The following is a 49,243-nucleotide window of genomic DNA, read 5'->3' as shown; positions in this document are numbered from 1 at the left end:
CCAGCTGAGCTAAGGGCGCACGGTATCTTCAAGTGAAGAAGTTGTGAAATATATCACATTCTTGTTTCTACGAAACAAAAAAAAGGCCATAGGCCTGTAATGAATGGCGGTGAGGGAGGGATTCGAACCCTCGATGCGGCTACAAACCACATACTCCCTTAGCAGGGGAGCGCCTTCGGCCACTCGGCCACCTCACCTAATTCATTATTCTTATCCATTACTTTTTAACAAAGTAATCTAAATAGTGGTGCGCCCTGGAGGATTCGAACCTCCGACCGCCTGGTTCGTAGCCAGGTACTCTATCCAGCTGAGCTAAGGGCGCACATTGTTACTTCTGTGTTTGCTTGCAAATTCAAACGTGCAAGAAATGGCGGTGAGGGAGGGATTCGAACCCTCGATGCGGCTACAAACCACATACTCCCTTAGCAGGGGAGCGCCTTCGGCCTCTCGGCCACCTCACCGTCTTGCGGAGGCACATATTACGTTTTACCGAAAATATGTCAAACACTTTATTGAAAAAAACCGGACAAAAACATTCAACCGTTTGCAATTTAATCAAAGCGCTTGCAAATTGAACTTATAACATCCAATTAGCGCTTTTTCCCTTAAAAATTAAGGTGAAAGATTGGCAATAATTAACAGCGGAAAACAATTATCTAATTTATCTCGCAGCAAGTGTCACTGCTGTTTGCACCATACTACGGGATGCTCTATTTCGCCATAGGGAAAGTCAGTAAAACTTGAACTGCGGCAAACAAATATCATGTTGCCTCAATAAGAGTTAACTCAAGCGGTGTGGCTTTTCTATATCAAGCATTCAGCTCAGCATCTAGAACTAAGCCAGTTATTGAACTAACCAATCACTAAGTTGTGATTATGCTCCCCCAAGATCAAAAAAGGCTAGCAACAATGCTAGCCCCTCTTCTACGCAAAAGTATTAGTAGTTGCCAGATGCAACGTTACCATTACCTTTTTCAGCTTGAATGCGCATGTAGATCTCTTCACGGTGAACAGATACTTCTTTAGGTGCGTTAACACCAATACGTACTTGGTTACCTTTAACGCCTAGTACAGTAACTGTTACTTCATCACCAATCATCAGTGTTTCGCCAACACGGCGAGTCAAAATTAGCATTCTTTGCTCCTTGAGTAATCTCTAAATTTATCTAGCTACGAGAGCATTATCCAACAAAAGTTATATTTTCGTAAACTATCGATTGAGTTTATTTAACCAAAATGCACTTCTTTTTTAAGATAACCCTGTGTTTCACGCGCTACGATGTATGCATTGTGTAATATGTTAGCAGCCATATCGACTTGCGTTGGTGATATCACCAAAGTTAAAGACTGCTGCTGCAATAAGTGATGTTGTACATCAATTTCGCCTTCAGACAACAATCCATGTGAACTGACCACAATTTCTTGTGTTCGGCTTCCTACCACAGTTAACAAACTAACATATTCACTATTACGGATTTTTTCAGCAAAAACTAATTTTAATTTAGCACTTATGTCCGGTTTGATAATGAGCGCTGCCCGTTCTGTTTCCTCGATCACACTACAGACTTCGATCCCTAACAACTGGCAATGCGACATGAGAGACGGTAAATCTTGATTCAAACACTCGATGCGAACCATATCTCTTTGAATGGCTATTCCAGCAATATCATTCAAACAGTCATTACCCGCGATGAGAGTTCCCTCGCCTTCTTCAAAGCTCGAAAGCACTCTCAATGGTACATTGTGCCGCCACGCATACTGTACACATGGAAGGTGCAAAACCTTAGCGCCTCTGCGAGCCATTTCTTCCATAGAGGGGAAGTCTAAGGTATCTAATTTCTTAGATTGCTTAACCACTCTAGGGTCGCAGGAATATACGCCATCAACATCGGTATAAATCTGGCACTCTTTCGCCTGAAGCGCACCCGCCAACGCAACGGCCGTGGTGTCTGAACCACCTCGCCCTAAGGTTGTGATATCACCTTTCGCATTAACGCCTTGAAAACCTGCAACAATGACAATCTGATCATCATCTAACAGCGCTTTAATAGGAGCGGTATCAATACGCTCAATCGTCGCATTATTATGATTAGAATCGGTGTGTATCTTGGCTTGATAGCCAGTCATCGATGTCGCTTCATAACCCAACTTGTGCAACGTCATCGCTAACAAAGCCATGGAAACTTGTTCTCCAGCCGTTAACAGCACATCCAACTCTCTAGCGTTTGGTACGCTATCAACTTGTGAAGCTAAGTTAACTAACCGATTTGTTTCACCTGACATAGCAGAAACGACAACCAGGATCTGGTTCCCTTCATTTTTCGCTTCAATGATTTTTTCTGCTACATGATGGATTCGTTCTATTGAACCCACCGACGTTCCACCAAATTTCTGCACGATAAGAGGCATTTTCACCCTTCCTCACCTTCCCAAGACCAATGTCTATATATGACAAAAAAACACATACTCCGCGTCATGGCGAAGCAATAAAAAATTAACCAAGGAGTCTAACGTTACCGTTAGACTTCTTGGTTAATCTCAATCAAACCTTTTTCAGACGTTCTTCCAATAGGCAAAATAAAAGATGCCCAATCAGTTGATTGGGCATCTTTGTATCAATTACTTAAGCTTAAAGACGCTCTTCTAGCCAAATACGTACTGACTTAAGCGCTTCAGGTAGTGCTTCAACATCTGTACCACCCGCTTGAGCCATATCTGGACGACCGCCGCCTTTACCGCCAACTTGCTCAGCAACCATCTTAACGAGGTCACCAGCTTTTACTTTGCCGATAAGGTCTTTGGTTACGCCAGCAATTAAACCAACTTTACCGTCTGCTACGTTCGCAATCAGGATGATGCCGCTACCCACTTGGTTTTTAGCATTATCAACCATAGTACGTAGGTTCTTGTTGTCTGCGCCTTCAATTGCAGCAACCAGAACTTTAGTACCAGAGATGTCTTCCACTTTACCCATGATGTTTGCACCTTCAGCTGCAGCCATCTTTTCTTTAAGTAGTTGGATTTCTTTCTCTAGAGATTTCGCTTTCTTAGCCGATTCAGCCAGTTTTTCTTCGTAAGCGTTAGCTTGAGCATCAACTGCATCTAGAGCAGCTTCACCCGTTACCGCCTCAATACGACGAATACCAGCAGCGATACCACCTTCAGAAGTGATCTTGAATAGACCGATATCACCGGTGTTGCTCGCGTGGATACCACCACAAAGCTCAGTAGAGAAATCGCCCATCGACAGAACGCGAACTTCATCATCGTACTTCTCGCCAAACAGTGCCATCGCACCTTTCTCTTTCGCTGACTCGATGTCCATGATGTTGGTTTCAATCACATGGTTCTTACGAACTTGTGCGTTAACTAGACGCTCTACTTCTTTAATCTGTGCTGGTGTTACCGCTTCAAGGTTAGAGAAATCAAAACGTAGGTTGTCAGGCTTAACTAAAGAACCTTTCTGAGCAACGTGCTCACCTAGCACTTCGCGCAATGCAGAGTGAAGTAAGTGAGTTGCAGAGTGATTCAGTGAGATAGCAGCACGACGCTCAGCATCAACGCGCGCTTCTACTTTATCGCCTTGAGCAAATACACCTTCAACTAGCTCGCCGTGGTGTGCAAATGCATTACCTAGCTTCTGAGTGTCTTGTACTTTGAACAGACCCGACGCAGTGCTTAGCGTACCAGCGTCACCACATTGACCGCCTGACTCAGCGTAGAATGGTGTCTCTTCAAGGATGATGATTGCTTTATCGCCAGCCGATAGTGAAGATACTTCTTCGCCGTCAACGAATAACGCAGAAATTTCACCAGCACCTTCAGTACCTGTGTAACCACAGAACTCAGTGTTAGTGTCTACTTTGATCGTCGCGTTGTAATCAGTACCGAACTGACCCGCTTCACGTGCACGCTTACGCTGTGCTTCCATCGCCTTCTCAAAACCTTCTTCATCGATAGTAAAGTCGCGTTCGCGAGCTACATCGTTAGTAAGGTCAGCTGGGAAGCCGTATGTATCGTAAAGTTTAAAGACTGTTTCACCGTCAAGCTCTTTGCCTTCAAGTGCGTCTAATGCGTCGTTAAGGATAACCATGCCACGCTCTAGCGTGCGACCAAAGTTCTCTTCTTCGATGCGAAGTACTTTTTCAACAAGCTCTTGCTGTTTCTTAAGCTCTTCAGCCGCAGAACCCATCACTTCAGCCAGTACACCCACAAGTTTGTGGAAGAACACGCCTTGTGCGCCAATCTTGTTACCATGACGAACTGCACGACGAATAATACGACGTAGAACGTAGCCACGACCTTCGTTTGAAGGCATTACGCCATCAGCGATTAGGAATGAACAAGAACGGATGTGGTCAGCAATAACGCGCAGTGATTGGTTAGATAAGTCGTCATGACCTACCACTTCAGCTGTCGCTTTAATTAGCTTTTGGAATACATCAATTTCGTAGTTAGAGTGAACGCCCTGCATGATTGCAGAGATACGCTCAATACCCATACCAGTATCTACAGCTGGCTTAGGTAGCGGTTCCATAGTGCCGTCAGCGTGACGGTTGAACTGCATGAATACGTTGTTCCAGATCTCGATGAAACGGTCACCATCTTCTTCAGGTGTACCAGGACGGCCGCCCCAAATGTGCTCACCGTGATCGTAGAAGATTTCAGTACATGGACCACAAGGACCAGTGTCACCCATTGTCCAGAAGTTGTCAGATTCAAACTTCTTGCCGCCTTCTTTGTCGCCGATGCGAACAATCTTGTCAGCTGGGATGCCCACTTTCTTGTTCCAGATTTCGAATGCTTCGTCATCTGTCTCGTAAACCGTTACTAACAGGCGATCTTTTGGCAGACCTAGTGTTTCAGTCAGGAATTCCCAAGCAAACCCAATCGCTTCTTCTTTGAAGTAATCACCAAAGCTGAAGTTACCTAGCATTTCGAAGAATGTGTGGTGACGAGCCGTGAAACCTACGTTTTCAAGGTCATTGTGTTTACCACCCGCACGTACACAACGCTGAGCCGTAGTTGCTCGAGTGTAGGCACGTTTTTCGGCGCCTAAGAAGCAATCTTTGAATTGGTTCATACCTGCGTTAGTAAATAGCAGGGTTGGATCGTTATGTGGAACTAACGATGAACTGTCTACGATTTGGTGTTCTTTGCTCTCAAAGAACTTAAGGAACGCGTTGCGAACCTCATCAGTGCTCATGTACATGCAGCTCTTCCTGAAAATAGTCGAGTTAGAATTTTGCCGTATTGTAGATCATGGTTAAGGCTTCGACTAGTTTTCTTGTAGAAAAGACACCCTTGGGCAGGATTTTAGTTGGAATTCGATAAAATGAAGAATATTCCACTAGCTCAGGTAGAGAACACACAAAGAAAATGGATGAGACAGAGAGAGATTTGCTCTTAAAGGCTAAGGAACTCGGAAGGCTTAACGCTTGGTACAAATGTGATTGAACTCTTCACTATTGCTGGATGAATACAAGTAAAGAAAATCACCGTCCAGCTCAATGTCATATTGGATAGTGAACCCTTTATACAAAGACTGATTACGATTAATCATGTCATCTGGGTGTTTATGTCTGAAGTTCACTTCATTGAAAACCATCTCTAGGTGGTTATCATTCAGCGTGTATTTCCCTACAAATACAACTTCCGCAGTTTCAACAACGCCCTGTTGATTCATGGTTTGAATTCTATCGCTGACAAAAAAATCTTCATCCGAGCTAAATGAATACAGCATAAATTCATTTAATTCGGAGTATTGCGCATACGATGGTGTGACAAATCCCATTTGCTTGAAATTACATGCCCACTGGCTCCCTCGCAAAGCTATTGGAGGCGTGAGCAACACGATGGCGAGAATAAGCCCCCCTATCGTTGAAAGCGTAACAAAAATGGCTAACTTTACTTTTATCAAGGAAGAACACCGATATCTAATTCAACAATCCAGTTCAATAATCCAATTCACTCGTTGGACATTGTTCTACAGGCAACTGAATTATAAGCTTAGACCGAATTGAGCTTGGGTTCTTAAAAACGAAATCAACGTGTTATCGTTATCCGTAAAATCATGAAACCTTGGTGCCCAAAATTCACCAAGGTTTCAAATCATCATTAAGCCTTTAAAGCTTCAATGATAGCGCTGTAGTTTGGCTCTTCAGTTACTTCAGCAACCAGTTCACTGTGTACAACAACGTTGTTTGCATCGAGCAAGATAATTGCGCGAGCTGACAAACCAGACAAAGCATGCTCTTCGAATTGAGTACCAAATGCTTTTAGTAGCTCAGGGTTCTTGAATACTGATAGCTGCTCAACACCTGTCACTGCTTCTTTCTCTTGGAAACGAGCAAGTGCGAATGGCAGATCTGTTGAAACCGTGTAAATATCTACAGAATCTGATTTCAGTTCCGCTAACTCAGAGATAGCTTTAGTGCTGCTTGAGCATACTGGCGTATCAACACTTGGGAACAAGTAAATCAGTTTAAACTCAGCCGCTTTGTCTGAGATAGTTAGCGGAGCTAACGATACTGTTGTCATCGAAGGTGTTGTCAGTACTTCGCCCTTTTGTGGGAAATCACCCGCTAGTGCAATCTTGTCGCCTAAAAATGTCACTGTGTTCATTATTTCTTCCTTTCAATGTAATTATAATATTGCTGCTCTAGCTGACTGTGTTGCCTTTGTTTAAAGACATTCAAATCAAACATGAACATCTTTAATTTATATTTCACTTAGAAATTGAACCTCAGGAGTCAGCGTAAACATCTGACAACCTTCAAATTCAAAATCTACGTTTAGACAACCTCAATGACTTTTCTAATTGAAGTTAGGATAGGAACGGCATCATCAAAACCAACAGAAAGTGAAAAATCGATCTCTTCATCGATATATTGCTGTGCAACCTTTACTAAGGTCACCTTATCGTCTTGCTCAAGGCTTTTATCAGTGTCGGTAAAAATCTTTATTAAAGACTTAACGACATCTAATTGAAAAGACTCAACAGAGGTCACTTCTTTGTACTCTTCTAACAGGGTCTTCACTGATTCAGAGTTTTTCTGTTTAATTTCGGGCATCCTATTTACCTATAAAACAACGATTAGTAATCGAGCTATCATCAAAACTCGTGGCGGCATAACGTTAGCAACCACCTTTGGCTTTCGCTACAAACCATTGCCAAACAAAAATATAACCAGATAACTAAATGTAATTTTTATATAACCAATGACGTTTTACAGTTACAGACTGGCCTCCTATGCTTAAAGTACCGCCCGCAAAAGCCAACATGAACACTGCATACAAGCCCATGAATCACACAAGCAATATCACTGACCACATCGTTATCAACAACAAAATGAGGACGATCACACAGATTCTGTCTGATACCACGATCAGCATGCGCCCGTTGCCGTTTAAGGTTCTTGTGTATCTTTTAGAGCACCAAGGTCAGTGCATATCTCGAGATGAGTTATTTGAAGAGTGTTGGCAAGGTGTACTGGTCACTGATCAATCCCTGACCAACACCATTAGTTACATTAGAAAGGTCATCAAAAATTTAGACACTGATGAGTTAGAGCTCAAAACGATAAGTAAGAAAGGATACTCACTTTCAGTCATCCCAAATAAGCAATCTCAAGCACCAAATGCCCCTCAAACTGAAAACCGAGATGTGTCAGAAGCAATGCCTGAGGCTGGTATTTTAGGTAATGCGTTAGGAGTTGGTTTTGAAGTAGAAGTTGATAATAGAACTGATCACCCACGACAACCAATCAACAACGAACAAGCCAACCCAAGATTCCCTCATCAATTTGCGATAAGTTTATGTGCTCTATGGTTTGGCATCATTCTGATCGCCTATTACTTTATTCACTACAGCAATGAACAAGCGCCATTCCTGAATAAAGAGCGCTACCAACCCTATCAATTCGGCAGTGCGACGCTTTACCTCAGTGACGATTCACAGAAGGTATCTTCAACTGAAATGAAGATCTATATAGATGGCTTAGAACTGTCGCAATGCAATGTAAAAAGTATCTACATTCGAGTTAGCAATTCAGCATACAGAGACAACATTGTTTCGATGTATGCCTTTGTCTTTACCAACAATAGAAAAAGCCAAAACATATTTAAGCAGAAGCTAGATAACATCAATCTCTATCACTCCATCATTACACCGTTACTGAACTCTTTTTACTGTAAGGGTAAGCCTCAAAAGTGATTAGGGTTTAAGGTTTAGGGAATGAAGAAATGAAATCGCACGATACAACTCAAAACTAAATCCGCCCCAATAAAAAAGCCCCGCATAAAATATGCGAGGCTTTCTACTCTTTCAAAACGGATGTTTCTTTAAAACACCCGCTCTATAAAACGTTAGCTTATAGCTCTTCGTTTTCTTCTTCTTTCTCTGCGCCTTTCTCTTCAAGAACAGCAGGAGTCAGTAGCAATTCACGAAGCTTAGTGTCAAGTTCCAGAGCGATCTCTGGGTTTTCACGTAGGTGCTTACAAGAGTTCGATTTACCTTGGCCGATCTTGTCGCCTTTGTAGCTGTACCAAGCGCCCGCTTTCTCTACTAGCTTATTCTTAACACCTAAATCGATAAGCTCACCTTCGCGGTTGAAGCCTTTACCGTAAAGGATTTGAGTTTCAGCTTGTTTGAATGGTGCAGCAATCTTGTTCTTAACAACCTTGATACGAGTCTCGTTACCAACAACTTCATCACCATCTTTGATTGCACCAGTACGGCGGATATCAAGACGAACAGATGCGTAGAACTTAAGTGCATTACCACCTGTTGTTGTTTCTGGGTTACCGAACATTACACCAATCTTCATACGGATTTGGTTAATGAAGATAGCCATACAGTTAGACTGCTTAAGGTTACCTGTTAGCTTACGCATTGCTTGAGAAAGCATACGTGCTTGAAGACCCATGTGGCTATCGCCCATTTCGCCTTCGATCTCAGCTTTAGGTGTTAGTGCAGCAACCGAGTCAATAACAAGAACATCGATAGCACCTGAGCGAGCCAGTGCATCACAGATTTCTAGAGCTTGCTCACCAGTATCAGGTTGAGACACAAGCAAAGCGTCGATATCAACACCCAGCTTTTGAGCGTAGATAGGGTCAAGTGCGTGTTCCGCATCAACGAATGCACACGTTTTGCCCACTTTCTGCGCTGCAGCAATAAGCTCAAGCGTTAGCGTTGTTTTACCTGATGATTCTGGACCGTAAACTTCAACGATACGTCCCATCGGTAGGCCACCAGCACCTAGTGCGATATCTAGAGATAGAGAACCTGTAGAAATAGTTTCTACGTCCATTGTACGGTTATCACCAAGACGCATGATCGAACCTTTACCAAATTGCTTTTCAATCTGACCAAGGGCTGCGGCTAACGCTTTTTGTTTATTCTCGTCCATTTCTATCTCCACATAATCGGTTGTCTCAACAAGCGACTTAGAATCTATTTCTAACCCACAAAGGGGTGACTAATTGGCTTTTATTATACTGTTGATTCATACAGTGTCTATACCTGTATGAAAATAATTTGTACAAATGTTACTTGTCTTCCATTGATAGGTAATCATAAATAACTTGCAGGGCATGGTGCGTGGCTTGTTGGCGTACTTGTGATCTATCGCCTGTAAATACATGCGTTGCTACTTTGTTCCATCCATTTGCAGCCTTCCAAGCAAAACACACGGTCCCTACCGGTTTATCTTCCGTGCCACCACCAGGGCCAGCAATGCCGCTGATCGATACAGAAATAGTGCCGTTTGAATGTTGCAGCGCCCCGTGAGCCATTTCTATAACCACCGGCTCACTCACGGCACCAAACTCAACTAAGGTTTCAAGCTGAACACCAATCATCTCTTGCTTTGCTTCGTTACTGTAGGTCACAAAAGCACGGTCAAACCAAGCTGAGCTACCAGCAATATCCGTTACCGCGCTAGCAACACCACCGCCAGTGCAAGATTCAGCCGTCACCAATACATGTTTATGTTTCGCAAGTAAGTGTCCGAGTTTTTCACTAAGAGCTTGAGTCGTCTGCATCTTTGGCTTCCCTTATCTAGATGTATATCATTTGGATTTGCATCTTTTCGCATGTGTCGCTTTTCGCACGAAACGCTTTGACGTATCCTAAGCCGCAATAGAAATAAACGAAAGAAGTTAACTGTGAAAGCCGATCAAAAACATACTCCTGATGCATTAGTATGTAATTACATTAGAAACAACAACTTAAAGTAACACACACTTAAAAACCACACTTTTACCTACACTAACCAAAAAAGCTAACTCATTGATAGAAAAGAAACCTTAGTTCTCTATCTCGAATTCCAATCGGTTGCTTTTTGTCCGCACCTGCAAAGTTTCCAGTTACAAACTAAAGTATTCGGCAAACCTAAAACCGTGACATCCTATATCCTCAAAACAAAAAAAGAGGGCCTTAGCCTGCCCCTCTCAAATCTATATGCTCTGCCTTTCCGCGACTTGTGCTTTTATCCAGTTCTGAATATCACTTTCAACCCAAGCAACTGAGCGACGGCTCAAACGTACTTGCTTTGGGAACCGACATTCTCTTATGCCCCTGTAGATAGCAGAGCGACTCAAAGTCGTCATTTCAATCACAGCTTCTAATTTTATTAACTTAATTTTATTCATGTCATGCCTTACCTGAATATTGATGTTCACGGTAATGACATATATCTAAAATATTTTGGATGACGCGCCAACTCCTTGCTGCATTATCTATCGCTAAAAAAATGAAACCCTTCCAACCGATATGGCTGAAAGGGCTTTTTCATTAACTAAGAACATAACTCGCATAATAAATTGCTCATCGAAATACAAAAGAGAGCATAGGTTTTCACATCACAACGTTGGCGCTTTACTGTCCAACCACCCTTGTTCACGCAATCGATTCCAAGCAGCCAAAATATGAGCTGATTTCATATTTGCTTTTCTCGCACTCCATCCATGAACACCATTAATCACATCTTCACTCGTTAGAACTTTATCACCATATTCCTGAGTTGCTACCCAATGAACAGTTGATAGTAGCTCCATACCATTTTGAGACTCAAACCCTTCTATTAGCTTGGCAACCTTATCAAAGCGCTGTTTAGTCTCTGTATGCTGCTCAAGGTAATTAAGAGCCTCAGTTACAGCATCGCCTTTAAGCTCAATCGGAGTTTCAGGCTTATTTAGACCATCGGCATAACCTGAAATAAAATGGCCTTCCATTTTATCGAGCACGTGACGAAGTACATCAGCATAAGGACCATAGTGATGCTTTTGAAAGACAACCTTGTTTAATGGCTCACCAACCGCTGTTAGAAAGTACACGAGCTTCTGTACTTCAAGTAAAGATAAGCGATAACCAAATCCCGTTGACACATAGCGCTCTATCAAGCCAAGCACAGCCGCTCGGCCCGTTGTCATAGCCGGTCGTTTAGTTTTATTTAGCATAGCTTCTGATCTGCTCCAGTTAGACTGGACACCGCATTAAGCGACATATTGTTTTTCAAAGTTAACTGGGCTTAGATACCCAAGAGCACTGTGCCTTCTTGTTCGATTATAATCAACTTCAATGTATTCAAAAAGCGCTTGGCGCATCTCTTCTCGGGTCATTATCGGCTCGTATTGAACGGCTTCTACTTTCATTGAGTGGAAAAAGCTTTCAACACAGGCGTTATCCCAACAATTACCCTTCCTACTCATGCTTTGTTTTAGATTATGAGCTGCGATTAAATCTCGGTAGTCTTTTGAGCAATATTGGCTACCTCTATCACTATGGATGATCACGTCTTCTGGCATGCCTCTGCGGAACAATGCCATTGATAGTGCATCACAGACCAGAGTTGCGGTCATTCTGGTGCTCATTGACCAACCAACGACTTGCCGTGAGTACAGGTCGATAATAACGGCTAAATACATCCAACCTTCGCTTGTCGCTAGATAGGTAATATCTCCAGCCCATTTTTGGTTCGGTGCTGTTGCATTAAAATCTTGCTCAAGCAAGTTTGGGGCAACAGGAAGCCTATGCTTACTGTCTGTCGTACATTTGAACTTACGGGCGGCCTTTGCGACTAAGTTCTGGCGCTTCATGCTCGCGGCAATGGTTTTTACATCGTGCTTATTACCATTTGCCTCAAGTTCTTTTTTGAATGCGCCTTGCACCGTCGCGTTCCTTTTTATCATCAAAGACTTCTCGAACTTTGTTATCAAGCTGCTTGCGGTGCTCGTTGTGTTGAGTGACTTTATGGCGATTATCAATCCAATAATAAAACCCACTTCGAGAAACCCCAAACACCTTAGCCATACGGACAATCCTATATTGCATCAGGTGTTCGAGCATAAACTCATAGCAATCTATTTTAGATTTTTCGCGAAGTAGGTGGCGGCCTTTTTTAACGATATCTAGCTCTTCAGCTTGCTCTGCTAATAATCGTTTGAGCTTGGCATTTTCAGTGGCGAGTTCTCTTTCTCTATCGCTGATTTTCGCGTCTTTTTTTACGGCTTTACGCCATCCATAGATTTGAGATTCATATAACGATAGCTGCCGTGCAGCAGCAGCGACACCGACTTTCTCTGCTAACTTAAGTGCTTCGGCTTTAAATTCAGGAGCATGTTTGATTCGTGTTTTCTTAATTGTCATTGTCCACCTCGTTAGTGATTGTACTCACTTAACTCAGTGTCCAAAACTTCTGGTGCGGATCATTTCATGCTACTGGCAATTGTCTCCACATTGTGCCTGTCACCGTTATCAGCCAACTCTATCTGAATACGCCTAGCACCGTCCCTGCCTTTGCAGCTGTAGAACACCTATTTGATCTTGTCGTCTAATACCTGACGGGCTTGTTCTTGCATGCAGTCTTTATGACGATGCTTGATCCAGTAGTAAACCCCACTTCACGACATACCGAACACCTTAACCATGTGAGATACATGGAAATGAAGCAGGTGTTCAAGCATAAATTCGTAGCAAGCTACTTTAGATTCTTCGCAAAGTAGGTGGCGGCCTTTTTTTACTATTTCTAGCTCTTCTGCCTGTTCTGCCAACTGCCTTTTGAGTTTAGCCACCTCTGCCGCTAACTCTTTTTCCCGCTCAGTGATACTGGACGCCAGCCATAGATTTGAGATTCATGGAGAGATAGTTGTCTAGCGGCAGCAGCAACGCCCACTTTCTCCGTAAACTTGAGCGTTTCTGCTTTAAATTCAGAAGAATGGATAATACGTTTTTTCTTGTTTGTCATGATTCACCTCGCTAGTGATTTTACTCACTTAACTCAGTGTCCAAAACAACTGGGGCAGATCACTCGTTGAGAAACCGAAAGAAGTGTCAACATAAAATTTAACTATTCTTATAGAAACATCAAAAAATGGCGAGACACCTCGCCATTTTTTATTGGTTAAGGTTTGACCGCCAATAGCCCCATTGTTGGGTTCATAACATTCATTCCCGCTAAAGCTATCCCGCCAGAAAGTGATTTAGTTCCCCTCTTCGAAGCCGCTTTCTTCGCTTGCTTAAGAAGCATGTTTTGTGATTGATTAAAGCGCGCTTGATTATCAATATCGACAGCGGCTTGAGTAATGTCCTCTGGGCTCATATTGATAGCATCATTGACGCCAAGCGTTTCTAGGTACTTATCCATAACATTTCTATCAGGACTAGCGATACGATCATGCATCGTGGTGACTTCATCCTTCGTAGAAATATTTGTGAAGGTTGGAATACGCCAGATCTCTTCCGCTAAGACTCGGTAGTCCGCTTCAATCATGTTCAACGACGACAGGATACTTTCTTCACAACGGCACAATGCAACCTGGTTAACGTTTCTGTTGTATTTAATGCCCGTTCTGCGCTTAGTATGCTTCGAACGTAGGTGCTTAGCAAATGAATCCCACAGGAGCACTTTGAGTAACATCGGGTTAACCATAGTTCCAAATTCTACGTTGGTACCTACCCCCATCGTTGCACCTGCACCCGCTTTAAATGTGAAGTCTCCAGAACCTTTAACAATGGCTTCCAAAGCAGCGGATGCGCCCAAGCCAACTGATGCAGAACCAGTCACACTACCAGACAACATATTCATGCCGCGAGCTTTCAGGGTAAAGGTGCTTGTTCCACTAGCCTTAGCACCAACAAAGGCACTTGCACCAATTTTAGTTTTAATTACTTCATCACCGGCAAAGATATTGGCACTGTTTAGTGTGCTCGTAAATTGCACTTTAGCAGTCGCACCAACAAATAACTCACCTTCACTCTTTAGGGCCATAAAGTCGGCCACAGAAAGTTCGTGAGAGACTGTTAACTTCATACCCATTTGAGCAGCAAGTACCGCATCAATTTCTAAATCAATACCCGGTATCAGCTGCATTGCAGCAAACGATCCGTCGTCCGCTTCCTCTTTTTTATTAGTCTCCCAAGCTTTACCTGGTGACTTATCTAGAGTGAACTTCGTACTGGTCTTCTTACCGGCTTCCTCTCCAAGCTTCTTCTCTCGGAAACCAGCAGCACCACCTTGTCCAAATTTAGCATGAGCACTAAATTTGCTGCTCTCACGGGCACTAATTTCAGCGGATGCTTTGATTTGGTTTTTCATTTTTCCGAAGTCCCAAGTTTTTTCAAACTCGACTTTTGCTTCGGCAAATAGTGCTTGTGAGGCTTCAAATGTCAGTGAACTGTCTTCAAGGTTTACTTTGCCCTCAACAGAGCGGGTATTTCCTTTTTGGAACAGATCATTGATAGCAGGCCAAAGTTCAGCATTACATTTTGCATGATTAAAGTAGGCATCTCGCAAAGCATTAACTTGCGCATCAAGAATTTCCACCTTGGCTTGGCCAAGCTCACCGGATGCTAAGATACTGCTATGAGAACGCTTCAAAACTTCATGCTTGTTATGCAGCATTTGGAAGAAAGTACGGTTAATCAGTTTCGAACGGACAGATTCCGTTGGTGAACGGTGTGGTTGAATCACCTTAACGACACTACCAAATTTTTTCGTCACTCGTTCTACAAAAAACTGCCATACTGGATGCTTAGTCACTGCGCTAGCTTCGTAGGCGCTACTGCTGTTTCCCGACTGGCGATACAATTCCGCCTCAACCTCAGAATAGATAACATCTATCGCTTTTTCTAAATAAGGTAAGGCTCTGTTCGAGTGCCTTCTCCCGCATGCGAGAGACAGTTTTTTCAACCATTGCTCAATTTCTATCGCGCATCCTAAGTTAGGGATTAATTTTCCATCCGTCCCTTTGATTGATGACACATCGAAGTCAAGATTGGCCGCAGCAAGCTGTTTTTTATTCATTAGCTTTCCTTCTATCTAAATCTCAAGGCTCAGGGCTTTTCGCCACTGGATAAGCGTTGAGTTTATTGAGTAGTCATGCGCATATGACATGACCTGATCGATGACTTTAATCAGTGAAAACCAGTCGTCCCCCGTTTCGACCAGACCTTCCCCACCCTTTTGATTTGGCGAAGCAAACATAGGCGTTGCTTGCCATTCGGAGAGTGCTTCCCGAGAAGTTCCAGCCCGACAACTGGCACCGAAATCGATCAATCGAATATGTTGTAATTTAGGCACATAAAGCAGGTTAGATGGCTTGATATCGCCATGTACCCACCCCTTGCTATGACAGTGTTTGATCGCCTGAACCACACTAGGCAAAAGCGAAGCAAATAACGCTAGATCCTTAGGCTCAAACTCAATCAGCGGTATCGCACTTTGATCAAACTCCAGCGTTAGCTGCAATTTGCTCCAGTCGACATCCACTACTTTTTGTATTTGAGCACCCTGACACTCTTGCAAAGCAACCCATTCTCTTTGCAGGCTCTCTGCCGAATCAAAATGCTTAGTGTAGTGGGTCAAGTCGTTACTGATTTCGTGTGCACGGGAGTGAGTCGCCAAAACTTGGCAACGCACTCGTTCCTGCGGTTCAATCACTGCTTTCAACATCGACAACCTTAAAGCTGCTTAGGCAACGAGAATTGAACAAATAAAGATTTATCCAATGGTTGTTTGGAATCACGCAACGTGTAATCCAATACAATGTTGTTTTGGTTAATTTTGTAGTTGAGCTTACGAATCAAGCGGCTCGATGTAGCACTGCTCTTATTCGCAAAAATAGCGCGCAACAACGCCCACTGACCGGTAAATGATTGTTGTGCGACTCGATTCTGACCGCTGTAGAATTCTGCACTCAAATAGCCATCCACTCCTGCGGTTGGCCAAGTTATCTCGCGCCACACTCTTGGACCATGTTTGTAGTCGTAAATCGTTTCAGCCTCTCGTAGGCGGAATTCCGTCACGTCAGTACTCATTGAGCTCGCTTTTACTTCAAGCCTTAACCCAAGATCATCACCTGAAGAACCGAAGAAAATGCCACTCAGCTTTTGAACTAATTCAAGTTGCTTACGAGTGTTTGAGTTTATTGGTAGCGTTAGGCCGTCAACTTCGTTTAGCTTGAGCCTGCCGTTATCCCAGTAAACAAACGGCTTCAAGGTTTCTTCTATGTAGCGAGCCACACGGCCACTTGGTTTAAAGAATTGAGAAAAGTCATCTAAGCTCACTTCTCCACGGCCATGTTGATCAAATGGGAATCGCCCTTCAATGGCAGACACATAAAACTGGTAAACTTGCTCATCCCACTGTGTATTTAGATACACCACGCTGCCATTCACCACTTGTTTCCAAACTTGTTCACTGAGACTCTTCGTCCAAGACGCGACGATGTTTGGAGCCTTGCTGCCAGCTTGACGGAAGTTCACGATAGGGTCGCTACTACCTTGCGCATGAGCGATGGCATAAGCATGGAATGATTTACCTGGGTTTGAACTAGACAATGCGGCATCAAAAAACGAGTTAACTTCATCAACTTGAACGATCAACTGCTCCAGTGGTGTATCCTTGTCTTTACCATTCCCATTCACAAACCTAGAAAAAGGCAAAAATGCTTCATTTACGACAAATGAAGGTTGCAGCCTCAACAGATTATCGCCAACTGCTCGATTCACCTTGTCGGCTTTGTTCAACACCTTTTTCGCTTTCTTCAATCCTAGTTGACCAGCTACACGCTTTTGTCCTTTCGTATCTGGTTGATCTGCGACAGCTAATGTTGTGTTCACCACAACTGCATCCAATACATCAAGTAGTGAACTCGTAGCCGGAGAACGTGTATTCCTTAGTGCATAGCTGAGTCCTGAAGCATCACCAAACTGCTTGATTTGAATGTTGTTGACCAAGTCTTTCCAGTAGTAGATGTAGTCGGCAAAATACAGACGTTGAACCTGTTTGCTCAGTTCTCTAAGCTCAATGACTGATGCGCCAGACATATCACCTTGAATCGCTTTAAACTCGCTCATCAAACTTCTAAGCAGAGGTGACTTTGTCGTCAAATCAATTTGGCTATAGCCCTGCTTAGTAAAGATTTCTGGGATCAGGTAGCCATGGAAATCATTAGTAAACTCAAACAAACTATCGAACTTCTCACCGAGCTGGCTTCGGAGATCAACTTGAGTACGGTACTCTGGCATCTCTTTAATACGCGCATAAATCAGTCGCTCTGGTGACAAGCCTTCAAGGTTGTTCGTTGCAACAGCTATCAGGTCTAGGTTCGGTTGTAGCTGCTTGTCGTAATGACTTTTAAACAAGTCTTCGATTAAAAGAGAAAAAGAGTAAAGCTCGTCCGGAGAAAGCTCACCTTGGTCTTTCAAGTTATCAAGTAAGTAAGTTTGTAGTTCCGCAAAGTTCAGTTGCTCTCGGTCAAACAACATCTGGTAGTAACGCAAAATCTCAAAGATTCGGCTTGGATTACCAAGGTTCACATAAACATACAGCTCGCTGCTGATCAGCTCTTCTAGCTTTGGCAGCATTATCTGGTGCAACTGTTTTTCATAAGCAGAGTAAACACTCTCGGCCGTATCTGTTTGCTTAATACTGACTTTCTCATGCCACGGTTTAGGTTGAACGCCCTCAGCAACCACGTCGCCGAGTTCTTTTAATACCGCCACAACCTCCGACATCGAATTGTCATTGCTCAGCTTTTGAACATCGTTTTGATAAAAACGAATTTGAGACAGAGCCGTTGTGCGCCAATCTTCATCAACATTCCAGTTTTCTTGTAACTTCAGACCTGCAATAGAAATCAGCCCCACTACGGATACTAGAACAGCGGTTCGAAATACAAGATAACCCGCATGACGCCATTCATTGACACCGACGATATTCTTCTCCGGCAAGATGACCTTATTGAACAAACGTTGTGTAAAGAAACCACGACGATTTGGCTGCTGTTCAACTTGATTATTGGTGTTGAACTCAGCACGTTCTGCCACTACCTGTGTTAGTAAATCGTGCTCAATGCCTTTTTGTCCGGATGACATTAAATAAGCGCCGCGGATCCATACGGCTTCTCGGACACGGTTCTCGCGACCAATGTCGCTCAAAAACTCGTTGACGCGCTCTAGGAAAATTCTTAGCTGATAAGGCCAAGCGATAATGGAGCCCGACTTGTCACTACTGACGTTTCTCAGTAACTCAAACTGCTGTCCCGCAATGGATTGAATCAATGCGTGGCTTTCCGCCTCAAATTGCTGTTTGTCATAACGGCGTGAAACATCGCACTCAAAGGTAATACCAAAAGGATTTTCTGAGTCACATGCAGTGAAGCTCTCAAAGAAACCCGTGAAGTCTGCAATCGAGTCAGCTTTAGAGAAAGCGGCGTAAACAGGCAAGTTTAAGCTAAGCTCTGCGCCCATCGACAACACAGCCTCCTGATAGATACCTGAGAGCCTAGCGCGTTCTTTTTTGTCTCCTGTTATTAGGCGATCACACCCAATAACCGTCACAATGCCGTTCAGTCCTTGCCTCGGACGGTATTTGAGTAGTTGCTTCGCCAGTACCTGCCAAAGCGACTCGTCAATACCGTCGTTATCAAATATACGATGACCGACTTCCACAACGACTGCGTTATCGTTGCTCCAAAAGCGTAGGTACTGTTCCGTATCACTTTCATCCAAGTAGCGCTCGTTAACTGGCTCAAAACCATTCTGTAGCAATATGGCACTTTTCGCGTCTTTTTCACCACCTAGAACTAGGTACCAAGGCAGACTGTAAAGGCTTTCTAGCTTGTTACGAGCTTGTCCCTGTATCTTTTTCGTTGCGATACGAAACAGCTGCTGAATCACGCACGTGTCCTGTTTAAGCAGCACGTGTTGGTCATGCTCTTCCTTCTCTGTTTGATTAAGCTTGCGTTGTTTCCACCACCAAACACATGTAAAGAAGACAATAACGACGGTGACGGCGAGCATTCCCCACTTTATCCAGACTGGTTGCTCTTCTGATGCTGTAAGCCAAAATGCGAGCGTCCCTAAAATGGCAGTAATCACCAAGAAAATAGAAAATATCTTTTTAAACATCTTATTTCAGCGCTCTTTTAATCGTAGCGTTCAAACCAAAGCGAACATTGAGTTCATTTTTCAACTTACGAATGGTGTTTAAGTCGTCGCCTGCGTGAAGATAAAGCTCAACACCATGTTCCGTCTCACGAGTAAAAGACTCATAGCCTGCTTGTTTGAGTTCTGTCGATAAACGAAGTGCGTCGCTCGCCCGAGAAAATACCGCGAGAATGATCTCCCATTGCTGAGTGACCACTTTTCCTTGCATTCCCGTTTCTTCCTCTAGGCTTTCACTCTGTCGCCCCAAATCCGCATCGGAACTCAAGTACACTAAGTCACTGCTGTTTTTCTTCAGGTTGACGTCTGACATATCGATCGCGCTAAACTGTGCCAACAATGGCTGGACACGGCTGTTGTACCAATATTCAGTAAAGCCATACCCGGATGCCAGAACCAAACAAACCAAGCCTAACGTTTTGCCCATACTGATCATTAGCCACGGGCGTTTACCTTCGATTAGCGTTGGTGTTTGCGGTACCGGAAAAGGACTTTCACTACGATAGTGGCGAATGAGGCCGTACGCACGAGCGGTAATATCATGCAATTGGCTCTCGTCTTCATGGCGAAAGCGCCCTTTGAAATCCAAAGCCAAAAGCACGTACTGAAGCTCAATAAAATCAACAAGTTTATTCGGCTGCTGGCTGGCTTTATCTAACAACACAAAAAAGGCCTCTCCGCCATCGCGCTGTGAAAACACCTTGCTCAACAACGAATGATTTTCCCAACGGGCACGCTCTCCCCAAGCGGTGTACAGCACAGCTTCATCAAATGCCGCGCACAACACAAAGCAGCTTTTCTCAATCACACTTGGGTGGTAATCCAAGTGCAGACCACGCAAACGAAACGCATCAATGGCGTACAAAAGTTTTTGACGAAAACGGTTGATGTCTCTCGGTGCACCTTGACGCTTAATCGTCACTAAAATACCCAACAACTCCGTTGCCGCATTCATTAAAGGGCTACCATAAATGGCAAGATTCTCAATCAATCGCTCAGTACCCGAAGTATCCGCTTTGGGTGGCAACTGATGCTGCTTTTGAGGTGATTCGGTCGATGTCACTCGTCGAATTTGAACCGTCGGTTCTTCGTTAAATAATCCGCCCATCAGTTACCTACCTGATCACATGAAAATCGACGTGGATATCATCAATTCTTTCATCAATATGAAGAGCGATCGCCTCATCACGTTTGATCAACGCTTGCCACAACTCAGACTTAGTATCGATTTCGAAGTAAGCGGCGTCATTCAAAGACTTCAGCTCAGAAGGTGCATAAGGAAGATGGCGCAAAGGAACACCTGAAAGTGCATTACGCACTAAACCGGCAATATCACTGTTCCCTGCTAGCTTCGCAGCACGAGGAAACTCTTCACTAAGTCGAGTGACACCGATAGACGAGGAAACGGCCAACACAAAGCGCCCTTGATTGTATAGGCTGCGATCATCAACCAGTGTGCGTAGTAAGCGGCGGCTAACGAACAGCTGTTTGTCCCAGTTCAATGTTGATACGTTATCTATCTGAACCTCACGCAGTAACACCAATAACTCAGAAAACACGGTCGAGAAAATGCTGTATAACGCATCTTGGTTCCATGCAGGGAAAGACTTTGGCATCTTCCCTTCTAAACCCTGCATCTGCCCCGCCATCGAAACGCACTCTAAATAGAGGTGACGTGTCAGCAACGAGCCATCTAGATTCCATTGTTCAAGCTTTGGCATCCAAGCACCCAGTACTTGCTGCCACAAGTAGTCACGCATCAATGACTGATAGCTTTTACTACTGGACTCCGCTTGTAAACGAGTATGTATCGCTCGGGAACGGTATTGTACTTGTGCAAATAGATCAGCAACGTTATCGGTTAGGTAGTTAGATACGGCAAACTGCAAGCATTGGGGAACGAATGCTTGGTTCAACACAACAACACCTTCAGACTTGTGTTCACTGATTTCAGCAACGGATATCAACACAAAATCTTTTAGCTCATCACCTTCTAAACGCAGCTGAATGTTCAATGTTGCTAGCTCTAACTGAACCGGGTCACTGTGCTCTCGGCTGGTATCGTAAACGGGGTGTTCTTGTGAAGAGTGTCTAAGACGCGCACCTTCTCCAACATCAATAGTGCCCGGTCTTGAAACCGGAAGGGCCAGATACACTTTCTTATGACTGGTATTTTTCGGCACATCGAGCACCAGTGCTTGCTCAATTTCAAATGGCGTTCCATCAGGGAAAATACCTTTAGCACGACGCACCGAAACCTTACCAATGTTCAACATCGAGCGGTCAAGCTCTAACGAGGTCAATCCATAAGCATTAGGGCTAATTTGTCCGGCGAACTCGCGAGTAAAATGTTCAACATAGCGCTCTTGCTGTTGAAAGTGCTGAGGGGAAAGGAACATCCCCTCACTCCACACGACTTTATTATTATCCATTATTCTTCTTCCCCTGACACAGACAGGTTAATGCCATCAATTTCAATACTGATAACCGCTGAATTCACAATTAGCGGCTTATAAATCACCTTGTTCTTCGCCTCTCTGTAATCAGCAAAACCCGCAATCACACCGATGTAATTAACACCACTACCAAGTGGGATAATTTCCTGACGAGTTTCACCCGGCAAAATGCTTGGTAACTGGCGAGAAACGGCCAACTCGGCCTTCAATACGCCTTGGTCATCATTATAAATTTTAATAAAATCAGAGAGTTCAAACGCATTATTATTCGTCAATTGATAGATTCGGAGCTCTACCGGAGAAGGCTTACCTTCAACATTAGGGTTAATATTGGTCGCAGCTTTAATATCAACGACCAGTTTTGGCTCAACCAGCTCATCGCTCCATAAACTGCACCCTGACATCATAAGGGCGATACACATCAGGCATAAACGACGTACCATTACTGATCCCCTTCGAAGTTTTTTTGCATACGCATTGCATCTCTGAAGTACGCTTGAAACTTAATTTGCCAATCGCGATTCTCCACTTGTCGGTTGAAATAGCGTTTGTACATATCCCAGTACTTCGGTTTACGAGACCAAAAGCCGTTGCCCGACAAATCATCAAACATCGACTCCATCGCATTCGGAGAAATGTCAGACAACAACCTTGCCAATGCCATTTCTAATGCTTTGTCCGTGCATTCCTGTATGCGCTGCTCATGCTTCTTAAACTCAGTGATAGCAAACTGAGATTGTTTAACTGGTGACTCTTCTTGAGCGAAAGAGGGGGTTGCCATCACTTCATGGTTTGGAAATGACGCACGAAAATCGCTGCCTTTCAGTGGGTCATCCTCATCCGTCTGAAAATCAAGATTAAAGTGAGGCGCTTGCTCTTGCTTAATTGAGGCATCGTTCGCAAATGGGTCATCCCCCACCACATCTGTCGTCGAGATGGTGAACTCTGGCGCTTCATCTACTTCAGGAATACTTTTAATAAAAGGGGTTGATTCAGTACTAAACGGATCATCACCTAATAGAGAGCTATCAGAGTGATGCTGCTGGGGTTGCGCTTTCGCTGATTCAGGGAAGAAACAAGAAACCAGCAATCGGTAGCGGCCAATATCAAGAACATCACCATCACTTAATGTCGATTGGTTACCATTGCCCAATGGCGCATCAGAGCCATTGATGTAAAGGCCATTGGTGCTGTTGTCCATGATTTGGTATCCACGCGAGGTCTTACGAATCATCGCATGGGTACTTGAAATCTCACGACTTACATCATTAAGTTGTAGCGTCGCGCCAAACGCACGCCCGATATCTCCACCATCCTCTGGAAATGCTTGATTCCATTGGGCGATGCTTTCACCATCTGGAGAGCTAATAATTCTAATCGATAGAGGCATTTGACTGACCTTCAATAAATTCAATATTTGGAGTTAACGACACTGAGAAACCGCCTCGTTAAATTCATTTAAAAAGTGGGGGTATTTCTTAGTAAATGCTTTGGAGAAATACACCCCCAATGGATTCGATTTGACCCGTGTTCGAGAAATCGCTCGATAACTGATACCCATTTTTTTTATCGTCTCGTCAATGACAGCGTCATTGCCCAATACCGCTCCGACTTCCCCGTTCAGCATTAACTCAATTAGGGCTTTTGGCATCCTTGGTTTTTTACTCATGCGGTAACCGTTTTTCTGTAGCCAAAACCATTTATTTGAGCCAAACAGTGCCGCGACTTCAACCTGAGATTTGAACATTGCGTTGTCTAACTCTGTTGAATCAGAGAGCGAAAACCAACTCCAATTCTGTTGCTCAAGTGGCGCAGAATAATCGGCATACTCATCACGCTTGCTGTTACGAGATGCAAGAAAGAAACCATGTTGTGAGCCAACCTCTGTCATGAGCTGGGCTCTATCCCACTTAGTCATCGTGAGCTGATACGGCTGGTCCATCACTCTCATGACACACTTCACTCGTTCTATCCCCGGCCCTTTCATTTCCCCGTTTTCTTGGTACTGATAAGGAAACCATTCTTGGGTTGCGAGTAGTAATCGCTCAGGGCGCTGATAGGCCAAAACAGGTTGGCTAAGCACGGTCAACATAACGGCACTAAAAACGACACGTATCATGGTTAATGGCTCTCCATGCTCATACCAGCAGAACGCACTAGCTTGCCATCTTGCGAATAGATATCGCTGGCCATTTCAATCAGTACAAACGGAAGCTGCGTATCAACATGACCTGCTTGTTTAAAGCTAATCGAGATGTCTGGTGGCGACAGCACTCCCACAGGCAGAGAGGCAGGATCTGCACCCTTTTTAAGTACTTCAAGGCCGTAAAGTGCCGCTTGGTGGGCATTGTTCTCAAACCCTACGCCAACAGACATCAGCGCACTTTGTTGCGTACCATTAACCGCATCAGGCACTGCAGTTAACAGAGGAAGCTGCTCTGAATACAGGTTGATCTCATCAAGTCGGTTAAGAAGACTTGAGCTACCCGTTAGCCAAAGCAAGGATTGACGTAAATTGCCATCGTTAACCTTCATCGATTCAACGGTGGTTTGCATCACGTGTTGAAGAGCAAGCTCAGGATTATTCTCGTCAACTTCGATAGGAAAGACTGTCACTCCTTGCTTCTCAGCCTCTTTTTGAAGTGGCAAAAACTGTGTGAGATAAGCGCTGGTGTTCGACTTGGCGTACAGCACACCAATTTGAGTCAGGCTTGGTTTAAAGCGACGTAAAAAGCTCAGCGTAATATCAGCAGGCAAATTCAAGGAGGTGTAAGCAAAGTTGTTGCCGCTTGAGTGATAGTTATCCGTCAGGCCCAGTAACACCGGATCTTTTGCGTTCACCGATACAACCGGCAGCTTACCTCCAGCGTAAACCTTATGCAGTGAGACGGTCGCACGAGATCCAACCGTGTAGATAATGTTCGCCTTTTTATCGGCAGCTTTCGTCCAAGCGACCAGTTCCTCTTGGCTTGTAGGTAAACGAAAAGCACGAAATGAAACGTTAGGTATTTCTCTGCGAAACACTTTTAAGATGGTCGACAACGCAACATCATACGAGTCCGCTTTTCGAGAAACTAAGACCCAAACCATCGGATGTTCACCACGTGGGGCGAACAATACATCACTGTCATTGGCATTGATTTCCCACTGTACCGCCTTCTCAGCTTGTAAGTGTTCACCCAACCACTCAGGCCAATCCGCCAAACTCACCGATGAGGATACAGCTAGTACCAAAAGTAAAATCAATCGAGTCATGCTTTCGTCTCCTTTTGTGCACCACGGTCAAACAACCACATCAACAAGCCAGCTAAGGTAAAGAATGCTGAAAGCGCAAAGAATGCGTAGTCCGTTCCGAGGTGAGTAAGCAAAGCACCGACAACAACCGAACCCAACACATGACCTAGCCTTTCCAAAAATCGGTAAGTAGAAGCAACTGAGTTGGCATTTACGCCTTGAGTTGTGGTCACCACATGAGTCACAACTGGGGCATTAATAAAGCCGTGTGAAACACCCATGACTAGCATTGCGAACGTTGCGACGAGGACAAGATAGGTTATGTCTTCAAATAAGAAGGCAGAAGAAAGAATGGCCAAAGCAACAGCGCCAACGATGCTTCCCAAGCAAAGCGCCCATTTTGCAGAGCCAATACGGTCAATCATTGGCGAGACCTTGCCACTAATGAAAAGCACAGAGAATGCATAAGCCATCAGCACCTGACCGATACTTTCGCGCTCGACGCCTACATCAGAAAGAAGGATTGGCACAGCAAAGAATACGACACCAGTTAGCATCATTTTAGTTGGGATACCAACAAGCAACATGGTGCGCATGAATGACGGTACACGCATCAAAGCAGCGGAATCTTTTAACATCATCGCAAGGTTCTCTTTGAGTGAACCTTGAGCATTCCCCTGAGGAATCATCGACGGTAGCGACAACGCGAACAAATACATCAGGCCACCAACTAAAGCCGACAACATGAAGATACCTTGCACGCCTACGGTATCAGCCAACAAGGCACCGATTGCCGCACCAGAGATAAATCCAGCATTGAAGCAAAATACGATGATGCCAGCGGCTTGTGTCTTGTTAGATTGATCACTGCAACGCAGAATGTAACCTTGAACGGCAATAAAGATCGTCGCTTGCCCAACGCCAGAGGTGAATCGAGCAATAAGCACCATCGCTAACTGGGACTCGTACGCGAGCAACAGACAACCAGCCGCGGATAATAGAATACCCACGCCAAGTACTTTGCGAATATCAAACACTTCAACTAGACGCGAAGCAGGCAATAGCGTTGCAGCAAAACCGACAAAGTAGAGTGTAAAGAAGTAAGACGACCAACTTTCACCCGCGCCATTCTCTACCGCGATTTGCGTTAAGTACTGAGGTAAAACCGGTGCCATTAACGATTCCATCAGCACCGTAACCAAAAGCAACGGCTTAACCTGTGCTAGTACAATATCGTTTTTTGGCTGTTGCTCTGAGTGGCTCAGCAAGCGAATAAAAGCAAAGCAAATGAACGCACAACCTGTAAATAGAATGGCAAAGTTCTTTAGAATGCGTACCAACTGCGCAAACAGTACTTTAGGGAAAAAAGCGACCGTCACCTCATTCCCTTTCGTATCGCTGACCAGAAATTTGGCCATTTCATCAACTGACATACTGTTCTGCGCTGTACTTTTGGCGATCAACTCAGATCCCTGAGCAACAGAAATGGAAGAGACTTCTGGGTTTGACTGACGAAAACTGTCTAGCATCTCATCGATGCCACTCACTTGACGATAGCTGATCCCTGCATTCAGTACTGGGGCCAAACGTTGAGTAACAATGTTCGCCATGGAGTCAGCCTTGTGCTCCAAGCCGGATTTGTACAATGCACCGACCATCAATAGCACGCTCGCCGACATGGCTAAGAACACACCACCAAATGCAGTGAAGTAAATCTTGGGATTTTGGCTACGCAATACAAAGAAGATAAACGCAGCGGTCAGTAAAGCCACCAGCAGCACCATCGGCTGGAAATGCCTATCGATGCTCCTTTCGATTTCTTCACCACTCAGCCAAACCTCCAAAGCACCAACTTGAGCGAATTTATTGCTCAAAGGGATAGTGACTAAGCTGCCAATAAAGTTGTCATCAGTGTAGCGATATAGCTCTTGCTGCCCAGAAATCACTCGGATATCAACCACAGAAGAATCCGCTTTCGCGATTGGCGATAGCACTTTCTCAAGACCAGCAAAGTCCTGAAGCGGCACGCCGGAACTCAGAACTTGTTCTATACCAATTCGGGCGGCTTCTGTTTGGGCTAAAATCGCATCACGGCTCTGCTGTTGATAGCTTTTCAATGCTTGTGCATACCCAACGACAAAGATCAGCATTAATGATAACAGAACCAGTAATGCTCCGAGCAACAAGCGGCTATATTGCTTAAAAGAGTTCAAAGTTCACTCCTAACACACACTTAGAGCGTCGAATTGCTCATTGAGGCAATGCGCAACCGACATTGGTCGTTTTTGCTTAAGGAAAGATAATCGGTTAAACACCAACGACTGAACTAGGTCTGTGTAATCGATACCCTCACGAGCCAAATCATGGCAGACCAAACTTACCTTCTCTCCCTGCGGACGTTTTAGATCCGGTTTTGGATTGGTTTCCAGCACATAAAGGTTGCCTTCTTTGTCCATTCGTAAGTCCACTCTCACTAAGGTTTGAAGGCCAAGCTGGCGATAAATCTTCTGACCGATCAGTGCTAACTGACTGCGTAACCCCTCCTCATTAACAGCAACCAAACGGTCTTGAGTGATCGGCTTTACATCCATAGAAGTAAAAATCGGCTCGTCAGCATCCAGTACACGTTCAGTAATTGAGAAAGCCATCGGCATTTCAGACTGCGTCAGTTTGCCTTCTTTAAAGACATACTCTCCCGCAACAGCAACAACAAACTCTCGCCCCCCAAGGAAAGGCTCAATCATTACTGTGTTCCCCGTCGCTTGACGTACATGCTCTACAACACCCGTGAGATCATTACGGTTAAAAACAGGATAAACATGGATTGAAGCTCGGCCAGACACTGGCTTAACAATGAAACCATCTTTGAACTGAGCTTCAATTTGATCGATCGCATCTTGCTTTGCTGCATCTTCAAAATGTTCATCAATACCAATGGTGATAAATGGTGCAGTCGGCAGTCCAGCGGCTTTAATTTCATGCTTAAACAGGTGCTTGTTATCCAAGATCCCTGCCGTCATTGGCGAGTGCCCTACATAAGGCACGCCCAGCATTTCCAATGTAGAAGGCAAATGACACATGGAGTCAAAACCTTGCAAACCACCACTGTTCGTAATCACCAAGTCAATACCTTTATCTTTCAGGCACTGCGCTAAGTTGATGTCTTCAGCTAACACCTCCACGAACTGGAAATTAGATTCACGCAGTGCATTAGCAATATCGTGTGCAACAGGAGCATACGTTTTGGTTGAGCGAGGGCTCAAGTTTTCAAAGATAAAACTGCCGTCCTGCTCTTTATCCCCACCGTGAATCACTGCGATTTTTAAGTTCTTGCGAATCCATTCCAATTGTTGCGTAGAAAAGACTGAATGCATCATCTGTTAGTACTCATAATGTTGTGCTGCTAAAAGGGCGCGTTAAACACGGCCTGCAACAAAAAGCGTTAATAAAATTACGTTATTGTTTTAGTTGGGTTTATATACAACCCCATTGCTTTTTTTGAGGTCTGTCGCCTCTTAATGCTATTGAATCTGAATCTTAAATCTGCCTTCTTCAACGTGAACAGTGACCGCTTCTATCGGCTTGTTCTCACTCATGCGAACAATGCATTGATTCGCTAAATCCGGCATAAGTTGACGATTGATCAGTTGCTCAACGGCACGAGCGCCTGTTTCAGGTGAATCGTTCATATTGACCAGCAGGTCAATCACATCAGGGTGAAATTCAAAACTTGCTTTGTAGTGGGATTGAACGCGCTTGCGAATGCGGTTCAGAGACAAGGTTGCAATTTGCGCCATTTCTTCATCGTTCAAAGGGAAGTAAGGCACGATGGTCGCACGGCCAAGAAATGCTGGTTTAAACTGTTTTTGCAGCTCAGGGAAAATAGACTGAGTCAGAGTCGGAATATCCGGTCGACTATTTTCACATGCATTAACAACAGCACTGTCTGCCGCGTTTGATGTCATGATGATGATCGTATTACGAAAATCGATGTGTCGACCTTCACTGTCCGAGATAGAGCCTTTATCAAAGATTTGATAGAAGATGTCGTGCACACCAGGGTGGGCTTTTTCCATTTCATCCAGCAGCAGTACTGAATATGGGTTCTTACGTACCGCTTCTGTTAAGACACCGCCTTTACCGTAGCCAACATAACCCGCAGGAGAGCCTAAAAGCATCGACACCTTGTGCTCTTCTTTAAACTCCGTCATGTTGATGGTGGTGATATTTCGCTCACCACCGTATAGCAAATCGGTAAGCGCCAATGCAGTTTCGGTTTTACCCACACCACTTGGACCACACATCAGGAATACCCCAACAGGTTTACGTGGGTCAGTTAAACCTGCACGCGACAAGCGAATTGCTTGTGAAAGCTCTGCTATCGGCGTTGTCTGACCAATCACTCGCTCACCGATACGAGTCTCTAGGTGCATCAACTTCTCAACTTCTTGGCTAAGCATGTTGCCCACTGGAATACCCGTCCATAGCGCCACCACTTCAGCGATGGTTTGCTCTGTTACCTGTGGCAAGACTAATGGCTGCTCACCCTGGATCTCTCGCAGGGCTGCCATTTTGTCTGCTAACAGGATTTTCGCTTCATGCGATATCACCGAGCCATTTTCTTTTAGCTCAGCGTCTAAGCCAGACTGCAACTCAATAATCTCTTCCACCAAGAGGCGCTCTGCGTTCCAAGAGCACTCAAGTGACTGATGCTCTTGCTCTAAAGCCGCCAATCGCTGTTTTGCTTCTTCCAAGCGTACGCTTTCAATCGACCACAATGCCGACTCATGATGTAACGTTTCGATCTCGTTGTTGGTGTAGCGGATTTTTTCTGCAATGGCTTCCAACTGTCTAGGTGCCGCACTTTGGCTCAACCCAATGCGTGAACACGCTGTATCTAACAGGCTAATTGCTTTATCAGGTAACTTACGCTCAGGAAGGTAACGAATAGAGAGAGCGACTGCGGCATCAATGGCTTCTTGCATGACTTTAACGCCATGGTGCTTTTCTAGGCTGCGCTTCACGCCGCGAAGCATGTGGATAGCATCTTCTTCATTAGGTTCATTAACTGCAACGACTTGAAAACGACGAGTCAGCGCGGCATCCGATTCAAAGTACTGTTTGTATTCTGCCCATGTGGTCGCTGCAAGTGAGCGAAACTCGCCACGCGCAAGCGCTGGTTTCAGAATATTAGCTGCATCATTCTGGCCCGCTGCGCCACCCGCCCCAATCAGCGTATGTGCTTCATCGATAAACATGATGATCGGCGTCGTTGACTGCTTGATCTCATTGATCACATCTTTAAGGCGGTTTTCAAACTCACCTTTGATGCTCGCACCTGCTTGCAAAAGGGACAAATCGAGGCTGCGCAGCTCAACGTTCGCAAGCGCAGGTGGGACATTGCCATTCACAATTTCTTGGGCAAGACCTTCAACAATGGCCGTTTTACCTACACCTGGGTCACCAACGAGGATCGGGCTGTTTTGACGGCGGCGGCACAAAATATCAATGGATTTGCGAATTTCATCTCCGCGCCCTGTAATAGGATCCAACTCGCCATTACGAGCTGCCTCTGTCAGGTTTTGCGAGAACTTGTCCAAAGCTGGCGTCGCTGAGTCACCACCGGTTGGGACCATGCTCTCGGTAGACAATGAGACTTCACTGGGCCCGCTGATCACCATCGACTGACTGCGTAACCATTCAAAAGACAATACTGACACCCACGAGCTCAACACGCCGTTGTAAGCGCTTTGGTCCAGACGCTGCTTCAGCACCATCAGCAGATGAAATTCATTCACCACCGATTGCTGATTGTTTAATGAAGCAAGCATCCATGCATCTTTAAGCAACTCAACCAACTCAGGTGACAAAGAAGGTGAAGAGTCATTACCACGAGCCAAGTGCATCAGACGGTCATTACAACGCTCCAACATCGACTCTTTGGCCATTGATGCTTGCTGCAGTGCGACCTCCCAGTCTTTGGACTGCTGTAACAACTGAACAAACCAATGCTCAGCTTCTATCGCAAAGTGTCCTTTACTTACACAATCTCCAGCAGCCGTTTCCAAGGCACTTTTTAGTAACGGAGTAAGCCTTTTGACCAAGCTTTGTAGTTCAATATTTATCATTCTGTTTCCTAACTTTTCGTCAGTGGCATTTCAACAAACTGTTGACGATCTGATTGATGACTCATCCACGCGGATTGACCAATTCTTAACGCTTTTTGGTGACAGCCTGATAGCTTCACTCTTGGTAGATACTGGCTATTTACCTTCATATAGAGTGCAAACTTGGTATTCACTCCCATATAGCTTCTAACCATATGGTCCAGCGCAAGAACCATCTCTTTGTCACTGCGTATTTTTAAGTAATGCTGATAGTCTTGAGGGCAAATTTTTATGTTGAGTTTCTGCCCCGTCATTGGCGTCGACGTCCCGACCAACGCGCCCATTCCCAATTGATGATTGTTTCCAGCTTGGCCAATTTGAGTTAACGAACACTCTGTGAGAGGCAAATACTCTAGGCCACTGCGTTCAACCTCAAACTCCGACTCGAAGTAATCTTCTAGCATCGACTTAAGCGCCAATGGGCAGGTTAATTTCAACCCTAATAAGCCGGTGTATTGCACCAAATGATATTCCGACATTGGTGCCTTATCTCCAGTCTGTCCAGCCAAACTGGAAAGCATTTCAGTAATAGATTGACGGTCACGATTCCAATGAAACGCCTCTTCCTCAATCTGATACGTCAGCTCGTGCTTTTGCTTTGTTTCGCAGTACAAGCGGTAGTAACGGTTATTAAACATGTCGAAGAAGTCGAGTGGCGCTTCATCGCCAAGTTCAAAACGCGCTTTTAGTGCATCGCCATACATCGCTCTTGGCATCGAACCAGAGTTGCCAGACAAAGCCGCCAATGATGTCTTTACCGTAAATTCACCCTCTCGCTCCGAAGTAACCGTAGAGACTTCTGCTTGATAGTAAGCTGGGAGAATTTCCGCACTGAACCTCACTTCAGGTCGCTGACCCTTTAAATGAGCCTGATGCTTGAAGATCTGCCACGCTTTTTCTAGCTGCCCCTCAAACGCACCATAAGCGAAACGGCTTACAACAAACTCTTGCACCCAGTTCTCCTCGGGAAGGACAGGTAAACACCGTCTTGGCCTTCCAAATAAATATCTACTTGAGTAAAGCTGTTGAAGCCTGCGAAATAAGCGAAGAAGTAGTCAAGCAAATGACCAAAGAGCGATACGCCTCCATTAACATTGCTTGCGTCTAACGTCACCGAAATTTTTGTGCCGTAAGCAAAACATGTTTTTCCTGACACACGGATCGGAGCCACCACTTGCTCCTGCTCGATATTTTGCAGGGACTCGATATAGATGTGGTTTTGCACCGCTTGGTTGTGATTATACAAATCAAACACATTTTTCAGCGTAGCGGTTGGGTCATCCGTCCCTAGAATTGCGTGATAGTTAAAGTGCAAATGGCAAAGCAGTGCCCATACATTCTTATTTGCATCACGACTACGCACTGGCAAGGTTGGGCGGCGCAGCAAGTTCATAGCCGCTGGAATCGTAAGAGATTCCCGACATGTCACTTGGCTGTTTACAGGCAATGAGCCCGCTCGAATGCCGTCAGTAGCGGTTGTCGTCACCGACCAAACTCTCGACGACATTGTGGCACTAACATGCCCAATATCAGCCACTTTTAAGCCACTGCGAAGCACGCCTCTTTCGTGGGTATCCTGTTCGAGCTGCCAACGAAGTGCAGTCTCTGTACTGTTGTACTTGTCTCCGTAGATCTGACAGACCTTAAACGGTTCGCCCTCCGTCACGTCTAGCACCTCATCAACAGAAAACAGTTCCAAATCATTACCCTGGCTTGCATCAAGATAAATTGGGTACTGCTTTTGGGTCAAGTCGATTTGCAGGGGTTCTGACACTTTGGTTTGCAGGTTCACCAATGGTGTACAAAACAGAGAAAAATGTTGTGCTTGAATGCTACGAGCTTGCACCACGCTCATCTCATTCAAGAAAATCTGAATACGAAACTCTGAGCCGATTGCATGTTGCATGACATTGCCAAGGTCTAATTTGAATCCTTGAAATCTTTCAGGGAACATGAAGAACTCGGTCAGCAACTTAAAGCCACCAAAGCTTGCTGCTTGATACGGTAAAATAGTGTCATTCACATCGAAACCAATTGGCTGTAGTGCAAACTTACCTAATGAGTAGCTCTTGCCATTATTCTGGATACACACCTGACAGCGCCCATGGGCGAGTACATCATACAAACGCAACGCGAAGTGGCTTTCACCTTTGAGATGCAGTTTCAACTGATCAATATCCAGATCACGCAACTCGATACCGCTGTCGGTTGCCTTAATCGTCAGCTCCAACATCGCTTTTGCGTTTTCTGCACCCGCAGGCTTCGCCAGTTCAAATGGCGCAAACAGCACTTCAGCCGAAGCAACTTGAATTGGAAGCAGCGCTATATCTTCGGAAGTGCGAAACACCACTGGCTCACCAGATTCGCTCGCGACATCGAATTCTGTGCCTTTAGGAATACTGTGCTTTGCATTCGCTTCTTCAAAAATAGCGAAGTCCAACATGCTGTATGACGGCACTGGCCTTAGATAATGCGGGAACAACAAGTTCACCAAGCTTTCTGTCAGCTCTGGGTAAGACTCATCCAAGCGCTGCTGCAGTTTGCCGTTCATCAAGGCAACACTTTCAATTAAACGCGCGATCTGAGGATCATCAATACTGTCTTTACGCATTCCCAACGCACGAGCCGTCCCCTGATGACGTTCCGCGAACTGAGAGGCTTCATTGCGAATAAAGCGCAGTTCCTGTTCAAAATAGGAAAGCAATGAATCAGACAAAATTCGAGTTCCTTACATCTAGTTTGTTGCTGCTCAAATCCAAAAAAGAATCTAGTACGATCGCCTCATCACCGAGCTCTGAATGCACCACGGCGGAAAGGCGAAAACTCAATTGATTGCTACCCAATTCCCCTTCTTGAACATCAATCTCTACCTGGCTCAGGCGAAGTTCGAAGTTTCGGATCAGCACCTCAATTTCTGCGACAATATCACTGGTGTTGTTTTTACTTTGAGCGCGAGCCATGTTACGCATACCGAACTCGGCAATCGTTCCTTTTTCCGATAAAAACATCTCTGAGCACAGAGGTGCTCGGCTGGAAATAAGATCACAGACGTTATCAACAATTGCATCTCGAACGCTGTCGATATCGTCATTCCAGCTTTGGGTTAACTTAGCCATTAAGCTCATGATGTCTCTCCAACCTCAGTGCCAGATACCGAGGTAGTTAACACCACTTTCGCATCCATCATTTCGTATTGATATTGAGGCTGAAGCATGATCTCGCATAGGTAGCGGGTTTTATCATGAGGAGCCTCTTCAATGCTTACATAGCAAGACCTCAGCGGGTATCGGGCAAGTACGGCATCCTCACCATAATTGACGTTGCTAATAAACTGCTCTAGCCATCGTTCTAGACTACGTCGACAACTTTCTGCGCTGTCATATCGACCAACTTGGTCACGAATTTGAACCTTGATGTAATGGGCAAATCGGCAAGCCATTAGGTTGGTTTGGAGCATACCGAGCTGACGTTGAGCTTCATCAGGTGCTTGCCAAACAGATTGATTGCTAAAGAAACCTTTATGGCCACTTAAGTAAATACTGGTTAAAGGCATGAACCCTTGGGATGACCAAAAGCCATCATCTTCACTGTAGATGTCTACCTTGGTCTTAAGCTCTTTTGAGTCCTGAACGATAGCCCCATATGAACCTGTCTCATCGTAAGAACGCAGGAATCCAAACCAACTGATTCGGTCAAACTCTCGCATTACATTACCGAGCAAGAGGTAAGCGCTGCTGCCCCATAAGGCATATTTCTCTTGCTGGCGTTCGTTAAAAACAAATCCAGCCTGATATTGACGATATGGTTGACGAATCAAATGTTCTGGCATCACCAAATGCAAAAATCGTGATGAGTTTTTTTCTCGTAGCAGCTGCCATGAAACAAAATCTCGACTAGTAAGAATGCGATTAATTCTCGCACTGTCGTGAAGCAGCCTTCTCGGTTCATCACCAAAGAAAAACTCGTCGGTTCCGAGCACCATTGGGCAAAAAGAGAGCTCCCCCAGCTCAGAGAGCAGTTGAAGGGTGTAGAGATCGTCATACTCCTGATCATCGGGGTAATCAGCCGAGACCTTGTGGTCGACCATCACCATGCCAAATGGGCTACCACCGGCGGTATCCAGCTCATTTGAATACAGTTTTCGGTATAGGGATGACTGCTTTAGATCGAAAGAGTAATTGAGATCTGCCGAAACCATACTCCAACTCAAGTCGAGCATTTTGATTTTGACTCGACGTTGGGATACTTGCAGCTGCGCTAACGATTTAAGCCCCGTCCAAGAGGCTTCTAACTGCTTATAGTTAGGGTGTTGGATAACGTCCGACAACTGTTCACTTATTGACGTATCAATCTCGGAGATCAAACGAACCAACAATGCTTTGAATTGAGTCACCGACTGACTTCTCGCGCACAGTAACAGCTCCTGCCAGGCAGGATTCTCAGCTAAAATGCGGTCAAATTCGGAATCTGTATACATCAGCAACTCAGTTCAAAACATTCGAGGACAGCGCCCCCGAATAGAAGTTAGCCAGGAATGTTCGCAACCATTCGTAGTGAAGTGGTTAGCTCTTCCATTTGCAGCCAAGGGCGTAAGTAAGCCACTGCAGAGTAAGCACCTGGGCGTCCAGCTTGCTCTTCTACTGTCACTTTCGCTTCAACCAATGGATGTGTTGCTTTCGCATCGTTACCAATCGCATTTGGGTTAACGTATTGGTTGATCCAAGAGTTCAACTCTTTCTCAACGTCGTTTGGATCTAGGTTTGAACCAATACGATCACGGCCCATTACTTTTAGGTACTGTGCGATTCGGCTGCTTGCCATTGTGTATGGAAGACGTGCTGAAATTGCCGCGTTTGCCGTTGCATCTGGGTCTGTGTACGTTTTTGATTTATGCGCAGTCTGAGCCCCCATAAACACCGCGTAGTTGGTGTTTTTGTAGTGAACCAGTGGCAAGAAGCCAAGATCACTCAGCTCTTTCTCACGCTCATCCGTTAGGTTAACTTCTGTCGGACATTGCTGTAGCAAGTCACCGGCATCAGAGTAGTGAGTGAAGTTTGGCAGGTTCTCAACTTTACCGCCGTTCTCAGTACCGCGGATCGCCGTACACCAACCGTACTTGGTGTAAGCTTGAGTCATCAGAAGACCAAACTCATACGCTGCATTGCTCCATACAAAATCGCCGTCTGAAGACACAACTTGCTGACCGTTGTCGCGAGTTTGAAGCTCTTCAAATGCAAATGATTTAACTGGAACGGTTTCTGCACCGTAAGGAAGGCGAGCCATCGTTTTCGGTAGAGTCAGAGCAACGTAGCGTGAATCATCGCTTTCACGGAATGCATTCCAGCTTGCGTATGCTGGCGAATCAAAGCCCGCTGCAACTGGTTTGCCTTCAGAAAAGCTACTGAATGCGTTGAAGTCGAACATACTTGCATTCGCCGCAGCAACGAAAGGTGCGTGAGATGCAGAAGCAACTTCACCCATGTAACGTAGCAGAGCTACGTCTTCATCACCATAACCAAATTCGTAGTCACCTAGCAGTGCGCCGTATGGCTGACCACCAGCTGTACCAAATTCTTCTTGATAAACCATATTAAAGAAACGGCTGCGATCGATCGCTGGTGCATCTTCAAATTGCTCTAGCAATTCATCTTTGGTGTAATCCGCCAGTTTTATTTTCAGATCTGGGCCTAGCTCGCTGTTTTTCACAAGCTTTTGCAAACCTAGCCATGAGCCTTCCATTTTTTGGAACTCACCGTTTTGCATCACCGTTGACAGCTGCTCAGAGATTTTACTGTCTAGCGCACTGATTGCTTTTTCAATCGTCAGCGTTAGGTTCTTATCCCAAGTCACTGTACCTTCCAGCGCTTGAGAAGCCATGATGCTCAATAGCTCTTTTGTCGTATCTACTGGTGTTTGTGCTGTTGCGTTGATCGCTCGGTCAAGAAAGCTCTGCGTTGCTTCTGCTTCAGTAGCACCTTGTACTGCTTGTTGTTCTACTACAGACATTATTCCGCTCCCTCTTTGCTCAAACCTAGTTCTTGAGCTAAACCATTGATGGCATCTGCGCTTTGCAGAACTTCTTTCAGTAGACGCTCAAGATCTCTCGAACGATCGGCTTTGCTTAGGAGTACTTTTAGCTGGTTACGTGTTTCAACCAACTGCTTAAGCGGCTCAATTTGATCAACTAAGTTCTCTGGGTGGAAATCTTTCATCGAACGGAAACTTAAGTTCACTTCAAACTGGCTATCATCATTAGCTAGCTTGTTATCAACTTTGTACGAAAGGCGTGGGTGAATTTGCCCCATCACTGTATCGAAGTTGTCTTTATCGATACCCGTGAACTCTCGCTCTTCTAAATCAACTTTTTCTGGTTCTGGTTTGTGGCCTGAAAAATCGCCAATTACGCCAACAACAAACGGCAGCTCTTTCGTCTCTACAGCGCCATTCGTTTCAACATCATAGGTGATGCTGACACGGTTTTTACTAACGCGCTTATGTTGTGAGTTCAATGCCATAACAACGGTGTCCTAAAATGAGATATTCATGAAATAGACATGCCACTGAACGTGACATATCTAATGAAAGAATTACTTACCAGAAGTCATTTTTCCGGTCGGTAGGTCGTAAGTCACAACACCACCGCTTTGTAGTTCACCACCTTCTTTCTCGTAGTGATGTTTCTGAGAAATAGAAGTGTAAGAAAGAGATAGGCTTTCGTACGGTTGAGAACCGTCAGTGCCGCTCACGTTGTAAGAAACTAGACGTGCTTTTTCTAGCTTAACTTGGAAGTAAACGTCTGCACCTTGACCATCGTTAGAAGGTTTAGTAAATGCTACCTCAACTGTTTTACCTTCTTTACCTGGGTTGAATAGGTAAGACAGCAAATCTTCAGAAGCACCATCGACTTCTTTAGTTACGCTAACTTCGCTTACGCCAACCATGCCTGAATCCGCATTGGTGCCATTACCAATGTCCATAGCAACGTTACGAACGCCACCCCAAGAGTAAGAGTTGATTGCAAACCAACCGTCATTTTTACCTTCAGCCGTTTCTAGCTGACCGATAGTCGCTGCGCCCTCAACTTGAAGACCGCTTACACGCATGTAAATACTTGCCATGATTTTTCCTTATTTTTTTTTAACACAATTACCAACTCAGAGCCGACGTAGCGGATGGTTGTGGTTTTTCATATTGCTTAGATTGGGTATCTACAGGGGAAGTCTGAGATACATGCTCTTCGACACTTGGCGGCCCCGAAACGGGAGGCGTCGCTTGAGGTGTCTGGGGGCTCTCAATGTCCACCGTTGGAGTATTCACCTCCGGCAGCAAAACCTGATCGAGATGATTCAATCCGGCGGCATTAAAAATCGTACTAAGAGCGTCACCGTTTTGTTCCGACATCATTTCTTGCAACAACTCTGGTAAGGATAAATATCCCCATCGAATCGATTTTTCTAACAAGAATGAAATTGGGCTATGCGGTTCGCTCTGGCGAAAATAATCAGAGACTTCTCTCAGCAAATGGAAAGCTAAGTCTCGGTTCATGTTGTTTAAGTTACCCAGTTCAGAGAGATTTCCTGCGTGTAAGTGTTGACTTACGGTCTGAGCTTGCTCTGATGCCATAGGTATTGGTTCTATCGGTTTTGCATCCATATGGCTTGGCTGATCACCGTCAGAAACTAAATTTTCGGTAACCTCTTGCTCTGCTGTCTTGGCCTCCGCTTTCGGGGCTAGCTTAATTCCACTTAAATGAACCAAAGCGTTTTCAACACGGGTAAGCAGTGACTTCGCAAATCCAAAGTTGGTACTTTGACTGCCTACAGACTGACAATGAGTGCTCACTAACGCTGACAAACGCTCCAACTGGGAGATACAACGTTTGGCATTTTCCATCTTGAATTGAATCGCGTAGCGCTCTTGCGCCACCGTGGTCGTAAGCGTAGATTTCAGTTGGCTGATTTCGCCTTTTCTCTCTGCACTTTGAAAATCAAAAAACGTCACTTCCCCAACTAAGGGCAGTTGCAGCATCGGTGCATAGAGAATCGAGCTTTCCTCGCTATCACCAACTAATTGTAAAAATGCTTTAACTTTTGCATCAGCTTGCTCTCTCTCTTTGTCCTTATCATCAGATTTCAGCTTTTCAATTGGCAGTACAGGGTTTAGGTGATCCCAGTGCTTCTCACTTAAATCGGCTAACCACTCAAGGCTATTCGCAGCACTTTCTAACGTGCTATCGAGAAGGAGCTGAGCGGCAACAAACCATGAGATGAGCTCGATATCTCTGGTTGTATTTGAAAACTGTTCAAACAAACTGTCTGAGAGAGTCTTCCAGCTACTTAGACATGCCTCTTGTAACGCGTCTTTCTCGTCAGCACTAGGGTTTTGAATTAGCTTACGCAGCGCAGTTTGCGCGACATTAAATTCATTACGTAATGGGCGAAAAGCACCTTTATCCAGTTTAAGATAAACGCCACAGATAGAATCATCACTCAGAGGTGTAGAAAGTTGCTCAATTTGATGCTTTGAAAAAGGCATAGGTTCCCACTCTATTTCAACTATCCGTTCAAGTTCCAATTAAGTTCAATCGCTATTCCCCCTGAAAGAAAAAAGCTAGAGGCATTGAATTATCTCAGCCTGACAAATTCTTCTTTTTATGGAGAAATAACATCTTATTAAAATCAATTAACAATAAGTGATATATATTAATTGAAAATGATATTTTTTTATAATCATTTTTAGGTCATCAGACCTCTTTTGATAGATAACTTAAAACCAGAAAAAACATAAACCCATGATTTAAAGGCTTTAAGCCCAAGATAACGCTATAAACAAATATATTAACGATCTCTTAAATACCTAGAAAATAGATATGCACCAATAAAGAATTAGCGAGAAAGTTTACCATTTAAAGTTAAACATCTTTGAGAATGACCTCAAAGCAATCGCTTTCATCACATTCAAATAGCAATATGTTAAACAAATTACCTTGAATTAAGCTCTAACTCGAAATAGATTAGATGCGTAAATCCTGAACGTTGATGTCATTACATCAAGTAATAATGGTATCAATTGTTATTTAATAGTGAATTAAGTGAATATGAGCAGTAATGAATTAAAGCACCAAACCCGCTCCCTCACCATCAAGCTTTCAGATAGCAAAAGTTATATTGTCACCCAGTTAATTGGTGAGGAAAGCATATCTGGAGGTTGCAAATTTTCAGTTTCCATCGCGGCAAACATGGAGATCGATACCAAAAACCTTGGCAAAGCAGTTTGTGTGTCTTACGAGTTTAATGCCGGAAAGCGCTTTTTTTCAGGCATATGTAGCACTCTGCAATTCACAGGATATAGCAAAGACAAGCACCAGTTTTATTATCAAATAGAAATACTTGATCATCTTAGCTTGCTAAAATACAAGCGAAGTCGTCAGATTTTTCAAAACATGACAACGAAACAGATCATTGAAAAACTGTTAGAACAAGCTGCTCTCAAAAGCTATTTTCACTTTTCCCTTTCCGGAAATGGGAGAAAGCATGAGTATTGTGTTCAACTTGATGAAACCGACCAAGCTTTTATACGGCGCTTGTTAGCAAGCGAAGGTTGGCACTACCACGTACAGCATCAATCCAATAAGTCGACAGTCTGCATTGGCGATTCAAATCAACGATTTGAGAAAATATCTGATCCAAAGTTAAGCTATCAAATAGGTGGCAACAATCAGCAGCACGTACTAACAACGTGGAGTCAATCCCATTATGTTGGCAGTGGAAGGGTATCTGTCGCCGATCATACTCAAGAACTGGCTGAATTTTTTGATAGCGGCACCCGTAAAAGCACCGAAAGTTACGCGTCAACTTCATTGACACAAGAACTCTTTGCATTTGGTCACGAGAATAAAAATGAAGTCCGCGACGCAGCAAAAATGCATATGGAAGCGTTAGATCTTAAGAAGTCAGCCTCTCACTCATCATCCAGTTTAGCGACGCTAGCTTGTGGCTATAAATTTGTACTAACTAACCATCCTCTCGGTTCAATGAACCAAGAGTACATCGTCACTCATCTATCACATCGCATATCCAGAGAAGAATCAAAAAACGAGGTCGCGTATCAAAATCAGTTTTCTTGCATCCCTTCATCACTGGTCTTTCGTCCAGAAATATTAGATAAACCGCGTGTCCATAGCTTACATACAGCAACCGTCAGCGGGCCGAAGGGAGAAGAGATTTACCGAGATAAGTTGGGCCGAGTAAAAGTGCAGTTTCACTGGGATAGAGTCGGAAAAAATGACCAAAACAGTTCATGTTGGTTGCCCGTATCGCAAGGGCTTGCCAGTAAAGGCTTCGGTTCTCAATTCACACCACGCATTGGTGATGAAGTGATTATACAATATATTGATGGCGACCCCAGTCGTCCTATCGTGACTGGCTCTCTATACAACAAAAACAGCTCAGCCCCATACACCTCTGATACTCAAAATGGTATCAAAACTCGTTCAACGCCTAAGGGCAGCAGCAAGCAAGGAAACGAACTACGTTTTGAAGATCAAAAAGACAAAGAGCAAGTATACTTACGGGCTGAAAAAGATTGGCTACTGGACGTAAATAACGACAGCCAGTCAACGATTAAAGGCATGAAAATGACTCAAGTTGAGAAGAGTGCGACCTTAAACGTTAAAGAAGACATTCAAGTCGAAAGCGATAAAACACTTACTGCTAAAAGTAAAGATAACTGGACTGGTGACAGTGAGAAAGATCTAAACCTCAATGCCGCTTCCAACATCAATATTGCGGCTAAATCGACAGTCAGCGTTGATGGCAACCAAGTGTCGATCTGTGGTAAATCGAAGATCGAACTCAAAGTGGGTGCGAGTAAAATCGAGATCAGCGCTAGTGGTATTAAGATCGACGCCCCTCAAGTCTCTGTTTCAGGTAAAGCAAAAGCAGAGATGAAAGCCGCAATGATAAATATTGAAGGCCAAGGTAAGGCCGATGTAAAAGCAGCGTTAGTGTCGGTTAACGGCAGCGCCATGACACAAATAAAAGCCGGAGCCATGGTGCAAATTCAAGGCGCAATTACAAAGGTAAATTGATGATGTTGATAAAGGTTCCTCACCAAGCCGCGCAAGATATCCTAACTGTCTACGAACCGAATGCCGCATTCGCAGAATTAGCAGACGCAAACACTACACCTATCGATTTGGTTTCTGTAGCGATGGAGCAAGAGCTGTTTGCCGATGCTGTGACTTTTCTTGCACATGCTCTCCCAGTTCGTGAATCCATTTGGTGGAGCGCAACCTGCGCCGCTTCCCTGCATCACTGGAAAGAAGACGAAGCCAATGCCATTCGCGCAACAAAGGCTTGGGTCTATACACCTGATGAAACAAGCCGACGATTTGCAGAGCAAATGGCAGAAAAAGCGGGATTAGAAACCGGTGCCGGCTGGACAGCTCAAGCGGCCTTTTGGAGCGGTGGCAGTATGATCAAGCCAGAGGATCCTGCAGTTCCCCCTCCCCCATACTTGTACGCACAAGCAGTCGCAGGAAGTATTAACCTTTCAGCAGTCTTACCTGACGGTGAAGAAGCAAAAGAACGTTATCAACAGTTTGTAGAAATGGGTCTAAACATCGCCTCTGGCGGAAACGGTCAACAATAGGGAAAGAACATGCTACCAGCAGCCAGAGCAACAGACATGCACATGTGTCCGATGCAAACACCAGCAGTAGTGCCAATCCCTCACGTAGGTGGGCCATTACTCCCTCTACCAACAACAGTATTGATCGGCAATCTACCAGCCGCTACTCTAGGGCAGATATGTGTTTGTGTCGGCCCACCAGATAGTGTTGTTAAAGGAAGTGCAACCGTGCTGATTAACAATAAGCCCGCGACGCGCATGGGCGATCTAACTGCCCATGGCGGAACTATAGTGATGGGGATGCCAACCGTATTGATTGGTGGGTAATTACATTTCACTCAAGTTAAACAGGCAAATCAACCGCACAATTTACACTCAACACCAATTAAAACAAGGTTGAAAAAATGTAAAGTTTAATGAAGTGTGTGATTCATAGATATTATTTCAACTACATGGGATGTCTATAAAAAGAGAAATCCAGTAAATTACCACCTTCTAAAGAAGGTGGCTTTGTGTGAGCCCCCTAAAAGGGGGCCTTTGTTTAGTCCAACGCCAGTTGCTGCTGCTCCACGCGCTCTTTTTTCTCTTGATGTCTTACATAGCGTCGAATGATTTCTTCATTAACCCCTACGCTATCGACAAAATAGCCCCTTTGCCAAAAATGGTTACCCCAGAGCTTGTTTCTCCTTAAATATGGAAATTTACTAAAGAGTTTTAAAGCTATTTTGCCTTTCAATACGCCCATCAACTTGGATATCGATAACTTAGGCGGAACTTTTACTACCAAGTGCACGTGGTCAACTTGAACGTTTAATTCAACGACTTCACATCCAAGTTGATTACAGTAAACGTTTATACACCGATAAACTTCTTTACCTACATTGTTTTTCAAAATCCTAAATCGATACTTTGGTGTCCACACTATGTGATATTGACATCTCCAAAATACGTGGGAAGCTTGATTATATCTACTCATGTTATTTGTCCTCTTTGACTTCGCTAAAAATCAAGGGAGCATTTAACATGGGTAGAACTACAGGCAAAGCCAAACTGAATGATAACCACCTACTGAAGTAGGTGGTTTAGGGCTGAAAACAAAGATTACCATGGGTAAAATTGTATGAGGAGTGTTATGAGGTAGGCCTTGTATGCTGCTTTGGTATTTCCAGACCGACGTTACACCGTGGCCTTGCGAATCCCCTCATAATTAGGCATAAAAACAATGAGATAGACGCGCATCGCCGTCTTTGATCTAATGAGTATCGCTGAACACATTTTGAACAAGTGAACTAACGATGCGCGATATTCAGATTTTACAACAAACCATACAAAATCAATGCCCCTCCATTCACAAAAACGCCTTAATTTTCTGATACTTGCTACAAAAAGTGCACTTGACGGCTCAGACTTAACGCTGACTAAACTAGGTCGCAAACTGGAAACTAATACCACGGTAAAACATGCGATCAAACGCGTTGATAGACGGCTTGGAAATCGCCAACTACACCGTGAAAAAGACCTTATTTATAAATGGCATGCCTACTTAATAACGGGCGCCAACCCATGTCCTGTCATCCTTGTTGATTGGTCTGATGTTCGTGAACAACTTCGTTATATGACGTTAAGAGCATCCGTTGCACTTGATGGTCGAGCCATCACAATCTTTGAACAAGTTTTTGAATATGGCCAATACAATTCACCGAAAAGTCACTAGGGCGTGTTGATCTTTCGTGAGTGTTTTTTGAACAGCATGGTAAAGAGTTATAATCTGCTTCGCCAAAAGTAAAACCATAACCAATACCATGCCAAGAACAATGCTAACTGATATTCGATGGGAACTGCTACTCCAAGTTATGAAAAGTACAGGTCGTATTTACGATAAAACTGAACATCGAATGACATTTGAAGGAATACTTTATCGAATGAGGGCAGGTATTCCTTGGCGAGCTCTACCCTCTGAGTTCGGAGAGTAGAGTACCGTTTACAGACGATTTGATCTTTGGTCAAAGAAAGGGATTTTAGATAATCTTTTCAGAAGCTTATCTAGCATGGCTGATTTTGAATGGGTCTTTCTTGATGGCTCTATAGTTAGAGCGCATCAGCATAGCACAGGTGCAGCTACTGAAAGCTCAGAGCAAATAGGAAAAAGTCGCGGGGGCAACTCAACCAAAGTTCACTTAGCTGTGGATAGTGCTGGCCTGCCGATTTGCTTTGATTTATCAGAAGGACAACGCCACGATATAGTGCATGCCGAAAGCTTAGTTGAACAACTCGATGAAGTTAATACCATCGTTTGTGATAAAGGCTATGACAGCGAACCTTTTCGTACTTTTGTTAAGGAACGTGGTGGAGAAACGGTCATTGCTAAACGCAATTACGGACAAGATATAGACAAAGACAGTATGGATTGGTGTCTATACAAGTATCGTCACTTGGTCGAAAATGCCTTTGGGAGAATTAAGCATTATCGAGCTATTTCAAGTAGATATGACAAGCTAGAAAGGAATTATGCCAGCATGTTATCGCTGGCATTCATGTTAATGTGGCTACCGCTGTATTGTTGAACGCGAAATGTACAGCAAAGATCAACACGCCCTAAACATTCCTCGATAAATTGCAGAGTATTTTGGTTAGGTCGTGTCCGAGGTGAAGTATCAATCAAACAGCCTCATAAACCTTGGGTCTCAAATAAGACCTTTTATCCAACCGCTGTTCATAAACCCAAATATCTTGGCCACTGCTTATTGGCAAAGAGAGCACCGACACTCTGTGAAGCCTATGTTTATAAGGGATTAGAAAAAGGCCGAAAAGCCCAGCGCCATAGTAGAACCAGCCAAAAACACTCCGCTACACATCTCTACCAACGCAGTACGAGGAGCCGTGGCTGCTCGCGATTAATGTCCCTCGACATATCTTAAATGAAGTACAAATTACCAATCTGTACGCCAAGCGCATGCAAATAGAAGAAGCCTTCCGCGATCTAAAGAGTACCGCCTATGGAATCGCACTTCGTCACAACAGAACTCGTTGTACTAAGCGATTGGATATCCTACTTTTTATTGCCTTGCTCGCTGAAATCTTGATGTGGTGGAATGGCCTCATTGCAGTAAAAGCCAAATGGCATTTTGACTTCCAAGCCAACAGCATTAAACACCGCCGAGTTCTATCCATACCTCGTCTAGAGAGAGGTACGAAATCATCGGCGATATCAAATTAACGAATCACAATATCAATGGGGAATGTTCGAATATCAGAGGCTCACACACAATGCAGGACTAGGGGAAATATGAGGGGAGCCGTCAGCACCGTGGCATCATGGTATAAGCAGTGCGGAATCACAGGTCTGGAAAAATGCTCATTAAGCCGAGTAAATCCAATACGTTGAGGTTCTTAAGTAACCTGCGGGAACTCATCAAAAAGCACGTAACCCTTCCAGTGAATGATCTTATCAAACTGATAAATCCGAAACTCAGGGGGTGATCGAACTATTATCGGCACTGCGTGGCTAAACAGGTATTCGGATATGTCGGTCACAAGCTATTCCATACGTTATGGCACTGGGCTAAAAGGCGTTATCCAACAAAGTCCAAAACTTGGATCGCCCTAAAATACTTCATCAACCGAAAAGGCCAGTGGCAGTTTCACGGTTGGCAGAAGACCATGGATATGGGGTTGTGACTGGTCAGCAGCCGCTGAATCAGGAGATATCAAACTTAATGGTCGCGATACCAAAGCAGAGGGTTGGATTCGAACATTACATCATACTCGAACCTCGCTAAAGACTATACCGTGATGCCGTATTGCCATACTTTGGATGTATGGCTTAAAGCGCCATTAGAGAAATCCAAACAGACCCAGTTAGATGAGTTAAAAACACGACTTTCTGATTTAGAGGCGACTTGGAAAGAACGGCAACGATTTTATGGCGATGGCTTTGATGTCGCAATAAAACCCAAGTCTGCTTTTGAGATGTGGCTCTTTTAGCAGCTCATCAATAGCTACCAAGGCAAGTGCTGGATAAATAGCTCAGAGCCGCCCTATCACGCTGTAAAGAAGCATTCTATCTAATACGTTAAGCACTACCCACCAGCTTAACGACCCACAAATACGTTAACCCACCATCTAGAGGCCACCTTGTTATCAAGGTGGTCTTTTTATTTTATCCGTAAAAAGGAAGCACTCATGCAAACAACACAACCAAACAGCTCCTCCATAGACCAACATGATTCTTTACCTACGTTAGAGGCAAAAAAAATCAAACCACTCACGGTACTTGTCCACTGGTCTGAGTCTCGGGAGTTCACTGAAGAGACACTCTATGACTTTAATTAGTTCGAAAAGAAAGCTTTGGAGATTGCTAAATGCAATCCTTTAGGCGGGTACGATAAACAAAAGTAGCCGTGACCTTTGACAATGAACATCAGCACTATGTATGGGCTCACTATCTTAGGAGTTGGTCAAACTCCAATGTAGTTATGCCAGAAATAGGTGTTTCAGAGTTTCAATAAGTGTGTACGTTTAATCTCCAAACGACTCTGTCATATCGCCCCCCACCCTAACGTCATCAAGTTTCCTCTCAGGCCAAATTCCCACTCACGTGCTCCGTCGGAGTTCACACCTATTCCCTTTATATCTCACTCTAAAACCAAAAATATTCAGGCATATGTCATCAATGTGAATAACCATCATTGAATCCGACAGGAGCCTGTAATGACTACCCCTAATTCTGATTACCAAAAACAACTGCGCTATCAGGAGAATGAAATCCTAGAGCATGCAGCTAAGATACTCGCCACGCGCTATGTGCGTGGTGATGCCTTAATTAGTCCTGATGCGACCAAAGAGTATGTACGCTGCAAACTCGGCAGCTATGAACGCGAAGTATTTGCTTTACTGCTACTGGATAACCAAAACCGATTGATTGAGTTTAAAGAGCTCTTTCATGGCACCGTCGATGCCGCCAGTGTCTACCCAAGAGAAGTAATAAAAGCTGTGTTGGAAGTGAATGCAGCAGCAGTGATTATGACTCACAACCATCCTTCCGGTGACTCAACCCCCTCACAAGCGGATAGACGTATAACCGAAAGACTCAAAGACGCGCTCGCTCTGGTCGATGTGCGCGTATTGGATCATATCGTGACGGGCGAAATCTGCACCTCATTTGCTGAGCGAGGCTGGTTATGATTGAACAACACTATGGTGATATCAGTATCAATGATGCACTGCTCTCGTCACTAGAAAGTCTTCTTACTGGTCATACATTACCTGAGCATGCTGAGCGACTGGTACTGAACTGCCGTCAAATGATTTACTACCGCCATCGTCAAGGACTGCACCCGATTGAGATACAACTCAAACGAGAGTCAATCTCAGCTCCTTGGCTTATCGTGTTCTTTGCCAGCTTTTCTTACCCTAATAACAACAGTACTTCAGTAGAGCCAGAGTTGTACTTTCATCTTGCTAATCGTTGGTTCTATCAACCCGATACAGGAACAACGGATTTATCTCATCCAGAAGTGCAAGATGTGCTCTCTGCTTGGATGAATGCATTAACTCGCCACCTAACCCGAAACGTCTTTGATAACGTGCAACTCTCGTTGGTCAGCTCGTTTAACTAACCCTCTACCTACTTTCTGATTTACCCCTAAACAAGGAGGACTGTCGATGTCCCAATTAGCCTTTACGTCATTACCCCTACCTGTTTCTAAGAAGCTGTATGCATTGCTTAATACGCATTACTCGGCTCATTTGCTTAACAATGAAACGCTCTCCACCAGCAGTCATATGGTCTTTAACTTTCGTGATAAAACTTACAGTGCTGCTGCTGGTGGCTTTCACCCTGTCGAGATTTCTATTTGCCAATTTTCAACAGGAGAATGGTGTATTGAGTACATCACGGACTTTGCTTATATGGGGAGCTACTACCCTGAGCTTGAGCGGAATTTAGATTTTGACTTTCGTGCTCGTCAATGCTTTGCCAGCTACCACGGCTGGTTTTCAATGAACGATAATCGTGACGCTGTTGAACTGTATCAATTGTGGGAGAGTAATTTTCTCGCATACGTCGAGATAGAGGCATTCGACGATATTACCCTTACCCCGCAATAACTCATGACTTCCCTTCTCCTACAAACCATCAAACTTATCATGGCTCTTATCACCCTGTTTACCCTATCTCCCTTCTTTGGTGCCATTGGAACCCTAACGACTTTAGGCTTTCTGGTGGTACTGCTGATTGGGTTACTAGTAGCAATCTCAGAGCTGAGAGATAAAAACAACCATCGATAATGTTAATCGACTCA

Annotated in this window: 43 protein-coding genes, 3 tRNA genes and 3 pseudogenes; 13 read left to right on the top strand and 36 right to left on the bottom strand. The window is 44.4% G+C overall.

All coding sequences use genetic code 11. From position 1 onward, the window contains the following. Window positions 1-104: 104 nt before the first annotated feature. The 9 genes from BCT49_RS12540 to BCT49_RS12500 form a co-directional block, all read right to left on the bottom strand. Window positions 105-197: transfer RNA gene (locus BCT49_RS12540), tRNA-Ser, on the bottom strand. Window positions 198-245: 48 nt separating this feature from the next. Next, window positions 246-322: transfer RNA gene (locus tag BCT49_RS12535), tRNA-Arg, on the bottom strand. Window positions 323-368: 46 nt separating this feature from the next. After that, window positions 369-461 (bottom strand) — tRNA-Ser (locus tag BCT49_RS12530). A gap of 476 nt (window positions 462-937) precedes the next feature. Next, entirely contained in the window at window positions 938-1,135 is a 198-nt protein-coding gene (gene csrA / locus BCT49_RS12525) for a carbon storage regulator CsrA (protein ID WP_004415691.1), read from the bottom strand. Window positions 1,136-1,227: 92 nt separating this feature from the next. Next, the gene (locus BCT49_RS12520; protein WP_102435557.1) at window positions 1,228-2,409 is read right to left on the bottom strand and encodes an aspartate kinase; all 1,182 of its coding nucleotides are present in this window, start codon (window positions 2,407-2,409) and stop codon (window positions 1,228-1,230) included. A gap of 220 nt (window positions 2,410-2,629) precedes the next feature. After that, complete coding sequence (alaS, locus tag BCT49_RS12515) at window positions 2,630-5,212, bottom strand: alanine--tRNA ligase (RefSeq protein ID WP_102435555.1); 2,583 nt, start codon at window positions 5,210-5,212, stop codon at window positions 2,630-2,632. 219 nt (window positions 5,213-5,431) lie between these two features. Then, the gene (locus tag BCT49_RS26180; protein ID WP_241908076.1) at window positions 5,432-5,686 is read right to left on the bottom strand and encodes a hypothetical protein; all 255 of its coding nucleotides are present in this window, start codon (window positions 5,684-5,686) and stop codon (window positions 5,432-5,434) included. A 431-nt stretch (window positions 5,687-6,117) separates the two neighbouring features. Continuing rightward, window positions 6,118-6,624 (bottom strand): thiol peroxidase, encoded by a 507-nt coding sequence (gene tpx, locus BCT49_RS12505; protein WP_102435551.1) that lies wholly within the window; start codon window positions 6,622-6,624, stop codon window positions 6,118-6,120. Window positions 6,625-6,794: 170 nt separating this feature from the next. Beyond that, window positions 6,795-7,073, bottom strand: coding sequence for a hypothetical protein (locus BCT49_RS12500; RefSeq protein ID WP_102435549.1), 279 nt, complete (start codon window positions 7,071-7,073; stop codon window positions 6,795-6,797). Between the two features lie 179 nt (window positions 7,074-7,252). Between BCT49_RS12500 and BCT49_RS12495 the strand changes: the two genes are divergently transcribed. Further along, complete coding sequence (locus BCT49_RS12495) at window positions 7,253-8,215, top strand: winged helix-turn-helix domain-containing protein (RefSeq protein WP_241908074.1); 963 nt, start codon at window positions 7,253-7,255, stop codon at window positions 8,213-8,215. 157 nt (window positions 8,216-8,372) lie between these two features. Here BCT49_RS12495 and recA read toward each other — a convergent pair whose 3' ends face one another. The 26 genes and pseudogenes from recA to BCT49_RS12365 form a co-directional block, all read right to left on the bottom strand. Beyond that, window positions 8,373-9,413 (bottom strand): recombinase RecA, encoded by a 1,041-nt coding sequence (recA, locus tag BCT49_RS12490; RefSeq protein WP_029223240.1) that lies wholly within the window; start codon window positions 9,411-9,413, stop codon window positions 8,373-8,375. A gap of 139 nt (window positions 9,414-9,552) precedes the next feature. After that, a complete protein-coding gene (gene pncC / locus BCT49_RS12485) occupies window positions 9,553-10,047 on the bottom strand; it encodes a nicotinamide-nucleotide amidase (RefSeq protein WP_102435547.1) in 495 nt (164 codons plus the stop codon). Between the two features lie 414 nt (window positions 10,048-10,461). Next, on the bottom strand, window positions 10,462-10,656 hold the full coding sequence (locus tag BCT49_RS12480; RefSeq protein ID WP_046209189.1) for a helix-turn-helix transcriptional regulator: 195 nt from the start codon (window positions 10,654-10,656) through the stop codon (window positions 10,462-10,464). A gap of 210 nt (window positions 10,657-10,866) precedes the next feature. After that, window positions 10,867-11,463 carry a hypothetical protein gene (locus tag BCT49_RS12475; protein WP_241908072.1) on the bottom strand — a complete coding sequence of 199 codons (597 nt, stop codon included), beginning with the start codon at window positions 11,461-11,463 and terminating at the stop codon, window positions 10,867-10,869. Between the two features lie 36 nt (window positions 11,464-11,499). After that, window positions 11,500-12,652, bottom strand: a protein-coding gene (locus BCT49_RS12470) for an IS3 family transposase (protein WP_102435545.1) whose coding sequence is annotated in 2 segments (ribosomal slippage) — window positions 11,500-12,156 and window positions 12,158-12,652 — 1,152 coding nt in all. Because the reading frame shifts where the segments join, the coding sequence is not laid out codon by codon here. A 62-nt stretch (window positions 12,653-12,714) separates the two neighbouring features. Beyond that, a pseudogene (locus tag BCT49_RS12465) lies at window positions 12,715-13,250 on the bottom strand (transposase); the annotation flags it as partial. 156 nt (window positions 13,251-13,406) lie between these two features. Next, on the bottom strand, window positions 13,407-15,308 hold the full coding sequence (locus BCT49_RS12460) for a hypothetical protein (protein ID WP_102435543.1): 1,902 nt from the start codon (window positions 15,306-15,308) through the stop codon (window positions 13,407-13,409). A 15-nt stretch (window positions 15,309-15,323) separates the two neighbouring features. Next, window positions 15,324-15,956, bottom strand: a complete 633-nt coding sequence (locus BCT49_RS12455; RefSeq protein ID WP_198595853.1) for a protein kinase domain-containing protein — start codon at window positions 15,954-15,956, stop codon at window positions 15,324-15,326. 8 nt (window positions 15,957-15,964) lie between these two features. After that, on the bottom strand, window positions 15,965-19,417 hold the full coding sequence (gene tssM / locus BCT49_RS12450) for a type VI secretion system membrane subunit TssM (RefSeq protein ID WP_102435539.1): 3,453 nt from the start codon (window positions 19,415-19,417) through the stop codon (window positions 15,965-15,967). A 1-nt stretch (window position 19,418) separates the two neighbouring features. Further along, the gene (icmH, locus tag BCT49_RS12445) at window positions 19,419-20,561 is read right to left on the bottom strand and encodes a type IVB secretion system protein IcmH/DotU (RefSeq protein ID WP_102435537.1); all 1,143 of its coding nucleotides are present in this window, start codon (window positions 20,559-20,561) and stop codon (window positions 19,419-19,421) included. A 7-nt stretch (window positions 20,562-20,568) separates the two neighbouring features. Further along, window positions 20,569-21,885, bottom strand: coding sequence for a type VI secretion system baseplate subunit TssK (gene tssK, locus BCT49_RS12440; protein WP_102435535.1), 1,317 nt, complete (start codon window positions 21,883-21,885; stop codon window positions 20,569-20,571). Beyond that, a complete protein-coding gene (gene tssJ / locus BCT49_RS12435; protein ID WP_102435533.1) occupies window positions 21,885-22,352 on the bottom strand; it encodes a type VI secretion system lipoprotein TssJ in 468 nt (155 codons plus the stop codon). The genes tssK and tssJ overlap by 1 nt, the downstream gene beginning before the upstream one ends. Further along, window positions 22,352-23,299: a type VI secretion system-associated FHA domain protein gene (locus tag BCT49_RS12430; RefSeq protein ID WP_102435531.1), complete on the bottom strand. Its 948-nt coding sequence runs from the start codon at window positions 23,297-23,299 to the stop codon at window positions 22,352-22,354. Before BCT49_RS12430 ends, tssJ begins: the two co-directional genes overlap by 1 nt. Window positions 23,300-23,332: 33 nt before the next feature. Next, the gene (locus tag BCT49_RS12425; protein WP_102435529.1) at window positions 23,333-24,028 is read right to left on the bottom strand and encodes a substrate-binding periplasmic protein; all 696 of its coding nucleotides are present in this window, start codon (window positions 24,026-24,028) and stop codon (window positions 23,333-23,335) included. A gap of 2 nt (window positions 24,029-24,030) precedes the next feature. Further along, window positions 24,031-25,164 carry an ABC transporter substrate binding protein gene (locus BCT49_RS12420; protein WP_102435527.1) on the bottom strand — a complete coding sequence of 378 codons (1,134 nt, stop codon included), beginning with the start codon at window positions 25,162-25,164 and terminating at the stop codon, window positions 24,031-24,033. Continuing rightward, on the bottom strand, window positions 25,161-27,356 hold the full coding sequence (locus BCT49_RS12415; protein ID WP_102435525.1) for an MFS transporter: 2,196 nt from the start codon (window positions 27,354-27,356) through the stop codon (window positions 25,161-25,163). The genes BCT49_RS12420 and BCT49_RS12415 overlap by 4 nt, the downstream gene beginning before the upstream one ends. A gap of 9 nt (window positions 27,357-27,365) precedes the next feature. Beyond that, entirely contained in the window at window positions 27,366-28,520 is a 1,155-nt protein-coding gene (locus tag BCT49_RS12410) for a D-alanine--D-alanine ligase family protein (RefSeq protein ID WP_102435522.1), read from the bottom strand. Between the two features lie 144 nt (window positions 28,521-28,664). Then, window positions 28,665-31,271, bottom strand: a complete 2,607-nt coding sequence (tssH, locus tag BCT49_RS12405) for a type VI secretion system ATPase TssH (RefSeq protein ID WP_102435520.1) — start codon at window positions 31,269-31,271, stop codon at window positions 28,665-28,667. 8 nt (window positions 31,272-31,279) lie between these two features. Next, window positions 31,280-32,263, bottom strand: coding sequence for a type VI secretion system baseplate subunit TssG (locus tag BCT49_RS12400; protein ID WP_102435518.1), 984 nt, complete (start codon window positions 32,261-32,263; stop codon window positions 31,280-31,282). After that, on the bottom strand, window positions 32,245-34,026 hold the full coding sequence (gene tssF, locus BCT49_RS12395) for a type VI secretion system baseplate subunit TssF (protein ID WP_102435516.1): 1,782 nt from the start codon (window positions 34,024-34,026) through the stop codon (window positions 32,245-32,247). Before tssF ends, BCT49_RS12400 begins: the two co-directional genes overlap by 19 nt. Next, on the bottom strand, window positions 34,019-34,435 hold the full coding sequence (tssE, locus tag BCT49_RS12390) for a type VI secretion system baseplate subunit TssE (RefSeq protein ID WP_102435514.1): 417 nt from the start codon (window positions 34,433-34,435) through the stop codon (window positions 34,019-34,021). The genes tssF and tssE overlap by 8 nt, the downstream gene beginning before the upstream one ends. Then, the gene (locus tag BCT49_RS12385; protein WP_102435512.1) at window positions 34,432-35,787 is read right to left on the bottom strand and encodes a type VI secretion system contractile sheath domain-containing protein; all 1,356 of its coding nucleotides are present in this window, start codon (window positions 35,785-35,787) and stop codon (window positions 34,432-34,434) included. The genes tssE and BCT49_RS12385 overlap by 4 nt, the downstream gene beginning before the upstream one ends. 47 nt (window positions 35,788-35,834) lie before the next feature. Continuing rightward, complete coding sequence (gene tssC, locus BCT49_RS12380; RefSeq protein ID WP_102435509.1) at window positions 35,835-37,316, bottom strand: type VI secretion system contractile sheath large subunit; 1,482 nt, start codon at window positions 37,314-37,316, stop codon at window positions 35,835-35,837. Next, window positions 37,316-37,825, bottom strand: coding sequence for a type VI secretion system contractile sheath small subunit (tssB, locus tag BCT49_RS12375; RefSeq protein WP_102435507.1), 510 nt, complete (start codon window positions 37,823-37,825; stop codon window positions 37,316-37,318). Before tssB ends, tssC begins: the two co-directional genes overlap by 1 nt. Window positions 37,826-37,897: 72 nt before the next feature. Further along, window positions 37,898-38,428, bottom strand: coding sequence for an Hcp family type VI secretion system effector (locus tag BCT49_RS12370; protein ID WP_102435505.1), 531 nt, complete (start codon window positions 38,426-38,428; stop codon window positions 37,898-37,900). A 28-nt stretch (window positions 38,429-38,456) separates the two neighbouring features. After that, complete coding sequence (locus BCT49_RS12365) at window positions 38,457-39,845, bottom strand: ImpA family type VI secretion system protein (protein WP_102435503.1); 1,389 nt, start codon at window positions 39,843-39,845, stop codon at window positions 38,457-38,459. Between the two features lie 562 nt (window positions 39,846-40,407). Between BCT49_RS12365 and BCT49_RS12360 the strand changes: the two genes are divergently transcribed. From BCT49_RS12360 to BCT49_RS12350, 3 genes are read left to right on the top strand one after another with little or no spacing between them, the layout of a single operon-like run. After that, window positions 40,408-42,399, top strand: a complete 1,992-nt coding sequence (locus BCT49_RS12360; RefSeq protein ID WP_198595852.1) for a type VI secretion system Vgr family protein — start codon at window positions 40,408-40,410, stop codon at window positions 42,397-42,399. Then, window positions 42,399-42,962, top strand: coding sequence for a DUF6931 family protein (locus BCT49_RS12355; RefSeq protein ID WP_102435499.1), 564 nt, complete (start codon window positions 42,399-42,401; stop codon window positions 42,960-42,962). Before BCT49_RS12360 ends, BCT49_RS12355 begins: the two co-directional genes overlap by 1 nt. Before the next feature lie 9 nt (window positions 42,963-42,971). Beyond that, window positions 42,972-43,268 (top strand): PAAR domain-containing protein, encoded by a 297-nt coding sequence (locus tag BCT49_RS12350; protein ID WP_102435497.1) that lies wholly within the window; start codon window positions 42,972-42,974, stop codon window positions 43,266-43,268. 214 nt (window positions 43,269-43,482) lie between these two features. Here the strand turns inward: BCT49_RS12350 and tnpA are convergent, their stop codons facing one another. Continuing rightward, the gene (gene tnpA, locus BCT49_RS12345; protein ID WP_017633274.1) at window positions 43,483-43,917 is read right to left on the bottom strand and encodes an IS200/IS605 family transposase; all 435 of its coding nucleotides are present in this window, start codon (window positions 43,915-43,917) and stop codon (window positions 43,483-43,485) included. Window positions 43,918-44,277: 360 nt separating this feature from the next. On the opposite strand from tnpA, the gene BCT49_RS12340 reads away from it, so the two are divergent. The 9 genes and pseudogenes from BCT49_RS12340 to BCT49_RS12300 all read left to right on the top strand — a co-directional run bounded on the left by BCT49_RS12340 (window position 44,278) and on the right by BCT49_RS12300 (window position 49,049). Then, window positions 44,278-44,655 carry a hypothetical protein gene (locus BCT49_RS12340; RefSeq protein WP_241908071.1) on the top strand — a complete coding sequence of 126 codons (378 nt, stop codon included), beginning with the start codon at window positions 44,278-44,280 and terminating at the stop codon, window positions 44,653-44,655. 88 nt (window positions 44,656-44,743) lie between these two features. Continuing rightward, window positions 44,744-45,505, top strand: a pseudogene (locus tag BCT49_RS12335) (IS5 family transposase). A gap of 389 nt (window positions 45,506-45,894) precedes the next feature. Continuing rightward, window positions 45,895-46,158, top strand: coding sequence for a hypothetical protein (locus BCT49_RS26175; protein ID WP_339375382.1), 264 nt, complete (start codon window positions 45,895-45,897; stop codon window positions 46,156-46,158). A 116-nt stretch (window positions 46,159-46,274) separates the two neighbouring features. Continuing rightward, window positions 46,275-46,610 (top strand): annotated as a pseudogene (locus BCT49_RS12325) (group II intron maturase-specific domain-containing protein); the annotation flags it as partial. A 72-nt stretch (window positions 46,611-46,682) separates the two neighbouring features. After that, window positions 46,683-46,925, top strand: coding sequence for a hypothetical protein (locus BCT49_RS26170; protein WP_241908070.1), 243 nt, complete (start codon window positions 46,683-46,685; stop codon window positions 46,923-46,925). A 198-nt stretch (window positions 46,926-47,123) separates the two neighbouring features. Beyond that, complete coding sequence (locus tag BCT49_RS26165) at window positions 47,124-47,273, top strand: hypothetical protein (protein WP_241908069.1); 150 nt, start codon at window positions 47,124-47,126, stop codon at window positions 47,271-47,273. A gap of 378 nt (window positions 47,274-47,651) precedes the next feature. Next, window positions 47,652-48,125: a RadC family protein gene (radC, locus tag BCT49_RS12310; RefSeq protein ID WP_102435494.1), complete on the top strand. Its 474-nt coding sequence runs from the start codon at window positions 47,652-47,654 to the stop codon at window positions 48,123-48,125. Beyond that, window positions 48,122-48,559, top strand: a complete 438-nt coding sequence (locus BCT49_RS12305; protein WP_198595851.1) for a DUF2787 domain-containing protein — start codon at window positions 48,122-48,124, stop codon at window positions 48,557-48,559. The genes radC and BCT49_RS12305 overlap by 4 nt, the downstream gene beginning before the upstream one ends. Before the next feature lie 46 nt (window positions 48,560-48,605). Then, window positions 48,606-49,049 carry a DUF2787 domain-containing protein gene (locus BCT49_RS12300; RefSeq protein WP_102435490.1) on the top strand — a complete coding sequence of 148 codons (444 nt, stop codon included), beginning with the start codon at window positions 48,606-48,608 and terminating at the stop codon, window positions 49,047-49,049. Window positions 49,050-49,243: the final 194 nt, after the last annotated feature.

The organism is Vibrio lentus (genome assembly GCF_002875945.1).
Lineage (GTDB): Bacteria > Pseudomonadota > Gammaproteobacteria > Enterobacterales > Vibrionaceae > Vibrio > Vibrio apostichopi.
Note: the sequence above shows the minus strand (reverse complement) of the source record. Positions and strands in the feature narration are given on the sequence as shown.

What these genes read in the sequence shown, in the direction of transcription:
- csrA (WP_004415691.1), bottom strand. Translation starts at nt 1,135, where the DNA reads ATGCTAATTTTGACTCGCCGTGTTGGCGAAACACTGATGATTGGTGAT.
- BCT49_RS12520 (WP_102435557.1), bottom strand. Translation starts at nt 2,409, where the DNA reads ATGCCTCTTATCGTGCAGAAATTTGGTGGAACGTCGGTGGGTTCAATA.
- alaS (WP_102435555.1), bottom strand. Translation starts at nt 5,212, where the DNA reads ATGTACATGAGCACTGATGAGGTTCGCAACGCGTTCCTTAAGTTCTTT.
- BCT49_RS26180 (WP_241908076.1), bottom strand. Translation starts at nt 5,686, where the DNA reads ATGAATCAACAGGGCGTTGTTGAAACTGCGGAAGTTGTATTTGTAGGG.
- tpx (WP_102435551.1), bottom strand. Translation starts at nt 6,624, where the DNA reads ATGAACACAGTGACATTTTTAGGCGACAAGATTGCACTAGCGGGTGAT.
- BCT49_RS12500 (WP_102435549.1), bottom strand. Translation starts at nt 7,073, where the DNA reads ATGCCCGAAATTAAACAGAAAAACTCTGAATCAGTGAAGACCCTGTTA.
- BCT49_RS12495 (WP_241908074.1), top strand. Translation starts at nt 7,253, where the DNA reads ATGCTTAAAGTACCGCCCGCAAAAGCCAACATGAACACTGCATACAAG.
- recA (WP_029223240.1), bottom strand. Translation starts at nt 9,413, where the DNA reads ATGGACGAGAATAAACAAAAAGCGTTAGCCGCAGCCCTTGGTCAGATT.
- pncC (WP_102435547.1), bottom strand. Translation starts at nt 10,047, where the DNA reads ATGCAGACGACTCAAGCTCTTAGTGAAAAACTCGGACACTTACTTGCG.
- BCT49_RS12480 (WP_046209189.1), bottom strand. Translation starts at nt 10,656, where the DNA reads ATGAATAAAATTAAGTTAATAAAATTAGAAGCTGTGATTGAAATGACG.
- BCT49_RS12475 (WP_241908072.1), bottom strand. Translation starts at nt 11,463, where the DNA reads ATGCTAAATAAAACTAAACGACCGGCTATGACAACGGGCCGAGCGGCT.
- BCT49_RS12460 (WP_102435543.1), bottom strand. Translation starts at nt 15,308, where the DNA reads ATGAATAAAAAACAGCTTGCTGCGGCCAATCTTGACTTCGATGTGTCA.
- BCT49_RS12455 (WP_198595853.1), bottom strand. Translation starts at nt 15,956, where the DNA reads ATGTTGAAAGCAGTGATTGAACCGCAGGAACGAGTGCGTTGCCAAGTT.
- tssM (WP_102435539.1), bottom strand. Translation starts at nt 19,417, where the DNA reads ATGTTTAAAAAGATATTTTCTATTTTCTTGGTGATTACTGCCATTTTA.
- icmH (WP_102435537.1), bottom strand. Translation starts at nt 20,561, where the DNA reads ATGGGCGGATTATTTAACGAAGAACCGACGGTTCAAATTCGACGAGTG.
- tssK (WP_102435535.1), bottom strand. Translation starts at nt 21,885, where the DNA reads ATGGATAATAATAAAGTCGTGTGGAGTGAGGGGATGTTCCTTTCCCCT.
- tssJ (WP_102435533.1), bottom strand. Translation starts at nt 22,352, where the DNA reads ATGGTACGTCGTTTATGCCTGATGTGTATCGCCCTTATGATGTCAGGG.
- BCT49_RS12430 (WP_102435531.1), bottom strand. Translation starts at nt 23,299, where the DNA reads ATGCCTCTATCGATTAGAATTATTAGCTCTCCAGATGGTGAAAGCATC.
- BCT49_RS12425 (WP_102435529.1), bottom strand. Translation starts at nt 24,028, where the DNA reads ATGATACGTGTCGTTTTTAGTGCCGTTATGTTGACCGTGCTTAGCCAA.
- BCT49_RS12420 (WP_102435527.1), bottom strand. Translation starts at nt 25,164, where the DNA reads ATGACTCGATTGATTTTACTTTTGGTACTAGCTGTATCCTCATCGGTG.
- BCT49_RS12410 (WP_102435522.1), bottom strand. Translation starts at nt 28,520, where the DNA reads ATGATGCATTCAGTCTTTTCTACGCAACAATTGGAATGGATTCGCAAG.
- tssH (WP_102435520.1), bottom strand. Translation starts at nt 31,271, where the DNA reads ATGATAAATATTGAACTACAAAGCTTGGTCAAAAGGCTTACTCCGTTA.
- tssE (WP_102435514.1), bottom strand. Translation starts at nt 34,435, where the DNA reads ATGAGCTTAATGGCTAAGTTAACCCAAAGCTGGAATGACGATATCGAC.
- BCT49_RS12385 (WP_102435512.1), bottom strand. Translation starts at nt 35,787, where the DNA reads ATGTATACAGATTCCGAATTTGACCGCATTTTAGCTGAGAATCCTGCC.
- tssC (WP_102435509.1), bottom strand. Translation starts at nt 37,316, where the DNA reads ATGTCTGTAGTAGAACAACAAGCAGTACAAGGTGCTACTGAAGCAGAA.
- tssB (WP_102435507.1), bottom strand. Translation starts at nt 37,825, where the DNA reads ATGGCATTGAACTCACAACATAAGCGCGTTAGTAAAAACCGTGTCAGC.
- BCT49_RS12370 (WP_102435505.1), bottom strand. Translation starts at nt 38,428, where the DNA reads ATGGCAAGTATTTACATGCGTGTAAGCGGTCTTCAAGTTGAGGGCGCA.
- BCT49_RS12365 (WP_102435503.1), bottom strand. Translation starts at nt 39,845, where the DNA reads ATGCCTTTTTCAAAGCATCAAATTGAGCAACTTTCTACACCTCTGAGT.
- BCT49_RS12360 (WP_198595852.1), top strand. Translation starts at nt 40,408, where the DNA reads ATGAGCAGTAATGAATTAAAGCACCAAACCCGCTCCCTCACCATCAAG.
- BCT49_RS12355 (WP_102435499.1), top strand. Translation starts at nt 42,399, where the DNA reads ATGATGTTGATAAAGGTTCCTCACCAAGCCGCGCAAGATATCCTAACT.
- BCT49_RS12350 (WP_102435497.1), top strand. Translation starts at nt 42,972, where the DNA reads ATGCTACCAGCAGCCAGAGCAACAGACATGCACATGTGTCCGATGCAA.
- tnpA (WP_017633274.1), bottom strand. Translation starts at nt 43,917, where the DNA reads ATGAGTAGATATAATCAAGCTTCCCACGTATTTTGGAGATGTCAATAT.
- BCT49_RS12340 (WP_241908071.1), top strand. Translation starts at nt 44,278, where the DNA reads ATGCCCCTCCATTCACAAAAACGCCTTAATTTTCTGATACTTGCTACA.
- BCT49_RS26175 (WP_339375382.1), top strand. Translation starts at nt 45,895, where the DNA reads ATGCAAATAGAAGAAGCCTTCCGCGATCTAAAGAGTACCGCCTATGGA.
- BCT49_RS26165 (WP_241908069.1), top strand. Translation starts at nt 47,124, where the DNA reads ATGCAAACAACACAACCAAACAGCTCCTCCATAGACCAACATGATTCT.
- radC (WP_102435494.1), top strand. Translation starts at nt 47,652, where the DNA reads ATGACTACCCCTAATTCTGATTACCAAAAACAACTGCGCTATCAGGAG.
- BCT49_RS12305 (WP_198595851.1), top strand. Translation starts at nt 48,122, where the DNA reads ATGATTGAACAACACTATGGTGATATCAGTATCAATGATGCACTGCTC.
- BCT49_RS12300 (WP_102435490.1), top strand. Translation starts at nt 48,606, where the DNA reads ATGTCCCAATTAGCCTTTACGTCATTACCCCTACCTGTTTCTAAGAAG.